Origin of the sequence: Acinetobacter sp. SFA, assembly GCF_001647535.1 — a bacterium.
GTDB lineage: Bacteria > Pseudomonadota > Gammaproteobacteria > Pseudomonadales > Moraxellaceae > Acinetobacter > Acinetobacter pecorum.
The window spans coordinates 228743-272825 of the sequence record NZ_LSZI01000017.1 but is presented as its reverse complement, the minus strand read 5'-3'; the positions used below and the strand labels follow the sequence as shown (position 1 = coordinate 272825).

Below are 44083 nucleotides of genomic sequence, written 5' to 3'. Positions count from 1 at the left end.
AACTCAATCAATCTTAACTAAGTCACTGTTTTATCAGAAGTTTTAATCTTCATCACCGCCGATGGATGTGCATTCTACAGCATTTCAGAGGGGTTGCAACCCCATTTTTTAAATAATTCAATAAAAACCTAATGACTGTTTGTTTTTTCTGCAAAAACCATGCTTTTTTCATTTTTTTAGCATTATGGGGACAGAATTGGACAAATTACCTAGCAGTTTTTCAGTTTTATTCTGTTCTTGAAAACGTAAAGACCGGCAATCTATATATTCACAGTAGCCCCCTTCCCCATGCTCAGTTTCTCCATTAATGCTGACTTGGTAATTAAAGCTTCCTACATAACCAGCAGCGAGACCAAACTTGAAGTCTCCCCGACTTTGTCCTTGTAGCCAAATTTTCATGCCCTTGTCATCTTCATAACACCATTCAAATTCACGTGGCAGATACATTTTTTGCCCATTTGGTGTCATGACACTTGGATAAACCCGATGCACCTTAAAGTAGACTTTCTGGTCGAGCATCTGGTTGGTCATTTTTTTCAGGTCACGCAGATATATCCTGGATTGAATAATACTGTTTAGACCATCCCGAATTTGGACCAGCAATAATTGCCGCCCCTCTTTCAGATTAATAATTTGATAAGTTAAAAAAGCTAAAGGTAGATAGGGAAAATTGAAACTGCGCGCAAACTCAAAGCTCCCCAAACTTTCGATGAGATATTTCTGATCTTTATAATGTAAAGTGCCCTGACAATAACAAAGCAAAGACCAATGATCGGCCAAAGCAAAGCGCATTTGGGTAAAGTGCGAAATCAGATTGGTCGTATGAATACTGAGATCAAAGCTCAATTCCGAGTCAAAACGCTGTAAGCGAAAATGCGGAAAATCACCAGTCAGTTTTTCACGGTCTAAAAACTGAAAAAGACTATATTGAAATTTGCAATCTTTTTTGACTGAATAACGGTTCAAGTGCCCCGCCATATGCGGACTGGTACTACAGATTACCGTCACTGTGTCTAGTGCATTGGTTTGAATAGCACTCGGATTCGCCAGCATTGGTGCATTAGGTTGTCCGATAATACTCAGAAAATTCAGATAATGGAGCGGTGCCGGCAGATCCGGAAGGATCAGACCCTGATGAATAATTTTATATTTCTGGTTTGGCCCATGATAGGCAAGATTGTGCTGTGAAACAGCAGGAGTCTGATTTAGCTGTTTCGAACGATCTAAAAAATCTTGAAGAAACCGCATCTCAAACTCCTTATTTTATATTTTTATAAGGCGCTCTGTCTTTTTGCCATAAAGGTAGTAATAAACCCAGACAGGGCATAGATGATGGAGATTACTAAAATCCCCACAGGAATATTATAAGTGATCGCTGCAAAGATAAACACCGCAATCGGTAACACAAAAAATGGTACCCGTTTACGCTCTACAGTTTTAAATGAATAGTATTTGATATTGGAAATCATCAACAGCCCCACCGCAATAATGACCACGGCATTGATAACCTGAAGAGAGGGTTCACGAATATCAAAAATTTCTGGAAAATCCAGACCAACCCAGACCAGTGACACAATCATAAGGGCAGCCAGAGGACTTGCGACACCAATAAAATAACGTTTATCAACCACACCAATCTGCACATTAAAACGTGCCAGACGGAACGCAGCACACGCAGTATAAACAAAACAGGCTGCCAGACCGATCCGCCCCAAATCGCTTAAGCCCCAGCTGTACATCAAGATGGCAGGTGCCACACCAAAAGCCAACATATCTGAAAGCGAGTCAAACTGCTCACCGAATGGACTTTGTGCACCAATAGCACGTGCCACGCGTCCATCTAGACCATCCAGTAATGCTGCAATAAAGATTGCATAAATAGCTTGCTGAAAATTGCCATTCATACTGGCAATAATCGAGTAAAAACCTGCCAACAACGCGGCGGTTGTAATCAGGTTCGGCCATAGATAGATGCCTCGACGCTTAATTTTTTGCCCTTCCTGAGTATGTTCCTCTTCTTCCACCTCAAAGGTAATGCCATCAAAAGGCGCTTCAGTTGAAGAATCACGTTCCGGTTTGCTTATATTTGTCATTCTTGTCGATCCTAGCTATGACCTGATCTTTAAAAAATTATTCGCCTACTAACCAGCGAACTGCAGCATGACCACCATTTTCACTCATGCGCAGATGCGGGAATAACCATTGTAGCGCTTCATCAGCATCTTCAGAAAATTTCCAAGGTGGGTTAATCACCAGTAAACCACAACCATTCAAACCGACAGGCGTATCATCCGGCCATACACAGACTTCACAAATCAATTGACGACGGATACCGGTCTTGAACATCTTTTTCTCGAAACGTTCAATCATGGCACGGTCTTTAATTGGATACCAAACCGCGAACACACCTGTCGGCCATTTCTTATAAGCAGCAACCAGCAATTCCACCAACTGCGGAAAATCTTTACGCTCCAGCTCATACGGCGGATCGATCATTACCAGGCCACGTTTTTCTTTCGGTGGAATGACCGCTAACAGACCTTCGTACGCATCACGTTCATGTAAACCTGCACGCTTGTCAAAAATATTATGGCGAAGCTGCTGAAACACATCACGCTGCATTTCGAAAATCGTTGCCCTATCTATCTCACGCATGCCTTCCAGGGCAAACCACGGCGAACCAGGATAAGCACCCTTACCAAAGTTTTCACGCATGTTTTCAACAATCTTTAAGTATTGTTGTACACCTTCAGGCGCATTACGCTTGATCGAATCGTCGAGTTTAACCAGACGATGAATACCGTTCAAAAACTCACCTGATTTTTGCGCTTCGGCAGTCGACAAATCATATTTACCTGCACCACCATGTGTATCTACATAGCGATAAGGTTTGTCTTTTGCATTCAGTCGAGTCAACAACTGAAGCAATAAAACGTGCTTCATGACATCGGCAAAGTTGCCTGCGTGGTAAGAGTGGCGGTAATTCATGTTTCATTAATTCCTAATATCAATATCTATTTTAACATGAAAAATAGTTTCGTTCAGGCACGATTCTTACCCTAAAATAACGAACCTTTTTTACCCTATTGTCGAGAATTGAAAAGATGGAAGCTGTTATCATCCCAGGGGATTGGAATGTTGATCAAATCTTAGACGATTTAGATCAACATGGCTTTAGTATTGTTGACGATGCTTACTCTAGCGCATATCAACATGCAGTGAGTCAAGAATGCTTAAGCCACTTAAACGAATTTCGTAATGCAGCCATTCAAAATGGCGTCGTTAACAATATCCGTAGTGATCATATTCTTTGGTTACAACCTGAATTTCAAATTTCCCACCTGCACATCCAGACTCTTCAACAATTTTCTCAAGTTTTAAACCGCGCGTTTTATTTAGGCATCAAAGATGTCGAAGCACATTTCGCTTGCTATAACGCGGGTGAGTTCTATGCCCTGCACCGTGACAATCCGCAAGGAAAAAATGGCCGGATGATTTCCAGTGTGTATTATCTGCATGAACATTGGCAGGCAGACTGGGGAGGTGAACTGCGCCTACAAGATAAAAACAGCCAGTGGCATATTATCCAGCCCCAGCCGAACCGGATGGCGTTGTTCCAGAGCGACCTATTACATGAAGTCTTGATCTCTAAGCAACAACGTCTATCCATTACCGCCTGGCTCAGAAGTGATATGGCATTGCTCTAATACGGCCTGACGCTTTAAATTTTAATTTTGAGCCTCATATAGCCATTATTGAGAAATGAGGATTGCGTTGATGGGATTAACGACCAAACAGATTATTCAACGTCTGGGTGAAACTGACCAATTGTATTTGCAAGGCAATACGCCAGAATTAACGCTTGAACGTGCTGATCTTCGTTTACAACTGGTGACTTTGAGTGAATTGCGTCAGGAACAGCGACATTTTCTGCAAGAAGCCGTAGTGTTGCTGGAACAAGGCCGGATCGAATTTGAGGAAATGCCGCTGAGCATGTATATCAATCTATCTTTGCATCTGGCCAAGGCCTATATGATGTTCTTTGAATTGACCAAAGAGCCGCATTTTGCCCTGATTACCCAGCAAATTCTAAAACCGATGGCCCGTTATGAGCATGGCGATATTTATTTCTTTCTGGCCTATGCCAGTGCCAGTAAAAATGAGCCGGCACTGACCCGCCACTGGTTAGGTAAGTACACCACCACTGCCGAGTTTGAACTGGAATTATTACAGCAGCATCCTGCTTTTAACGATTATCGTCAGCATGAATGGTTTAGCAAAATATTAAAAAGCAAAATGCATTAAGCAGCATTGCAAAAAACGCCTCACATGAGGCGTTTTTTTATGGAAACAATATGATCTTATTGGAAAAAACAAAAAAGCAAGAGAATAGTCATCATGCAGGCTGACGTCTATAAGCGTCCATGTGCAATTGCTGATTCAGCTCATCTACCCAGATTGCCCAGTCATCATCGTGTACCAGATGGCTAATCAATAAGGAGCGTTGGGCTTTGTTCCAAAACGGCGCATCGTGTAAAGAGAGACTCGCCGGCAGTTGATGGGTGCGTATATACAGTTCAATAGCAGCAGGACTATTGGCAAGACCAAGCTGAGAAAACAGAAGTTCTAAGGATGGTGGGTTCTTTGTGAGCATCGCGCCCTCCTTATATCAGATAAATTGTAATTATTTATAGATCTAATTTATAAGATAGGGCAAAAAAAACCTAGTCATTTGACTAGGTTTGTTGTGTCTTTTTGTATAACCATGCTCAAGCACTCTGCTTGTCACTTTCCACGTGTAATAACTGATTTAGTTTATCAATAACAACAATCCACTCATCATCTTGATGCCAATGTTCACGCAGGAAGGCACTTTGCCCTTCACTCCAAAACTCTGCATCTGGTAATGCGACCTCAGAAGGCAATTGGTGAGTTTGGGTAAACTCGGTAATTGAGGCATCGTCAGAAGGCAGGCCCAACTGTTCAAATAGCAATTCCAAAGTTAATTGTTGTTCCATAAGCATGAGTAGACTCCATTGTGGTGTTAAATTATGATCGCGTTCAAATTAGAATCAGGTTGATTTATGAGCAGGAATATCACAGGATCCTGAACCTTCTGCTTCGATGTGTAATTGTTCATTCAATACATCCACAAAAATGGCCCAGTCATCATCTTTCTTCCAGTGACCGATCAAGAAGTCATGCTGTGATTTACTCCAGAAAGGAGCTTTATGCAGTGGTACATCCATGCCAATTTGATGCGTACGAATGAACTCATCCATAGCTTCCGGGCTTGAATCCAGACCTAGCTGCTCAAAAAAAAGTTCGAAGGTGGGGCGTTGCTCTAACATCGGACTAACCTCCGTTTTCTCTTTAATTTTGAATCTTGTTTCTACATTAGATTGCCCATGGCGAAAACTCAGTTGTCTCTCCTTCACAGCTTGTTATTTTTTGTTCATTAACGTAAGAGCAAAAAAAAGCACCCCGGATGGAGTGCTTTTTTCTAACTTAGTTAAAAACTAAATTATTTAACCATGTCAGCAATTGCTGCACGTTCTTCTTCAAGCTCATTTAGCGTGAAGTTGATACGCTCACGGCTGAATTCGTCGATTTCAAGACCTTGAACGATCTTGTACTCGCCATTTTCACAAGTTACAGGGAAACCGAACATTACGCCTTCAGGGATACCATAAGAACCGTCAGAAGGAATACCCATAGTTACCCATTCGCCGTTTGTACCAAGAGCCCAATCGCGCATATGATCGATTGCAGCGTTTGCAGCAGAAGCAGCAGAAGACAGACCACGTGCTTCGATGATCGCAGCACCACGTTTACCAACGGTTGGAAGGAATACGTCTTTGTTCCATTCCGCATCGTTGATTTTGTCTTTCAAGCTTTCGCCGTTTACGTTAGCAAAACGGTAGTCAGCATACATAGTTGGAGAATGGTTACCCCAAACAGTCATGTTTTGGATGTCAGAAACTGCAACGCCAGCTTTCTGAGCAAGTTGAGTCAACGCACGGTTGTGGTCAAGACGTAACATTGCTGTAAAGTTTTTCGCTGGAAGATCTGGAGCAGATTTCATTGCGATGTAAGCATTCGTGTTTGCAGGGTTACCTACAACAAGAACTTTAACGTCACGGCTAGCAACTTCATTTAGTGCCTGGCCTTGACCGATGAAGATTTCACCGTTTACTTTAAGAAGATCAGCACGTTCCATGCCTGGACCACGTGGACGTGAACCCACTAGAAGCGCGTAATCAGCATCTTTGAATGCAACTTTAGGATCATCAGTACCGATCATGCCTGCCAATAGCGGGAAAGCACAGTCGTCAAGTTCCATCATTACGCCTTTAAGCGCTTGTTGAGCTTTCTCAACAGGAATTTCTAATAATTGAAGAATAACTGGTTGGTCTTTACCAAGCATTTCACCGCTAGCGATACGGAATAATAGGCTGTAACCAATTTGACCAGCAGCGCCAGTAACGGCAACGCGAACAGGTTGCTTCATGTAATTATCTCCAATTGAGAGGATCGTCATAATAGATTAAATAGCTGTTCTATCTAATCTTAATAATCATAAACGGCAAAGATTGTACTCCAATCCGTGAGCAGATGCATATAAAAGAGGGAGGATTTCATCTAAAGTCTGATAGGAAATATAAATCAAATCGGCAAAAAAGCTCAGTATGTTCCTTTTATTGTGACAATTTTTGGGCATGTATTAATAATGTTCGCAGGACAGGACTTGTAATTGCCGTTGGCACGATAACAGACCTTGAGCGAAGTGAGTACGCTGGCTGACTGTACCTGCTGGCAGTTAAATCTCAAAGCATTGCTTGGTAATTGCGGGTTAATTTTCAGGAATTTAGCACGCAACGTATCCACAGAAATCGTAATATTTTCCTGTTCAGTCAGTTCCTCTGGCACTTTTAGCCGGTCTGCATAATTGATGATTGTCCGGAAATACTGACTGGCATTCATCGGCAAACAGCCGCCGACATTGCGCCATAAAATGGCACGGGTATTGTCATCCGGCATAATTCTGGCTACCACTTTGGCCTGAAGTGGTGAAAGTTTCGCAGAACTGTGGGTTGTGCAGTTTTGCGAGGTGGTCTGAGGATACAAGCCGGAGATACTCAGCGAATAACCTTCCAGACATTTTCGTTTCTTAGCATATTCCGGATACAGACCACAGAAAGCCGGAACCATTTGTACATCCATGACATATTCTGTCGGTGCAGCAAATGCTGCCGAGCTGCCAGCCAAAACCACAAGCGCAGCCGATCCCGTCCAGACTTGACGATCCTTCATTATTTTCATGAATAAATCACTATCCCCCAATAATTTTAATCTTATTGTGTGTTGCGCAATGGAATCAGCTGCATGCGCTTGCTCACCGACTGCGCTCCTTGTCCTAACAAAATACCGTAATGCGTGGCATTGGTCATAACATGTTTCACATAATCTCGGGTTTCGAGTAAAGGAATACTTTCCGTATATTGATCTGCGGGCATTCCCTGAAACTCGGGCTGCCAACGGCGAGCACGGTTTGGACCGGCATTATAGCCTGCGGTTGCCAGAACCGGATTATCACTGAGCTGACGCTGGATCGTAGATAAATAGAAAGTACCGTAACGAACATTGGTATTCATATCGGTGAGTGCTGCCGGATTATAGGCTTCACCCATTTGACGCGCTACGAGCTTGGCTGTATCTGGCATAATCTGCATCAGACCACCCGCGCCCACATGCGAACGTGCCGTCGTATTAAAACGGCTTTCCTGACGCATCAAGCCATAGGCCCAAGCCGGATCTATACCGGCATTGCGGCTATGACTGACCACGTAGTTCTGATGCGGCATTGGATAACGATAATTGTAGTTATGTTTGCTCAGGGTGCGGTCGGCAGCATAAATGGCCCGATCATACCAGCCCATATCCATGGCACGTTTTGCGGCGGCCAGCAATAGATCATCGTCTTTTTTCAGATAAGCCTGGCGCACTGCCCAGTTCCATTCACGGTTAATGTAGTTATCCGGTGCACTGATATTACGTAAGGTGAAAGCACGGCGGAAATGAATATCCTGATTCAAGCGCTGCATAGCCTGATTGGAAGGCTGTACCGGATTTGGTGTACTTGCAGTCACCTGCCCCAGCCTGTCGCGTGCCAGAAGGTTATGATAGTCATCCCCCGTTGCCAATTTGCGATAAATACTTTCTGCTGCCTGTTTTGATGCACGATCCGAGCGCTGTTCGCTGGCACGTGCCAGCCAGTATTGCCAGCGGTCCTCCTCCTTCTGGTTGACGCTCATATTGTCTATGGCACGAATCAGGCTTTCCCAGGCACCAAAACGAATTGCCTGACGTGCATAAATTTCGGCCTCTTCCGGACTAAATGGCAGACCATAGCTGGCATCAAAGGCATTCAACACTTCACGATTGAAGTTGTTTTTCATGACTGTGGTGCCACCGATGTAACCTACAGTTCGGTATAAGGCACGTTGTACCTGTATGGGGGTACCTTCCGCAGTCCGCTTTACAATCGACAAGGCCGAGTCCAAATCACTGTCTGCCAGACGTCCCAGCGCATAAATCAGATAGGCATGCTCTGCTGCAGTACTTTTAGGCGCAGACCATAAATAATTGGTGGGATTGGCCTGAATCGAATTCAGTTGAGCCAGTGACAGATTCAAACCAATGCCTTGTGCAGTTGCAATCGCCTGCCCTGACTGTCCGGCACGCAGTTGAACCCATAGTCGCTGCTGGCGGTCCTCTGTGGTCATCAGTGGGCTGAAAAGCATCATCCGGCCCAAACCGGTACAAGACTCTGGCTGACTGTTGGTGGTTAGCCAGACATCTTTAAACTCGGCATAAACCAGCTGATCGCCACTTTTGGCACGTACTTGTGCCACTGCACAGGCTTCGGCAGGGTCCGCATTGGTCACATAAGGCAATACCGGCTGAGCATTGCCAAAGTCTGCCATTTTTACTTTTTCTTCGACATAATCCGCTGCCAGCTTTTCGGCCATGGCAGATTGAGGATAACGTTGTACAAAACTGATGATCTGGCTAACAGGCTGCATGGCAAGATTCTGGTTTAAAATCCAGTATTCCGGATAATAGCCCAAGACGTCATTCTGCATGGATAGACGGTATTGCTGTAACAGTTCAGTATTGCCTGCATTGGCTGCACGCAAAGCATCATTAAATTGTTCTTCTGCTGCCTGTGTACTTGCTGAACAGATACACGCCACACTTAAAGTAATTAATTTATAGTATTTATTCATAGTTTTAGTGTGTTTCAACATCCCTTTGCCTTCTATCTATCATCGATTTTGTGCCTAGCCTGTGTTGCATATCATAAGAGGTAGTTGGAATATTATAACCAACTCTATTGTTCAGTTATGTAACCTTATGATTCAGCAATATTAATGTACAGACAATTTTTGTCCATAAATCAATATTTTTCCCCAGTTAATTTAGTCTATAAGTTTAAGCGACTTTCCTGCTAAAATATGCGCCTTTCCAAGATTTTAGTCCGTGAATTGAATTTTTATTCACCTGTTTGATGCTTCACTCAGGCTGTTCGTTCACTCTTTCAACGTATTACCTTGTAGGAGCCTACATGACGGTTCAAACCTTCATTCCGAATGGTGCCCCAGCTGCCTCAGAAAACACTGTTACCCAGCCAGCGCACACCCCAGCCAACGATGCTTCAGTCAAGAAACTGTACATTGAAACGCAAGGGTGTCAGATGAATGAGTACGACAGTCACCGTATGGCAGACCTGTTAGGCGATTCTCATGGCTATGTGCTGACCACTGATCCTAAAGAAGCAGATATTCTGCTGATGAATACCTGCTCGATCCGTGAAAAGGCACAGGAAAAAGTCTTCTCCGAGCTGGGCCGCTGGCGCAAACTAAAGGATAAAAATCCTGACCTGATTATTGGTGTCGGTGGCTGTGTGGCATCTCAGGAAGGCGACAACATCCAGAAACGTGCCAATTATGTAGATATGATTTTTGGTCCACAAACGCTGCACCGTTTACCACAAATGCTGGACCAGCATTTTGAGCAGATTGAAAAGCCTAAAAAAGAAAAAATCAAACTGGTGGATATTTCCTTCCCCGATATCGAGAAATTCGACTTTCTGCCAGAACCGCGTGTTGAAGGCTATAAAGCTTTTGTCTCGATCATGGAAGGCTGTTCCAAATACTGTTCTTTCTGCGTTGTACCGTATACGCGTGGTGAAGAAGTGTCCCGTCCACTGGATGATGTCCTGGCTGAAATTGCAGGTCTGGCAGAAAAAGGCGTGCGTGAAATTTCGCTTTTGGGTCAGAACGTAAATGGCTACCGGGGTGAAACCTTCGAAGGCAATATCTGTACTTTTGCCGATTTACTGCGTTTGGTTGCAGACATTCCGGGTATTGGCCGTATTCGCTATACCACCTCACATCCCCTCGAATTTAATGACGACCTGATCCAGTGCTATCGTGACCTGCCACAAATGGTTTCACATCTGCATCTGCCGGTACAAAGCGGTTCCAATGATGTCCTTCTGGCGATGAAGCGCAACCATACGATTGATGTCTATATCGAGAAGATTAAAAAGTTACGTGCAGTTCGCCCAGATATGCATTTATCTTCAGACTTTATCATTGGTTTTCCGGGTGAAACTGATGAAAACTTTGAAGAGACTTATCAGTTTATTCAGGATCTGGATTTCGACCATTCTTATAGTTTTATCTATTCAAAACGTCCAGGCACACCGGCAGCAGAACTCGAAGATACAATATCTGAAAATATCAAAAAAGAACGTCTGGCCAAGGTTCAGCAATGGATTAAGCGTTCAAGCATTGACAAGACGGATGCCATGCTCGGGACCATTCAGCGGGTCCTCATCGAAAAAGTTTCTGATAAAGATCCGAATATTCTGGTCGGTACGGCAGACAATACCCGTTATGTTAACTTTATTGGTGATGCTACGTGGGTCGGCCGCTTTGCCGAGATCGAAATTACCGAAATTAAAACTTTGAATTTAGTTTATGGTGAGCTCTTGAATCTTGAGCCTGACGTGGCGTAATGTAGAGCATATAACGCACACTTCATAAGGAACACTCTTGACTGCAGCGATCCGACGTACAGTAGCTTTTCCGGGTATTTCAATGGACCGTATACAAGCCATGTTAGGCGCCTATAACGGTCACTTGAAGCAAATTGAACAACGTTTAGACGTTAAAATCTCTCATCGTGGAGAGAGTTTTATTGTTGATGGTGAAATCGATGCCGTTGAGAGAGCTGAAATGCTCTTGCAGCGTCTTCATGAGGAATCTGAACATATTCAGCCAATTAGTGCAGATACTTTACATTTGATGATTCAGGGCAGTCAGACTGATCGCGAGCTTCAGCAAGATCTGGATGACCAGGAACATACGGGACTGGACAATGTCTGGCTGCAAACCCGTAAAGGCCGGATCAATCCGCGTGGTGCCAACCAGAAACGTTATGTACAGCGCATTCTGCAAAGTGATATTTCTTTTGGTATTGGCCCTGCCGGTACAGGTAAAACCTATCTCGCCGTTGCGGCTGCCGTGGACATGCTGGAGCGTAATGAAATCCAGCGTATCTTGCTGGTTCGTCCTGCGGTTGAAGCTGGTGAAAAACTTGGTTTCTTGCCGGGGGACTTAACCCAGAAAATCGATCCTTATTTACGTCCATTGTATGATGCGCTGTATGAAATGCTTGGCTTTGAAAAAGTGGCCAAGCTGATCGAACGTCAGGTAATTGAAGTGGCCCCCCTTGCCTATATGCGTGGCCGTACTCTAAATCATTCTTTCGTGATTCTGGATGAAGCGCAGAACACCACCCCAGAACAGATGAAAATGTTCCTGACCCGTTTAGGTTTTGGTTCACGTGCCGTGATTACCGGTGACGTAACTCAGGTGGATTTACCACGTGGTCAGCAATCGGGACTTTCACATGCCTTGCGTGTGATTGATAAAATTCCTGAAATTCATATCACCCGCTTCCATTCGCGTGATGTGGTACGTCATCAGCTGGTACAGAAAATTGTCGAAGCCTACGAAGGCTGGGACAGTGAACAGCAGCGCTTAAGTGCTGAAGCACGTGCCGAACGAAAAGCACGTCAGGATGCCTTGATCGCTGAAAATGATGCTGCGGCAGACGCACAGCATTAAGCTTTAAAATTAAGGATTTGTGTTGAAACTTAGTCTTTCCTTGCAACAGGACTTTCAGTCGCCTGAACTGGTACTGAAGCGGGCCTATATTAAAAAAGTTGTAGAAACCACTTTACGTCATATCGGCACTCAGAGTAATTGCGAAATCGGAATTGCCTGTGTTGATAATGACGAAAGTCATAAACTAAATCTGGAATATCGAGGCAAGGACAAACCGACCAATGTCCTGTCTTTCCCGAGTGAACTTCCAGATGAAATGGCGCAGTTTCTGGATGCATTTCCAATCGGCGATCTGGTGATCTGTATTCCTGTAGTACTGGCGGAAGCGCTGGAACAGCAAAAAGTACCCTTGACGCATTTCACCCATATGCTGGTTCATGGCACCTTGCATTTAATGGGATATGACCATGAAACCTCGGATGAAGATGCCGAAGAAATGGAAGGCATTGAAATCGAGATTTTGGCCAAGCTGGGTTTTGAAAATCCTTATCTGGAACAAAACTAAAATTTCTTCATAAAAAAAGCGGGCCAAGGCTCGCTTTTTTTTATTTAAAGTTGCCCTCCCTCTAACTCCCTCCCACATGGAGGGAGAATATTCATCAGAATCCTATGATTGTTGAACATTATAGATATAGCTCCCTCTCCTTATTAGGAGTGGGTTAGGGAGAGGTCTTGGTAAATATCAACTTTAACGCACTTCAAACTCCGCTTCTGCCGGGTCAAAACGCCAGGTACGAATCACCCGTAGTTCGGAAATTTCTTTCATTTTACTGTCGAAAGCACCAAATGGGGCTGCCTTACGCACGGAAGCTTTGGCTGCTTCGTCCAGCATGGCATGTCCCGAACTGTCAATCAGCCGAATGGCACGAATTCCGCCATTCTGGTTCAGGATTACCATCAGCCGCACTTCCCCTGCCAGATTCTGTTGTTTGGCGGCTTCCGGATAATAACGGTTCCCATAGAATTCCACTTTCTCGCGGAACTTTTCCAGATAGGCGGCCGAAACATCCTGCTTGGCCTGAATCCCATCTACAGTTTTAATTTTTTGCTGACGACTGAAATTTTGTTGACGCTGTAAATATTGCGCTTCCAGACTGGCGACCATGGCCGCTTTGGCCTGAAACTGGCTTTGTAATTGCTCCTGCATTTTTTTACGCTGATTTTCCTCCGCCTGCTTTTGCCAGCTCAAAGTGGTCATCAGGACTTTTTCTTCAAAACTGAGCTGTTGTTGCTGTTGCAGCATATCCAGACTTTTTTGCAGCTCTTCGCCTGCCTGCTGTTCCATGAATGGCGATGGCATATCACTCGACATGCGATGCGCCTCTCTAAACTGACCGGAACCCTGCTGGTCTGTCTGGGCCAGAAAATCGGCATGTTCAATTTTTTGATCAGTCTGACGCAAGCTGACCGCGATTTCCTTGGTGCTGGTATCCAGATCTTGCGGCATACCAAATTCCAGTGTCAGCACGATCAAATGCAGCATGGCTGCGGCAAGCACCGCACTGCTGAACACTCGATCTTTCCACCAAGTTCTGACCAGAGGCATGAGTATCATCGTTTTTTCACATTTAGCCAAACTCAGTGCTGAGTTCAGTTCCCCAAAAAAGTATTTTAAAGACCAAAAAGAAACAGATTGGACATTTATCTTTTTAAAATGCCAAATCCATCAAATCTTCAACGTTACATAACTAAAACTATAAAAATGGTGCTATTTATTTTGCTAAACTTCAAGCATGAATACTTGTATTTTTCATACAATTCGACAAGATACATTCCGTGTTAAAAATAAAGTTGCCAGGACGCTTCAATATGCAAACGCTAATTGCGAATATTTCCAACCGAATCCGCCAAGTGTACCAGAGGGCGGAAGGATTTATTGAAGATGAGCGTGAATTCCCCTTATCGCAAGTCTTCCTGAATGCAACTTTTCAGCGTTTTGTGACAGATAATGTCGATGCCTTGAAAGACTTACATGCGGATTTGCATGATGACTGGTTACGTTTGTATGCAACACTGGATTATAAAGGCCTGATTGTTACTTTATCGGTTGATTTGAAACTGGTACAGATGGAGCTGAATAAAACCACACAGTTAATCGTGTTCGAGCAGATTAGTGATACCCAGCTGATTGAAGCTAAATATCCAAATGTACTGTATAAACTGGGCGTGCGTTTTGGCCTGTTCTTTTATCAACGTGTCCTAAATAAAGACCCCTTAGGCATGATCCTGGAAAAACTGGGCGTGATTAAAGTTATCGATGACCTGCTTTATCTGGATTTGAATCGCTGGTTAGGCAAAAGCCGCTCTGTCATTGATACCTTGGGCAAAGTCCATGTCAATCACGCTGTGCTTCGTGAAGCTGAACTGGTGGTGATTGGCAATGTCAATCTTGCAGCCCTGTTTAGAAAACTCTCTCAAGACCAGCAAGAGCACTGGGATGAAAATGAAATGGACGACAACCGGATCACACCAATCAAACAGAAAGATTCCTCTTAAATCGTGCCATCTCTAGTTTTTGAACAAAAGTTCCATAAAACTACATGAAATATACATTTTTGGCAGATACATCCATCCAATTTCCATCTTTTACCGAAATAATAAAGATGCAAGAAGTAATATGTTTTGCCCGTTGAACCAATATAGGAAAATAACTGATGGCGAAGACTGTATTCAAAACTTTAGTGATGACCACGGGTCTGGGCAGTGCAATACTGTTCACTGGTATTTCTAGCCAGGCTTTTGCCATGACTCCTTTCCAGGCCAGTTATCAATTCAGCTATAACGGCAAGAATATGGGTTCTGCAACACGGACTTTAAGTAAATCTGGCAATAACTGGACTTATGTTTTTGCAGCAAAAGCAGGTGGTGTAGCCTCGGCAACCGAAACCAGCCGTTTTACCTTCAATAATGGCAAGATCGGTTCTAGCAGTTTCAGTCGCAGCAGTAAGATTCTGGTGCACAACAACACCATGAGTATTAATTTTAATCCTTCCAGCAAAACTATCAGTACCAGAAAAGATGACGAAAAGCGCTCTTTTGCCTGGAGACCAGATGTTCTGGATGAACTGAATGCAGAACTGCAGATTCGTGAAGATCTGAAAAACTCAGGTCTGAAAGCCAATTACTATATTGCCGATGCCAAAGAAGTTGAAGGCCGTAAGTTCGTAAAACAGGGTTCAGAGACGGTCAATACCAAATATGGTTCTTTCAATACCATTAAAGTGGTGATGAAACATAGCAAACCAGGTCGTGAAACCATTTTCTGGCTGGCACCAAAACTTGATTATCTTCCAGTGAAAGTTTCGCATGTAGACAAGAAAACCTCTTATGGTTTGCTGTTAACTGATTATAAAGGTGCAAGCAACTAAGATTTTTTGGTGAATTTCGCTTGATTTTTTCCGGGTGCTTTTTACAATACGCTTTTGCTTTAAAAAGCACCTGCTCTTGAGGATTCTCCCGTGCATGCACTAGAACAGAAAATCTTGGCCGAAGGCATCGTTCTTTCTGAAGAAGTTTTGAAAGTAGATTCTTTCTTAAACCATCAGATCGACCCAGTCATGATGCAGCAGATTGGTCAGGAATTTGCCCGTCTGTTTAAGGATGCTGGTATCACCAAAATTATTACGATTGAAGCATCAGGTATTGCACCTGCAGTAATGGCAGGTTTAGAACTTGGTGTACCTGTAATCTTTGCACGTAAATACCAGTCTCTTACCCTGAAAGATGATTTATACCGCTCGAAAGTCTTTTCATTTACCAAACAGACTGAAAGCACCATTGCGATTTCAAATAAACACATCAGCTCTACTGATAAAGTTTTAGTAATCGATGACTTCTTGGCTAATGGCCAGGCAGCACTTGGATTGGCTGATCTGATTCATCAGGCAAATGCAGAAGTGGTCGGTATTGGTATCGTGATTGAAAAATCATTCCAGCCAGGTCGTGAGCTGCTGCTTGAAAAAGGCTACCGTGTCGAATCACTCGCACGCGTGAAATCTTTAGCCAATGGTACAGTTGAATTTGTTCGTGACTAAGTTTTGCCAGTAAATTTCTGAAAGGGCGCTTAGGCGCTCTTTTTTTATATGTGCTCTTTGCACTTGTTTGCTACTTTATAAATTTGGGTCATCATTTCACTATATCCAGCTTGAACAAGCTAGCTCCAGTTTTCTGATCCAAGAACCGGATCATGCTTAACTTAGCCTAGGGATTAAGCTGTCCTAGAACAGATTAATTTTCCCATCCGACGAATAAACAACAATTTATTTTAGTGTTATTATAGAATAAGAATAAAGAGGCCTAACTATCTGCCAATAGTTAGACCCCCGTGTTCTAGGTGAAATTGGAATTATTTCACAGTCACAGTGATACTGCCGGTGTTCACAGCACCCATAGCAGTCGTTTTGATGCTATTGTTGATAGAGGATTCTGTTCCGCCTGTAAGCACATCTACAGATGCGTTAACAGCGCCTGCATTATAGGCAATGTTCGCCACACTATAATTGCTTAAAGTCTGGTTAATTTCTTCACTATAGTTGGTGCTTAGTGAAGAACTTACAGTTTCTGAGACGTCTGAAGTATCAGCAACTTCTGTTAGCTCCTCTAGAGTTTCAGAATTATTCATTGCACTGGTTGCTTCGCTGAAGTCATAGTTAGACGTTTCATCTGATACGTTTGATACAACCTTGTTGAAGTTACCTTGTTCGATACTGATACTACCAGTATTGGCAGCACCCATCGCAGTAGTTTCAATACTACCCTCAATTGAACCAACCGCGTCTGCAACCTCTCTTGTAGCAGTCGCTGTTGCATCTAAAGTGACACTGGCATCAACATCCGCAGTATTCACTGCCAGGTTCAGCGCAGAGCCATTTTCTACTTGTTGGGAAATAGAGTCCAAAGTAGCCTGTAAACCACTATTTACCTCTACATTTGTATCACCGTCAGCTGCATAGGCCATACTTGCGCCAGATAGTAACGTGACGGATAAAGCTAGTGTTTTGATCGTGTTATTCATCGTTATTCTTCCTACTTTTGTTTTAAAGTACCTCTCGCCCGGTACTTTTTTAATTAAGGGAGCGAGCCCGTCGTTACTGGCCAGTTAATCCCGTTGAGAGCTGGACCAGTAATTTTCTACAACTTCTGGATTGACATCCCATAAGCTGGATGACTTCTCCTCGTCTTTTTCTTTGTCAGCTTTTTCTTGACTATCTTTTTTGTCATTCACTTTACCTGTTGAAGATGACCGCTTGATCTTGCCGATATACTTGATCAGTTCCTCTTTGCTCATTTCCGGCTCTGCTTCAGGATTTTGAATCACTTCAGACTCTTTGTTTTTGGGTGCCTTGGTATCTTTACTCGGTGTATTGGTGGATTTATTTTTTTGATTCGAGGATTCCGTTTGAGACGGAACTGATGTTTGAGCCGTACTATTCAAATCCGGATTTTTTTGTTGCTGGTTTTTCTTGTATTTATGCAAAGCGACAGAACTGCGGGTTAAGTTCAATTGACCGAACTCAGGCGGTATCTGCGCACGACAACTTTCAAATACTGCTGGCGGTACCACCTGGCTAAGCAGCTCAAAAGTTGCCAGATTCAGCATTTGGCGCAAGGCAAAATTGGTAGCCTCCCGCTCTCCCTTTCCGATCTGAATATTTAATAGCGTACGTCCGGCAAATCTACCTGCACCGATTCCATAATCCTGTGCAGCAATCTGTTTCTGTAGCGAGACATTGCCCACGACCCTACTGCTGCGTGTATCGGTAAGAGATAAATCCAGACCAACCATAATCCGGGTTTGACTATAGTTCGGGCCAACGCCTGCGATCTGCATGTCAAAACCACCTCCTGGAATAAAATCCAGACTGTTAATACTGCCGGTAACATAATAATCAGATGCCTGAATCTGCTTGGGGTCACGAATCCCCCATTTGGCCTCACTTTCAATAATCCGGGGATCCCGCCGGTTCATCAAACTGACGCCCGCCTGAAATAGAGCGGACTGCACCATGTCTCCCGCACCTTGGGTCACCATTTTTCCGCTACCGCCATTGGTAACTACATCTTTACCGGTCTGGTCGAGAATTGCGCCCACAGAAAAACTGACATCACTACGTAATTGCCCTTTCAGGCAGGACAAGGCCATATCAAAAGGGGTGAAAATATCGGTAATCGGTGGACCTTGTACCAGTTTGACAGGCTTTTTATTGGAAGGCGCCAAGCCCGTACAGCCTGTAAGCAAAGAGCTGAAAAGAACTGTAACACTCACCCCGCATATCATTTTCCTGCTTAAGGGAGAACTCAGCATGATGACTCCCCCTTCTGATTACTTAAATTAGGACATTTCGGCTGATTTTGACTGGTATTTGAACTGACCGGGGCTTCATTCAACAGTTCACTTTTGATGTCTACCGTGTTGCCGGAACCATCGACATTAATGTTGTTGGTTGGGGTATTGACCGTACCGATAGAACTTGTAGAGGTACTGTAGATCGTGGTTTTGCCTAATCCGGAATAATAATCTGACTCCTTAAGCTCAATCAGGTTTGCTTGGACCAGGTTTTCAGCGGAACGGCTACTTGAGGGTTTCCAACGCTGACTCCACTCATCAGAGGTTGCATATGCATTGTTTATAAAACATAAACAAATTAAACCCATATTGATCAATAGTATTCGCACCATATTAATATCCTCTGACCCAAGATGCTTATTCATTTTTTAATTTAGTAATATCTAATTTATCTGACAAAATATTAAATCACATAAAAATTTAAAATATACCCTTTATCTATTTCTATCTTTTTTTTACTTATTATTACGATTTATCCATTTGTTTTTATTTAAAAATTATAATTTTGTATCCAGTTTGTGATTTGTAAGAAAACATTATAAAAACAATTTTTACATATCGAATTTATTTAAAAAACTTTACTTAAATAATATTTTTTTTATCTTAAAAATAATAAAGAAATCCTCTTATAAATTCCGAAATTAATATTTTAAAATTACTTTAAATACCATAAATTTTGATTTTATTAGAGATTCTAAATAATTGTGACATATTTCATCTATTATTTAATATACGATTAATAGATCACACTTTGGATTATTTATAAGGAAAGCTCTCAATAACTGCACCTTTTAGAGGCAATCCCTTAAACCGAAGATATCTTCTTTCTTCTCTCGAATTTCCTTCCCCTCAACAGGCTTCAAAGCCACCCGTCTTTGGCAATACTCAGGTAATTCTGTATATAGAAGTAATAAAGAGCAGCAGATCAGACTATCTAGTAGTTTTTATGGCTTCAAATCACATAGCGTGTGTGCCCAAAAGGATTAGAGCGAAATTATTTACAGCTGAAATACAATGTTTTAGCTTTAATTCAACTAGAATCAGTCAGGTAGAAGCCTTTCCCATAATAGATGTCAAAAAGCCATACTAAACACTGTATGTCCCGAATAACTGTTTGGGCGAAGATAATTTCAAATCATCTATGAGCTTAAGCAAAGCAAATATCAATTGTTGATGGAACAAACCTATGCAATGTCCTAAATGTGGCTCAACAAACATTGAACAACGCAATCATGAACAGAATTTAAAGAAAATTGGCGGCATCCTCATGAGTTCAGCCGGCGCAACTGCAGGAACAGTAGGTGGCGCTGCTTCGGGTGCTTCCATTGGCGCTGCAATTGGTACTGTAGCCGGACCTTTAGGCGTAATTGTGGGTGGAACGGTGGGTACTTTCGTAGGTGCGATCAGTGTGGGCATTACCGGAGGAGTAATTGGTAATTTTCTGGGGAAAAAAGCTGGAATTTCTGTTGACCGCAATGTGTTTCAGGATTACCAATGTCTGAAATGCAAATACAGATTTAGCCAAAAAGATCAAAAAGATCAAAAAGATCAAAAAGATCAAAAAGATCAAAAAGATCAAAAAGATCAAAAAGATCAAAAAGATCAAAAAGAAGCTTAATATAATTGAGGAAATGAAGTGAGTACTTCATTTCCTGCGATAGCTTGATCAGCCTTGATTGAGTTTCAGTACAACCTCACCCAGACGCTTACCCTGTACTTCACACAGAATTTTTTCATCCTGACTTAAGCCCTGATCATGCCTTGGGCCGCTGACATGACTGGCACCATAAGGTGTACCGCCAGTTTTGGTATTCGATAGTGCCGATGTTGCATTGCTAAGTCCCATGATCATCATGCCGTGATGAAACAACGGCGGCAGCATGCTTAGTAAAGTACTTTCCTGTCCGCCATGCATGGAACCTGACGCCGTAAACACGCAAGCAGGCTTACCATGCAAAGCGCCATTCAGCCATAGACTTGTGGTCTGATCCCAAAAATACTTCATTTCAGAAGCCATATTGCCAAAACGGGTCGGTGAACCCAGTGCCAGACCGGCACATTGCGCAAGATCATCCAGAGTGCAGTAAATGTCTCCTTCTTCCGGAATGCTTGGTTCCGCGACTTTTACCATGCTGGATATATTGGGAACCGTCCTGATTTTTACTGCCACGCCTGCCGCTTCAATTCCATTGGCAATCAAATGCGCCATTTCTTTGGTTGAGCCATATTTGCTGTAATATAAAACAAGGACATAAGGTTGCATCATGGTTCTTATTCATTACTAAAAAAAATAAAACTATACGATACTTTGCAAGTTTTTTGGTTAAGCTGATGATGAAAATTCATGATGATTAAAAAAATTGAGATTGGATGCAGATGATTGATAAGTATTTAAAGAAATTACCTTTCTATGAAAAACACTGGTTTCAATTTGTTTTATTTGTATTACGACGTTTTGAAGCAGACCGATGTCGCGAACAGGCAGGTTCATTGACTTATACCACCCTGTTTGCGGTGGTGCCGATGCTGACAGTTTTTCTGGTAATTATTTCTTCAATTAAAGCACTGGAACCTGCGCGGCAGCAATTGCAACAACTGATTTACAGTAACTTTTTACCTAAAACTACCATTGCATTTGATAAAGCCCTGAATGCCTTTACCGACAAATCCAGCAATTTAACCATCATCGGTATTTTGTTCCTGTTTGTGACCACAGTCTTGATGCTGAGCAGTATCGAAACGGCATTTAACCGCATTTGGCGTGTAACTGAAACGCGAGGCGGGATTATAGGATTTATGCGTTACTGGACCATCATTTCGCTGGGACCAATTTTACTGGGCAGTGCATTTGTGATTTCCTCGACTGTAGCGTCCCTGAGCATTCTCAGCAACAATTTTTCTGGTTATGAACTAGATGGCGCTTTTGTTCTCTGGGCGATTTCCTTTTCTTTGACTGTACTCGGTTTTTTCATTCTGAACTGGACCATTCCGAATCGTAGTGTGCCGATTAAATCTGCCTTTATTGCAGGCCTGTTTAGTGCAGTAGTATTTGAACTGCTGAAAAACCTATTTGGCTGGATCATGACAAACTTTACCAGTTATGAAATCGTCTATGGTGCCTTTGCCGCTGTGCCAATTTTCCTGCTCTGGATTTATCTGTCATGGATTATTGTATTATTGGGAGTTGAGATCAGTTATGCCCTGACCGCTTTTGAATCCGGTCAGGACAACAAACGCCATCCGATCGTCATGCTACTGGATTTATTAGAGCTCTTTTATAAAAAGCAAAAAACGGGTGAAAGCATCAGTGAAGCGCAAGCGCTCGAAGTGCTGGGCAGAGATGAAATTGGTCGCTGGCCAAGCTATGTCGAAATGTTCGAAAAACAGAATCTGATCAAACGTACCGATGAGAATGAATATGTGCTGGTCCGCGACCTGGATCAGGTGAGCTTCTGGAATTTTTATTCGCAACTGCCCTATCCACTGCCACGCAAAAACCATCTTATCAATACCCAGCCTGATGATATCTGGATGCAAAATTTCTCACCCAAGTTACAGGAAGCAGATCAGTATCTGGAAGAAAAACTCAGTTTCCCGCTATCCGAATTGTTCCGACGTAAATAGAAAAAATCCTCTCGCTCGAGAGGATTTTTTCTATTTACGTCGATGGATTTATAAGCAGGCTTCCCCACCAACCACCACAATTCTCAGCCACCGCCTGAATGACGAGGCGATAAAAAGGACTGCATTTGCAGCCCTACAGCTTGAACAATATAAAATACCGGGATTATTTAACAAAAGTCGTCCAGATATAATCCTGAGACTTACCTTTAAGAGTCATTTTGAGCTGGTCACCGGAATGTAATGCCGCAACGCCTGCCGGTGTACCGGTCATTACCACATCGCCCTCTTCTAAAGTAAAGACCTGACTAATCTCAGCCAGCAGAGTCGCAATATCAAAAATCAGTAAAGCGGTATCGCCTTTTTGACGCAGCTCATTATTAATTTCAAGTGTGTAGTGCACATCTTTCCAGTCAGTAACCACATCCGCTACAGGTACCCAGTCCGACAACAGGCAGGAACCATCAAAGGCTTTGGCACGTTCCCAAGGCTGACCTTTTTTCTTATGATCATCTTGTAAATCACGCAACGTTAAGTCCAGACCTAAAGTCACAGCACCTACTGCCTGCAGGGCTTTTTCAGGATCATTTTCCTTGCTCAAGGTCCGGTCAATACGCAAACTCAACTCGCATTCATAATGGCAGTTACCCCATTCAGGATTCCATTCAATGCCTGCTTCAAGCGAAGTTAAGGCACTCGGTGGTTTGATGAATAATACCGGCCGATCAGGGATCGCATTACCGAGTTCCTTGGCATGATCGGCATAACTGCGACCCACACAAACAATTTTGGACGGACGTGTGCTCATGATCAAAACTTCCCTTTGGTAGATATCTGAATTATTTTTTAAATGTATGCTCAAACATGCTCTGTTCAGTGCTATCCTTAAATGCACGCTTCGGCACAATAACCACGGTACGGTTTTTTAATTCCAGCATATAAGTGAGTTTACCGACAGCAAAATTCTGCACTTCGCTATATGGCACCAGCTTGCTACGATCATTGGTAAAAATTTCCGCATAGTCCTGATACAGATCAACACCCTGTTCGCTTTTACCAAACTGATATTTAATAAACTGGCGCTTAAACATCATCGGCAGGAACCAGTAACGCATGATGCCTTGCAGGATCAGGAAGAATGCTCCCAAAGCCACGTAATAACGTCCGACGCCATCAAAGCCCATCGAAAAACCCCAGATGATAATCCCGATACTGACCAGAGGTGTCAGAAAACGTGAAATCTGTTTTTTACCAAACGTTGCCAGGGCAAAACCATCCTGAGATTCTTCTAAAGTCAGAAAATAACGGGTCGATAAAGTCGGTGCTGACTCAGTCATAGCATCACATCAAAAAATAAAATCTTGCCCAATACTATACCAAAATATACACAGCGCTTATGGCCTGTCACATCAATTACATAACTTTGCTTTGGAATTTCGTGCTTTTGGTTTTAAATAAATAGCAATTAAAACAAAAAATATGTAACAGGTTGCTGAATGAACGGATTAAAGCAATGCATAGTCATCAGTGTTCTTTTAGGAACCTCTACCACAGCACTGGCCAAGATTATTCCCTGGAATGCCGAACTGCCGAGCAGTCTGAGTGCCTATCAGGGAAATGCTCACCAGCTGGCAGAGTTAACCGGCGAGCGGATTCTGATTTATGCGCATCCCTCATCTAAAACCCAGCTTCCGCCCTTAAACAGCAATGCACCCAGCAAGGCACAGTTTTATAGTGCGGCTGTGGTATTGCCGGTAGCTGAAGCTCAGGTCGAAAAATTGCTGCAACATTATCCGAATTATGTGGGTCTGTTTCCGACATTAAAGTCAGCCAAAGTGCTGGAGCAGCAGGGTTCGATTCAGCAGGTTAAATATCAGGTTCATATCCCAACCCCGATTCCGGTGTTAAACTTTAAAGAAACTGTAGTAATGCAGCATCATCTGGGTGATAACAGCATCAGCACCTTAATTATCGATGCGCCAATTCCCTATGGTGCAGGAAAACTGGAATGGTTTGCACTGGGTTCGCATAGAACGCTGGTGACTGTCACCCAATGGGGCGACCTGAACCAGCCCAAAGGCTTTTTATTCAGTAAAATCCTGAATGCGCTGCCTGAAGCCAAACTCGGCATTCCGCCGAGTACCAATGCATTTCTGCTGGAAGCACTACAACAACGCTTTAAAACCGAGCATACAGCAGCACTAGCAACTCCGATTCCGCAACTGAGATTCAACCCTCAACAGCTACAAAAAATTGCCCAGATCAGCCAGAAGTCTGGGCAACCGGTCAGTTTCATTTTGCCGAACTATCTGGTCAAAGAAGGAAAAGTCTCAGAAAATTTAAGATTTAGTAGCACCTATCAATATTTTGCGCATCCGGTCGAAAAATTGCGGCCGTGGTTAGCAGCTGAAGCAACCCAGCAGCTTTTTCCCCGGCAGATCAAGAAGGTCGAACTTAAGCCGGTCAATCCTCAGAATATAGATGCCAACTATAAGGTGTCGGTCGGTTTAGGAGTGATTCAGATTCCATTTAACTTCAAGATGCGTTTTTACCAGCCTGATTCCCTGCAAAACCAGTTCAATGCCAATGGCGGCGACTTGAAGTTTGTGAAAGGTGGCATGCGCTTATTACCGCAGTCACAAGGTACCTTATTTCAAATTACCAGCAGTATGAAGATTCACGATCAGGCACCGTTCTTATTAAGAGCCATGCGCAGTATGCCCTATCATGATGTTTTACCTGCAGTGGGTGGCAATACCGTTTATGCACTGAAAGTGCAGCAGAAATTAAGATAAGAAGGAGGCAGAGAGTTATTGGTTTTTTATATGAAAAATTCACGCATTCCAAGCACAAAAAAACCGCATCACTGTGCGGTTTTTTCAGAATTTTTATCAAGATTGGTGCGCTCAGAGAGATTCGAACTCCCGACCCCTTAGTTCGTAGCCAAGTGCTCTATCCAGCTGAGCTATGAGCGCGACGTCTTGATGGGGTGCATTATACGAGTTTTTTCAGTCTTGTTAAGTGTTTTTTAATAAAATCTCAACCGAACGTACAGTAATTAAACGATGCAGCAATATTCACAACTTTCTGCCGAAAACTTCTGCAAATTTAGAGCTAAAAGCACTTAATTAATTCGACCAGAAAGCTGGATTTCCAAAAAATTTCAGCAGCACACAATAGGTCAGCTCTCAGTATTCTCAACCAGGTATCCAACCAGAATAGAATTCAAATATCAGATAACCATCATCCTTGTACGCTTTATCACTCGCCTATTGTTCCGGTCTTTACTGCGCCTGCCCTTTGATAATACGCAAACACAACACCATTTGAGCTAGCCAAGTGGTCTATCAACTGAAAAGCGGCGGGTATTGATTCATGATTAAACAGGCGTTTGCCAACACCCAGTATAATTGGAAAAGTCAGCAGACGAAGTTCGTCCACAAGCTCATATTTGAAAAGCGCCTGTACCACTGCAGCACTACCATATACACGAATGTCTCCCTCTCCTGATGCTTTAAGATTGATTATCTCATCAATGCTTTTTAGAAAAAGGGTATTTTTCCAGTCCGAGTGCTCCAGACTGGTAGAAAGAACATATTTATTGACATCATTAATTCCCGGCCAGTCTTCAGCATGTGTGGGCCAGTAAGATTCAAAAATCTGAAAAGTATTTTTTCCTAAAAGAATATCGGAGGGCTGCATCCAGTTTTGCATGATGGCATCAAATGCCGGATCAGGTTCCACATTAAAATACGGCGCCACCCAGCCACCATATTGAAAACCACCAGATAGATCTTCTTTCGGGCCTCCGGGCCCCTGCATCACGCCATCTAGGGTCAAAAATTCCTGGACAATGATTTTTCTCATCACGACTGCCTTTATTTTTATTAAATCGCCTGAGACTTATTTTTAGCACGTGATGTCTGGTGTTTCTGTAAATTTTAGGCACAAAAAAACCGCAACATGTGCGGTTGATTGTTCAAGTTGGTGCGCTCAGAGAGATTCGAACTCCCGACCCCTTAGTTCGTAGCCAAGTGCTCTATCCAGCTGAGCTATGAGCGCGTAACTTGTGTGCCTAGGTTGGCGATACATTTTTCTGCTTAACTTACTTGGTGCGCTCAGAGAGATTCGAACTCCCGACCCCTTAGTTCGTAGCCAAGTGCTCTATCCAGCTGAGCTATGAGCGCGCGATGTAAGTAAGCGTGGCGGTGAGAGAGGGATTCGAACCCTCGATACAGTTACCCGTATGCGTCCTTAGCAGGGACGTGGTTTCAGCCACTCACCCATCTCACCGTAACGTGCGGCCATAATACAAATTTCGGCATGGCACTGCAAGCGCAGCATCAAAAAAAAGTGCATATTTTTGCTCGTTTAAATACTTTTTAAGCAATTCCTCGATTTTTCGTGCATTTTGATAGCGAAAAAACTGCATAAATTTCCAGTTATCGAAAATTAACAGAAAATTGAAAACTTAAATGGATTATTGCAATCATTTACGTGCAGTCTGCGCATACATGTTTTATGCTAAACCAATCTCCTAAGATAAATTTAAAGACATGATGAAAAACTGGGTCGATCCTGAAGCAAAAGCTGAAGCCGAACGTTATGACAACCCTATCCCTAGCCGCACGCTGATTTTAGAAACTATCGAAAAGAACAATGCCCAGTCCCATGCAGACCTGGTCGAACATTTTGAAATTGCTGATCAAAAAAGTATTGATGCCCTGAGCCATCGTCTGATTGCGATGGTACGTGACGGCCAACTGATGAAAGACGGTTATAAGTTCCAGATTGCGGCAGAACAGCCTGAGCATGAAGCAACGGTCTATATCAACTCAAAGGGAAGCGGTACCGCCAATATTTCAGGTGAAGATGATTTGCTGCTCCCTGAGCGTGAACTGCGTCAGGTCTTTAATGGTGACCGGGTTAAAGTACGTCAGACTTCAGTGGATCGTAAAGGTAAGTCTTGGGGCTTTATTACCGAAGTTTTGCAGCATCGTGTCAAAGAGATCATTGGTAAAGTATCAGAGTATGAAGGTGAATACTTTGTTCAGCCGGCTGCTCCAAATGCACATCAGCCGATTACCCTGGAAAAAGAGCTGATTGAACATGCCAAGGTCAAAGTCGGTGATTCTATTCGCGTTGCGATTGATCGCTACCCGACCAAAGAAGAATTTGCAACCGGCCATATTGTGCAGTCCATGGCAGACAAGGCCGATACCGAGATCATCATTCCACAAACCATTCTGGAATATGGCCTGCCTTATGAATTTCCGGAAGAAGTCGTTAAAGAAGCTGAAAGCTTCAAGGAACCGACAGAGAAAGATCGCGAAGGCCGTGTGGATCTTCGAGATTTGGCACTAGTGACCATTGATGGTGAAGATGCGCGTGACTTTGATGATGCCGTTTATGCCGAAAAACGTCCAGGTGGTGGTTATCGTGTAGTCGTGGCGATTGCCGATGTCAGCCATTATGTACGTCCTGGCAAGCCGCTGGATGATGAAGCCCAGGAACGCGGTACATCTGTCTACTTCCCGCACTTCGTTTTACCGATGTTACCTGAAGCTCTATCCAATGGCTTGTGTTCTTTAAATCCGAACGTTGACCGTTTATGTATGGTCTGTGATTTAAAACTGTCACGTGCTGGCCGTGTGACCGGTTTTGAGTTCTATCCGTCAGTAATGCACTCCAAGGCACGTTTGACCTATGATCAGGTCGCACAGTATCTGGAAGGCGACAGCCAGGCCATTACCGAAGACCGTGAAGTTCGCAAGTCGATCAATACCCTGTTCCAGCTTTATCAGGTTCTCAAAGGCTTACGTTCTGAACGGCATGCCATGGAATTTGAAACTGTAGAAACTTACATGACCTTCGACGAAATGGGTGGAATTAAAGAAATTCTTCCACGCACCCGTAATGATGCACATAAGCTGATTGAAGAATGTATGTTGCTGGCCAACGTGGCAGCCGCAGAATATGCATTAAAAAATGAAATGCCAATGTTGTACCGCGTGCATGAGCCACCTGAGTTTTCGCGTATCCAGAAAGTCCGTGATTTCGTCAAGCTGTTGGGTCTGCAATTCCCGGAACAGCCAACGCAAGCCGATTATCAGGCCGTGATTGAGGCGACTAAAGACCGGATCGATGCACCAAGTATTCATTCCGTGTTACTGCGTTCCATGATGCAGGCTTATTATGGTGCCAACAATGCAGGCCATTACGGTCTGGCATATGAAGCTTATACACATTTCACCTCGCCAATTCGCCGTTATCCGGATCTGCTATTGCATCGTGCCATCAAGGCACATTTAAATCACAAGCCATCTCCACTTTCAGGTGGGGCTTTAGAGGCTGCCGGTGAACATTTCTCTGCAACAGAACGCCGTGCTGATGAAGCTTCCCGCTCTGTAACCACCTGGCTCAAATGTCACTATATGCAGCAGCATCTGGGTGAAGAGTTTGTGGGCATTGTCAGTGCGACGGCAGAATTCGGCCTGTTTGTCACGCTAAAAGACCTTTATGTCGATGGTATGGTACATGTCAGCCAGTTGGGTGATGACTTCTTTGTCTATGACCAAAGCAGTCAGAATCTGGTCGGCCAGAACCGCGGTCAGATCTTTGGATTAGGGGATGCAGTCAAGATCAAGGTTGCCGGTGTAAATCTAGAAGAGCGCAAGATTGATTTCGAACTGATCCAACAGCTCAGTCATGCCGGCCGTGCAGTCCGTGCCCGTGCACCGCGAGTAAGCGAGAAAAAACCTCTACCACGTCCTACTGCGACAGAAGAAGTGTTTGGCAGCAATGAGCGTGAGTCTAAATCCAACCTGAACGCTGATGGAGAACAACCCAGACGACGCAAAAAAGGCAAAGGAAAACCCAGCTCTTACAGCAACAAGCCTGCTAAATCATCTGCAGGAAAGTCTGAAGCAAAGGATAAAGGTAAAGTAAAGAAAAAGGCCAAGGTTAAAAAGAAAAAGTCCAATGCAAAAGCCAAGACTGAATAATCTGTGACAGTTTAAAAAGAGCGCTACGGCGCTCTTTTTTATTTATAATCAAAATATTACGAAATGAAAATTATAAAAATGGATACCATCACTACTTTTACTCTGAACATTTCTTTAATGGCTTTGCTTATGACTGAGGCCTTAAAGAGGCTTTAAATAATAATCCTATCACCATGAGAGTCACCTACTGGTATCAACACCCTTTAAACCTATGGAAAACTAAAATCACCAATATTTCCATCATCGATATAAATGAACTAGAAGGCTTACCCTCATCTGATAGTGAATTTATTGAATAACTTCAAAATATTAAATACAAAGCTAGAGAAAAAACTTTAACTGCCTTGATTTCTCTCACTAGAAGCCCTACATCTAAATTTAATACTGAAAATTAATTTGGCAGAAACGACATGATTTTAGAAAAGGCAACTTTGCCTGTTCCGCAATTTGATCAGATTACCCTAGAAGAACTTAAACAAAAGATTGAAAGCTGTATTGCTGAAGGTCAAAAATTCCTGAATGAACTTACCGAAACACCTGAATCAGCTCAGGAACAGCTTGCCATTTTGGAACATGTCGACACACTCGAAAATAATATGAGTGAGGCTTGGGGCATTCTTTCACATCTCAACGCCGTGAAAAACAATGCGGAAACACGTGATGTCTATCAGGCCTTATTACCCGGTCTAAGCGAATACTATACGCAACTCGGTCAACATACAGCGCTGTATCAGACTTATCAGCATATTCATGATGCACCCATCTTTAATGAACTCCCGGCCGCACAGCAAAGTGCCATCAAACTGGCCTTACGTGATTTCAAACTGTCTGGTGTGGCATTGGAAGGAGAAGCGAAAAAGCGCTTTGCGGAAATTTCTGCGCGCCTGTCCCAATTGTCTTCAGATTTTTCGAATCATGTATTGGATGCCACTCAAGCCTACTTCAGACCATTAAATGAAGATGAACTAGCGGGCTTATCGGCAAACAATATTGAACTGCTCAAACAGTATGGCAAGCAGCATGAACTGGATCAACCGGTGGCTACCCTGGATTTTCCATCCTATCTGGCAATCATGACCCATGCAGAAAATCGTCCTCTGCGTGAAGAGCTCTATAAGGCGTATGTGACGCGAGCATCAGATCAGTCTGGGCAGACCGAGTTTGACAATACTGCCTTGATCGAAGAAATTCTCAGTTTACGTCTGGAAATGGCGAAGCTGCTTGGTTTTAATAATTATGCGAAATTGTCCTTAGCCAGCAAAATGGCACCGAGTGTAGAGGCGGTAGATGAATTCCTGCGTGATCTGGCAGAACATGCCCGTGTACCGGCAGAGAAAGAAGTTAGTGAACTGAAAGCAATTGCTGCTGAAGATGGCATTAGTGACCTGCAACCCTGGGACAGCAGCTATTATTCTGAAAAGCTGAAAATGCAGCAATTTAACCTGTCACAGGAAGCACTTAAACCTTATTTCCCTGCGCCAAAAATCCTGCAAGGCCTGTTCAGTATTGTCAATCGCCTGTATGGGATACAGGTAATTGAACGTGATGCACCGGTTTGGCATCCGGATGCACATTATTTTGAACTGGAAGATCAAGGTCAGGTGATTGGCGGCTTCTATCTCGATCTGTATGCACGCCAGGGCAAACGTGGCGGTGCCTGGATGAGTGGCTTCCGTTCCCGTATGCAGACCAGTGACGGCCTGCAAAAGCCGATTTGCTATATGGTCGGTAACTTCACTCCTCCTGTCGGTAGTCGTCCTGCACTACTGAGCCATGATGAAGTGATTACCCTGTTCCATGAATTTGGTCATGGCCTGCATCATATGCTGACAGAGGTAGACAATATTGCGGTAGCTGGTACCCATGGCGTAGCCTGGGATGCGGTTGAGCTGCCAAGCCAGTTTATGGAGTTCTGGGCCTGGGATCAGGAAAGTCTGGATGTGCTCAGTGAACACATCGACACCCAAGAATCCCTACCGGCTGAATTGCTCAAAGCCCTACTCGATGCACGTTTTTTCCAGTCTGGCATGCAAACCCTGCGTCAGCTTGAATTTGCCCTGTTTGACCTGAGTATCCACCGTGCCAATCCAGCCTTAAATGCAGCGCAGGTTCAGGATACTTTGAATGAAATCCGCGAAAAGTATGCAGTTTTGCCGACCACTGACTATAACCGTTTCCAAAACAGCTTCAGTCATATTTTCGCCGGCGGTTATGCAGCGGGATATTATTCCTATAAATGGGCTGAAGTTTTGGCCAGTGATGCCTTCGACCGCTTTGAAGAAGAAGGGATTTTTAATACTGAAACTGGAAAGCAGTTTAGACAAAAAATTCTAGCAGTTGGCGGAAAAGATACAGCACTTGACGCATTTATCAATTTCCGTGGACGCGAGCCAAAAATAGATGCATTACTGCGTCATCAAGGTTGGACGAACGGCTCTAAAAACGCTTAAACTACGTTTTTAAGTTAATCACAGGGTAAGCATGATGACTCTCAAACGCCGTTTCATTGCAGGCGCAAAATGTCCTAAATGTCAGGCATTGGATCGGATCGTCATGCTGACCAATGGTGAAGCTGAATGGATTGAATGTATCGAATGTGGGTATGAAGAAAATCGTCCTACTCATATCGATGAACCTGAGTCACCTGAAGTTCCAGATGAAATTGGTGTGATTCAGTTTAAACCCCGTCAGCCAAAAAAATAATTTCGGGAACCTAAATGACTCCAGATCATCGACAAAATCCTAAACTTTTATGGGGAATAGTGAGCGGATTAATTGTTGTGATTATTGCTGTTTGGATAATTATACAATTCTTTCTCACACAAAATGAAACGTTGCCAACACATCAGGGTGACCTGATCAATGCACCGGCACCGCAGACCATTTCTGAAAATTCTGAAAAGGCTACCAAGCCAGAAGTAACAGATGCGCTTAGTTCTGACAATGTGCTAGTAGATGCTTCTATTATGACAGAAGAAGTTACCAGCAATGCCACCTTGGCCAAAGAGGAAATTGCCCGACTGGAAGATATTCAGCTGCAGCTTGATGAACAGGAAAAAAGCCTGAAGCAACAGCACAGTACTGCTGATGATCTGATTAAACTTAAAGAAGAACAAATCAAGTTACTCGAAGCACAACTGGCACAATAATCAGAATAGGTTGGGGTTTTTCAGCTAGAATATCGTCAGATCTTCTAGCTCAGTTGTTTGCATGTCCGCCCCAGCCACTCCGCATCTGCTCAAAGCCGTTCTGTTACTGACCTGCTCTGCCTTCCTGTTTTCAGTCATGGGCGTGTGCATCCGTTATGCCTCGGCAACGGTTGATAATGCCACCGTGGTTTTCTTTCGAAACTTTGTCGGGCTGTTTATTTTCTTGCCTTTCATTTTTAACAAGGGAATTGATTTTTTTAAGACTGAAAAACTGTGGATGCACACCTGGCGTGCAGTGGTCGGTCTGACTGCCATGTACGGCTTTTTTTATGCCATCGCGCACTTAAAACTCTCCAATGCCATGGTCTTCACCTACTCTTCCCCGATTTTTATTCCACTGATTGCCTGGCTATTTCTCAAGGAAAAAATCACAACAAGCATGTTAGCCGCAGCTCTGATTGGTTTTATCGGGGTACTCTGTGTCGCCAAACCGGATTCTGGTTTATTCAACCTGATGTCAGCCATTGGTTTGGGTGCCAGCTTTCTGGCCGCGATGGCGTTTGTCACGGTTCGGGCACTGACCAAAACCGAGTCACCAGAAAAAATCGTGTTTTATTTCTGTTTTATTGGCACATTGATTTCCGTGATTCCGATGTTCTGGCTGTGGCGACCTTATACCCTGAAAGAACTCAGCTTTCTTGTCGCTGCCGGCCTTTTGGCCAATTTCAGTCAGCTCTTCATGTCCAATGCTTATAAACTGGCTCCGGCAGGACAGATTGGACCAGTCAACTATGTGGCAATTTTCTTTGCTGGCATGTGGGGCTTTCTGTTCTGGCATGAAGTTCCGGACCTATATAGTCTGATCGGGCTAGGTCTGATTTTCTGTGCCATTTTGCTGTGTAGTTCGATCCTGCAAAAGCGCCTGAATTCATCCAAAATTTGATTAAAGAATTTAAATCAAATAAATAAAAAAGCACCCGTAGGTGCTTTTTTATTGCTTTTCTTTTATTGATACCAGCCGAACAACTTAAAGATATAAGGTACATAAGCAATGATCAGCATCGCAGGCAGCAACACAATCACCGGCAAAATCCAGCGTTCATAACGGTAATAGAAAGACAAGTGTCGTACTTCTGCATCGGCTTCAGCCACTTCGGCATCGCCAATCGACTGCCTGGCCAGTAAATGATTCAGTGCCACTGGCGGCGTCACATAACCCAGCTCGAAACCAATCAGGGTAATCATCCAGAAATGAACCGGATGAATGCCGTATTGATAAGCCACTGGAGCAACCGTTGCAGAGATCAGAATGACCGCTCCGAATGGATCCATGATCATCCCGACAAAAATCATCAAGCCGACAATCAGTGATATCACCAGAATGGTACTGCTGATATCAGTCGGAAAGGCTTCCATAATTTCCATACGTTCCAGCAAGCCACCAACACTCACTGAAAGTGCCATCAGGATCACCAGCGCACCAATATGTCCTACAGTTTCACTGGTAGAAATATGCATAGATTTCCAGAAACCGACATGACGCAAAATTTCAGTCGCTTTTGAAAGCCGCACACCATGATCAACCACCAGTTCTTTGCCTGCTTGTTGGCTATGTTCAGCTTCACGATATTCTGCATTGGTCACGGCACCGGCTGTTGCCAGCTCAGGAGCCGATCTGGAGTTTAAAGTCGCGGTCAAGGTGTCATCCCAATGCCCCACTGCCGGTAGTGGCGCAGGTTCGTGGCGCAGCTTGTCGAACAGGACAATCATCAGCAGAATTACAGGCATCATCACAGGTGCAGTAAATTCATTCAGATCAGTCGACAAGGCATATTTATAGAATAGCCAGATCAGAATGAAAATCACGATATAAGGAATAACTGCAACGAAGGCACGCCCGGATTGAGGCGCAGCTACAGTAGGTGCAGCAATCCGGAATTTATTTTCTGCAACAAACAGGGAAATGACCAGAAACAAAGTAGAGCTGAGCAGGAAGACATAAATCCCGTAGTGATACAGCAAATCGGTGGTGACTTCTTTATTCAGTGAAGCCACGACGACGATCAGCAAACACGGGCGTAAGACTACGCCCAGTGAACCGGACATGGCTGTGGCCGCCAGTGCAAACTGACGGCGTCCACCCGCATTCCAGACTTCCTTATAAATAATCGCACCTGCGGCAATGACGAAAATCCCCGATGCTCCGGTATAGGCGGTCGGTAATGCAGCGGCCAGCAGAATTAACCAGGTCAGGGTTTCAGGTGCCAGATTCCATGGACGAAGAATATTCAGGAACATGTCTACAACACGGGTCTGTTTCAGCAACATACCAGCCCAGATAAACAAGGCCAGATTCAGGAAGATACTAGAAAATTCTACCAATTGACCGAGGTAAATCCCCTGTCCCATTGGATAGTCCATAAAGAACGTAAAGTTTATCCCGGTAGTAATGGCCATATAGGCATACAGCGGCACACTCAGAAAGGCCAGACCAAAATTACCATCCTCACGTGTCGGTTTCGGTGGTTTGATGACCTGATAAAGGCTAATTAGAGTGAGTGTGCTAAACAGAATCATCCACAGCCAGTAGATGTATTTCATTTCGCCCATCGGCACACCCGAATTCAACACAGACTGGTATTGGCTATAAGATGAGAATGCCAGAAAAGCATTAGCAACCAGCATGGCCACCGAATAGACTTTAAAGTCCATTCGGGTACTTGGACTGCGTAGGCCAATATGATGGGTTTTTAGGGTGGCACTGATTGCAGCGAAAACCACCATGATGACCAGAAGCAAAGCCCGGTTTTCAGTACCAAACTTGAATATGCCAAAGAAAGAGGTTTCAAATGTCCGATAAGCCCGAATACTTGGATGGGCTTCTACATGCTGAATGGCTTTGTCATAAAACAGGTAGGATTCTTCACAGACCTGCTGTGCCTGCAACACCGCAGCACGGACATCCGCTTCCGAGCGCACGCCAAAGAAATCGGCATATTCATCGGCCGCATCGGCTTTCATCTGTTGCTGAACACGCTGATCGACATTGATATTACGTTCACATTGTGGGCGTGTCGGTTCAGCACGTAAAAATGAATATTGCATTCCGGTTGCCGGATCGCCGTAAATACGCTCGCCCATACGCAGCAACTGGCCGTGAATCATTTCCCCGGTGCCGATAATCAAAGTGAGCAAAAGTAAAACCAGCACGACAAAGGTCGAGATCCACTCTGTCCATATATAACGCAACAGACCTAGTCCTGATCTGTTTTGATCATCATTTTGCATATGTTTTCCTATTATTGTTTTAGCGGCCTGTCGCTTGATCCAGATCGCTGATCTTGCCTTCTGCTCCCGAAAATTCCTTTTCAAAAGTCAGGATATTTATTCTATGTTTTGAATCTGCATGAAAACCGGCATAATAAAAATGACAATTTATATTTTCTTTTAGTTTTTTCTGCCAAGTAGCTGTCTATTCCTACACTTTAGCTATCCCTAAAATAATTGGTCACAATATAAATGACTGCCAGAATCACCCCCCAGATCACCCCCAGTAAATGTGCTTCTACCAGCACTGGACTACCAATGAGTTGGGCTGTTCCGGAATTACCAATGGTATTTTCCCAGACCAGTTTGGCCAAGATGAGAAACAGCACCAGCGCCGCAAATCCACGTTCCCGCTTATACTGCAAATGCACACAGGCTACTGCTACATAAGCCCCGTGTAATACTCCTGACAACCCTGCATATGCTTCAATATTCGGCAAGAAAAAATAAAAACTCAGACTGATCAAAGGTGACAAGATCAGTAAAATGGCGGAAAAATGCCAGATATTAACGCGTGGAAAAATAAAAGGAAGACAGATAAACGCAAGAATATTAAGGAAATAATGGGTCCAACCTACATGAACCCAGTGTGCCGTCCAGAGTCGCCAGAATTCACCAAGCAGACTCTCTCGCCAATAAATGAAATCGTCCTTGAAAATTTGCAGACAAGCACAAAGAGAGACAAAAGCCGCTAGAAAAATAATTTTTTGTCGAAAATGTTGCTCTAGCATCGGCCTATTGCCCTCCTTGCTTCTCTAGTTTTGACTTCACTCCTGAAGCTTATATGGTGCTGCTTACAAATCCGCGCTGAACAGCTCATCGAGTTCGGAAGAGCTGTCTGACTCATCCCAGAAACGTTGCATGCCATCATCGCCACTGCGTACACCGGTATTTTCTGTCCAATAGCGATCAGATATACCGCTGACCATAATTGCAGCCATACTGTCAATCAGCTTGAATTGTGGATTGACTGGCTTGTCTTCAGTACGGGCCTGAGCAAAAGTTTTAAGGGCATCGCGGACTTTGGCATCATCACCACTAGCCTGTGCGGCTACGGCATACAAGGCATGAGATAAACGTACACCTTTTTGCTCACCAATTTGTGTAGATTGTTTTAAGGTTTGGTAAGGGTCAGGTTTACCGTCCCCGGCGCCTGGCAACAAGGTCCAGATCACCGCACGAGTGGCATTCGGTGCACCCCAGAATTTCGCGTTATCCAGACAAACCATGCCTCGCTCGACCACGGCAGCAATATCTTTCGGTACATGCACTGCACCACCCGAGTTAATATCATTGGTCATGGCCTGCAAGCCACTGAGCATGCCCAGCAGATAAACGGTTTGCTCGATGTCACTGTTCATGCGCGGGCATTCTTCACCCAAGGCTTTTTGATATTTCTTTTCATAACGGCTTTGAAACAGCTGATAACCGGTATACTGACGCTGTGCTGCCAGTGCCGCCCAGCGCTTCTGCTCGATCCGGGCATCCTGGGCTTCTGCTACCTGATTAGTTTTTGAAGCACGTAAATAGCGCAACTCGGCTTCAAGTGCTTTTTGTTCAGCACAAATACCGGCAGCTGAATACATCAGTACAGCCACCCGGGTTGGATCTGCTCCCATTTCTTTGGTTGCCATAATGGCCGGCGTTAAAGAATTTCCTGAATTGCACACCATTTCAGCATCATCCATCGCTAAAATCGGTGGGACGATATGATTTTCGGTGAAACCCAGTGCCACATTGGCACCAGTTTTAATAACCTGAGAACATCCCGTCAAAACTGTAGTTGTTATTGCAATAGTCGCCATACCTTGGCATATTTTACGGACGCCTGACATTTTCCTGTCCTCTATAATTGTGATTATGTCCATCTTTCTGCTAAAGATATCAGAAGCATTTTGTGAATAAAAGAGTATTTACTCTAATTTAGACCAGACACTTTGCCATTAAATGACCACGCTGCAATTGACTGTATTTAGGAGAATACCAAATTTTGGGCAAAAAAAAGTAGCATTGCGACGGTTCAGCACATGCTACTTATTAACTGTACAAACAGAGAAGTGGTTTAAACCCTGCTTGATTAAGATGAAAATTTATCCTTCAGCACCGTCCCGATTCGTCCAATTACCAGGGCCAAAACAATCGCTGCAATCAGAAAAATCCACACTGGAAATTCCATCAGGGTCTCCCGTATTTGCTGTTGGTAGGCTCAATGTACAGGCTAAAAATAAAACACAGGGGATAAATTGTCAGACAATTCATCTAAGTCATGAATTAACCTTGATTTTTGTCTGACAACAAAAAGCCCGCAATAATCTAAGTATTTGTTTATTTTAAATTTTAATAAAATAATTAAAAAACATTTGTCTTACAATTAAATTAATTTAGTCAATACTTTTAAAGCTTTCCATTGCTTGAGTGGCAATTGATCACACCAGATCAGTAAAGGCCGAGCCTTGGCATGCTGGAAATACACCACAATATATGCCTGGTGATCAATGACATGACTAATAGACACCCGATGGGTTGGCATTGCTTTGGCAGTCAATGACCATTCACGGCCATCCAGATATTCAAACTGTTCAATTTGTGGCGTCTTGCGGTAAAACAGATGGTACACCAGCAGTCCTGTGAGTGCGCACAGCAACCAGAGTGCAAACGGTAGTAACTGATAGAGCAAATACATTAACAGTGCAAAAATAAAAAGCTGAAACGCCAATGCACACAGACTGCGTTTCAGCTTGAAGCAGCGATTATCCATGAACGTAAAATTTAAGCTTCTTGATAAAATCTTTCAGTTCAGGACGCGGCGGCTCGGATACTTCCATAAACCAGTCCAGCAAATCCGGGTCTTCCTGCTCCACCAGCTCTGCAAACATCTGCTTTTCAAAAGGTTCAGCATTCAGATAGTAATTTTTGACGTAGGGATCAAAATAGACATCCAGTTCTTTTAAACCACGACGCGCACGGTAAATCACTTTGCGCTCTTCCAAGCTAATGTCATCAGTCATCGAATTTCCCCAATTCGTTATAAACCCGAATAGTTTACCTGAAGCATCAACTGAATTTCGAGGGATTTCATAGAAATGACCAAAAGCATCAGCAGATTTAGCTGATTTGAACATTCCGCTCATTGCCGCTGTTCCCGGCTTGACCTAAGTTAAAGTAAACCGATCAAAATAAGGAATAACAAGATGCAATCTGCAGCCATTCGCCCGCTTACTCCCATGCTGCCCCGCCAACTTTTTACTGCCGAGCATGAAGTTTTTCGCGAAACGGTACGCAAGTTTTATGAAAAGGAAGTTATTCCATATACCGAGCGTTTTGAAGATCAGCAACATGTAGATCGAGAGCTATGGAATAAAGCTGGTGAGCTTGGTTTACTCTGTGCGACCATGCCTGAAGAATATGGCGGCTCTGGTGTAGATCGGCTGTATAGCATGATCTTGATTGAAGAACAGGCCTATGCCGGAGACTCAGCCACCGGGTTTTCCCTGCATTCGGATATCGTCGCCAATTATCTGCTGAACTTTGGCAATGAAGCTCAAAAACAGCAATGGCTACCCCAAATGGCTTCCGGGGAAGTCGTCACCGCTATTGCGATGACCGAACCAGGCACGGGCTCTGACCTGCAAGCAGTGCGCACCTCGGCAGTACTGGATGGCGAAGACTATGTCATTAATGGTTCCAAGATCTTTATTACCAATGGCTATCTTTGCGATATGGCCATTGTGGTCTGTAAAACAGGTAATAGTGACAAAGGCTCGGCCAATCTCTCCTTGATGATGGTCGAAGCCGACCGGCCGGGATTTAGTAAAGGCAAGCCCTTAAATAAAATCGGTATGAAAGGCCAGGATACCTGCGAACTGTTTTTTGACAATGTTCGGGTTCCTAAAGAAAACCTGCTTGGTCTGGAAGGCATGGGCTTTATGATGCTGATGAAGGAACTGGCTTGGGAACGCCTGATTGTGGCGATTATCTGTCAGGCAGGTGCTGAAGCGGCTTTTGCCCACACAGTAAAATATACCAAGGAACGTCAGGCATTCGGCAAGAGCATCAGCCATTTCCAAAATACCCGTTTTAAACTGGCAGAACTGCGTACCGAGATCGATGTCTGCCGCGCTTATCTGGATCGCTGTATGCAGCTGCAACTCAAGCAGGAACTGGGTGTGGATGCCGCTGCTGCGGCCAAATACAAGATTTCAGAAATGTACAGCAAAGTCGTAGATGAATGTCTGCAACTGCATGGCGGCTATGGTTATATGCTGGAATATCCAATTGCCCGGGCTTATATCGATAACCGTGCCAACCGGATTTATGCGGGTACCAATGAAATCATGAAAGAACTCATCGCGCGCTCACTGTAAAACCGACGAATTAAAAAGGAGTCACTCAGGACTCCTTTTTCTGTACGCTAAAAATTCAAATTCAAGAAACTAGACGCGGCTTATGATTAAGTGCATTGCTCTTTTTCCTGAATTTCAGCACGCCATCTTCAAACGAAGCCTGTTTCAGTTCCTTACGGTCGGCGAGATAATTATTGCTGACTTTCCACGGAGCATGTTTACCCTGCTTTGGCATCACATTTGCTGCACGGGCAATATATCCCGATGTCAGACTGCCCATCACAGTATCATCCATCAGTTCTGTGGCATCGCCTGTTGCAATGACTTCATCAAAATGTTGTTGGTCCATATGGTTAAGCAAACGGCAAATATATTCTGCTGCAATGTCCACTTTAAGCGTCCAGGAAGCATTAATATAGCCAATAATCAGCGCCATATTCGGAAGGTCACTCACCATAACGCCTCTATACAGCATATGCTGCGAGGTATCGACAGGCTGACCATCCATCGTCGCCTGAATCCCGCCAAGAATTTGTATGTTCAGGCCAGTGGCAGAGACAATAATATCAGCATCCAGATGTTGACCCGATTTCAGCTGAATCCCGGTTTCGGTAAAAGTTTCTATCTGATCGGTTGTAACTGATGCCTGCCCTTCACGTAAGATTTTAAACAGGTCACCATCTGGCACTACACACAGACGCTGATCCCAAGGCTCATAATTCGGGGTAAAGTGTTTCATGTCCACTTTACCTTTCAGTTGAAATTTTACTGATTTAAGCAACAGCGTTTTTAACAATTTGGGTTGCTTTTGTGCCAGGGCATAAATTCCACGCTGCATACCAATGTTACGCGCCCGCGTCAGCTTATAAGCCAGATCTTCAGGCAGATATTTACGCATTTTTGAATATATAAAATCGACAGAAGGCACAGAGGCAATATAAGTCGGTGAACGCTGCAACATGGTCACATGACCTGCTCCACCTTTAGCCATGGCAGGCACCAAAGTAATCGCAGTGGCACCACTGCCAATGATGACCACTTTTTTGCCCTTATAGTTTAAATTTTCCGGCCAGTGCTGCGGATGAATGAATTCCCCCTTGAATGCCTGCTGATTTGGAAACTCCGGCTGGAAACCTTGGTCATAATTATAATAACCGGTACAACCTAGTACGAAGTTAGCGATCCAGATCTGCTTCTTGCCCTGCGCATCCAAAATCTCTACTGACCATTTGCAGGTGGCAGAATCATAATTGGCACTCAGCACCCGATGCTGGAAATGGATTTTTGGCTGAAGTTTAAACTCTTCTACCACTTCAGAGAGATAGCCTTTGATGGACGCTCCATCGGCAAGCACACTTTCCTTCTGCCAAGGCTTGAAATTAAAACCAAAAGTTGACATGTCAGAATCGGAACGGATACCCGGATATTTAAACAGATCCCAAGTTCCGCCAATACTCTCACGACGTTCAATAATATCAAAAGAGCGTTGTGGACAATGTTTAGAAAGATGCACTGCCAGACCAATCCCCGAGATCCCCGCACCCACAATTAAAATATCTACCTGCTTTTCCATATTGTTCTTTTACCTAAGCGATGCTATCGGTTTTAATTAAATCACAAAACTGACAATACACAATGTCAAGTTGATTAAAAAGCCACTATTTTTTTATCTTTTGAGGCCAAATCAATTATGCAGGATGTATAGGTAAACCAAATTCAGATTTATTCAAATAAAGTTTTCAGGCATTAAAAAAGGCCGGTTTATTCAACCGACCTTTTTGAACAACTTACGTTATTCTTCACGAAATTAGTTAACTTCGCGATCTACTAGCTCAACGTAAGCCATCGGTGCAGCATCACCTGCACGGAAGCCCGCTTTAAGAACACGTAGATAACCGCCGTTACGCTCTTTGTAACGAGGGCCAAGAACGGTAAATAATTTACCAACAGTTGCTGCTGAACGAGTACGAGCAAACGCCAAACGACGGTTTGCTACTGTATCGTTTTTAGCTAAAGTGATTAAAGGCTCAGCTACACGACGTAACTCTTTTGCTTTAGGCACAGTTGTTTTGATCAACTCGTGCTCGAACAAAGAGTTAGCCATATTTTGGAACATCGCTTTACGATGACTGCTTGTACGGCCTAATTTCACACCACTATTACGATGACGCATGGTGATAGTCCTACTTAATTAACGGCTACGATAGGCGAAACGATCGTCCATACGGAGACTAGCCGGTGGCCAGTTCTCTAAACGCATGCCGAGTTGTAAGCCTTTAGAAGCCAGAACATCTTTGATCTCAGTAAGCGATTTTTTACCCAAGTTAGGAGTTTTAAGCAACTCAACTTCGGTACGCTGTACAAGATCACCAATGTAGTAAATGTTTTCTGCTTTCAAACAGTTAGCAGAACGAACAGTTAGCTCTAGATCATCTACTGGGCGAAGCAAGATTGGGTCAACTTCTTCACGAGGTTCTTGAGCCACAGGTGCTTGATCTTTCTGAAGGTCAACAAAGATTGCAATTTGTTGTTGCAAGATTGTTGCCGCTTTGCGGATTGCTTCTTCAGGATCAACAGTACCATTGGTTTCAAGATCAATGATCAGTTTATCAAGGTCAGTACGTTGTTCCACACGCGCGTTTTCCACGGTATATGAAACACGTTTGATTGGGCTGTAAGAAGCATCTAACTGCAAGCGACCCACTGGGCGAGTTTCGCCTTCTGGGAAGCGTGAATCAGAAGTTTCGTAGCCACGGCCTTGAGCCACTTTCAGGCGCATTTTTAATGAGCCTGAGGCACTTAAAGTACCGATCAAATGTTCAGGGTTAACCACTTCAACATTATGAGGTAAACGAAGGTCAGCCGCAGTTACGTCGCCTGCACCTTGTTTCTCTAATGTTAAATAAGCTTCATTTTGATCGAACAGCTTAATCGACAATCCTTTTAGGTTCAGCAAGAGCTCGACGATGTCCTGCTGCAAGCCTTCCAAAGTACTGTACTCGTGCTCGACCCCTTCAATCTCAACTTCTACCACAGCTGCGCCAGGTAGAGAAGAAAGAAGAATGCGACGTAAAGCATTACCAAGAGTATGACCAAAGCCACGCTCTAATGGTTCTAGAATAACTTTTGCCGAGGTCCCGCTTGCCGCTTCGACCTTGATCGCTTGCGGAGTTAGAAACTCATTTGCAGTACGCGTCATATTGCTTCCTCAAGGATTATTTAGAATACAATTCTACAATCAAGCTTTCGTTGATTTCAGCAGGTAAATCAGAACGATCCGGTGCAGATTTGAACGTACCTTCTAATTTAGAATGGTCAATTTCCATCCAAGAAGGCAAGCCACGTTGAGTCGCCAATTCAATTGCGTTTTTAATACGTAATTGTTGTTTAGCGCCTTCGTGAACTGCGATCACATCACCCGCTTTAACTTGGATAGACGCAATGTTAACACGACGGCCATTCAAAGTGATGCTACGGTGAGATACTAACTGACGAGCTTCTGCACGAGTAGAACCGAAACCCATACGATAAACGACGTTATCAAGACGGCTTTCAAGTAGCTTCAACAGGTTTTCACCAGTTGCGCCTTTAACACGAGCAGCTTCTTTATAGTAGTTACTAAATTGACGCTCTAAAACACCGTACATGCGACGTACTTTTTGTTTTTCGCGTAATTGTAGTGAGTACTCAGATTGTTTACCACCACGAGCCCCGCCGTGCTGGCCAGGAGCTTTCGCATGTTTTTTAGTCTTAACATCAAACGGTTTAACGCCTGATTTAAGTTGCAGGTCTGTCCCTTCGCGACGAGAGAGTTTGCATTTTGGACCAATATAACGAGCCATGAATGTTTCTCCTTACACGCGACGTTTTTTAGGTGGACGGCAACCGTTGTGAGGAATTGGAGTCACATCGGTAATGCTATTAATTTTATAACCCACTGCACCTAAAGCACGAACCGCAGATTCACGACCAGGACCAGGACCTTTTACAAGGACGTCCAAGTTTTTCAAACCGTAATCTAAAGCAGCTTTACCAGCAACTTCAGCAGCTACCTGAGCAGCAAACGGAGTTGATTTACGTGATCCACGGAAGC

At 43.8% G+C, this 44083-nt stretch carries 44 protein-coding genes and 4 tRNA genes (1 of these 48 only partly in view); 17 read left to right on the top strand and 31 right to left on the bottom strand.

Going from position 1 to position 44083, the window contains the following annotated elements; translation table 11 throughout:
* Positions 1-168 precede the first annotated feature (168 nt).
* The 3 genes from AY607_RS09810 to AY607_RS09800 are packed head-to-tail and all read right to left on the bottom strand — an operon-like array spanning position 169 to position 2988.
* Complete coding sequence (locus AY607_RS09810; protein ID WP_064094481.1) at positions 169-1248, bottom strand: DUF6670 family protein; 1080 nt, start codon at positions 1246-1248, stop codon at positions 169-171.
* A 23-nt stretch (positions 1249-1271) separates the two neighbouring features.
* Positions 1272-2093 carry a CDP-diacylglycerol--serine O-phosphatidyltransferase gene (pssA, locus tag AY607_RS09805; protein WP_064094482.1) on the bottom strand — a complete coding sequence of 274 codons (822 nt, stop codon included), beginning with the start codon at positions 2091-2093 and terminating at the stop codon, positions 1272-1274.
* Positions 2094-2130: 37 nt separating this feature from the next.
* Positions 2131-2988, bottom strand: coding sequence for a 23S rRNA (adenine(2030)-N(6))-methyltransferase RlmJ (locus tag AY607_RS09800; RefSeq protein ID WP_064094483.1), 858 nt, complete (start codon positions 2986-2988; stop codon positions 2131-2133).
* 116 nt (positions 2989-3104) lie between these two features.
* Between AY607_RS09800 and AY607_RS09795 the strand changes: the two genes are divergently transcribed.
* On the top strand, positions 3105-3707 hold the full coding sequence (locus tag AY607_RS09795; protein ID WP_064094484.1) for a 2OG-Fe(II) oxygenase: 603 nt from the start codon (positions 3105-3107) through the stop codon (positions 3705-3707).
* Between the two features lie 70 nt (positions 3708-3777).
* Complete coding sequence (locus AY607_RS09790; RefSeq protein WP_064094485.1) at positions 3778-4305, top strand: hypothetical protein; 528 nt, start codon at positions 3778-3780, stop codon at positions 4303-4305.
* Between the two features lie 91 nt (positions 4306-4396).
* Here the strand turns inward: AY607_RS09790 and AY607_RS09785 are convergent, their stop codons facing one another.
* The 6 genes from AY607_RS09785 to AY607_RS09760 all read right to left on the bottom strand — a co-directional run bounded on the left by AY607_RS09785 (position 4397) and on the right by AY607_RS09760 (position 9290).
* Entirely contained in the window at positions 4397-4654 is a 258-nt protein-coding gene (locus tag AY607_RS09785) for a DUF2789 family protein (protein WP_064102423.1), read from the bottom strand.
* Positions 4655-4769: 115 nt separating this feature from the next.
* Positions 4770-5024 carry a DUF2789 family protein gene (locus AY607_RS09780; RefSeq protein ID WP_064094487.1) on the bottom strand — a complete coding sequence of 85 codons (255 nt, stop codon included), beginning with the start codon at positions 5022-5024 and terminating at the stop codon, positions 4770-4772.
* A gap of 48 nt (positions 5025-5072) precedes the next feature.
* Positions 5073-5351, bottom strand: a complete 279-nt coding sequence (locus tag AY607_RS09775) for a DUF2789 family protein (protein WP_064094488.1) — start codon at positions 5349-5351, stop codon at positions 5073-5075.
* A gap of 173 nt (positions 5352-5524) precedes the next feature.
* Positions 5525-6511 carry a malate dehydrogenase gene (locus AY607_RS09770; protein ID WP_064094489.1) on the bottom strand — a complete coding sequence of 329 codons (987 nt, stop codon included), beginning with the start codon at positions 6509-6511 and terminating at the stop codon, positions 5525-5527.
* A 173-nt stretch (positions 6512-6684) separates the two neighbouring features.
* A complete protein-coding gene (locus AY607_RS09765) occupies positions 6685-7323 on the bottom strand; it encodes a ribonuclease I (RefSeq protein ID WP_064102422.1) in 639 nt (212 codons plus the stop codon).
* Positions 7324-7355: 32 nt separating this feature from the next.
* The gene (locus AY607_RS09760; RefSeq protein WP_171255299.1) at positions 7356-9290 is read right to left on the bottom strand and encodes a lytic transglycosylase domain-containing protein; all 1935 of its coding nucleotides are present in this window, start codon (positions 9288-9290) and stop codon (positions 7356-7358) included.
* A gap of 338 nt (positions 9291-9628) precedes the next feature.
* Between AY607_RS09760 and miaB the strand changes: the two genes are divergently transcribed.
* From miaB to ybeY, 3 genes are read left to right on the top strand one after another with little or no spacing between them, the layout of a single operon-like run.
* Complete coding sequence (gene miaB / locus AY607_RS09755; protein ID WP_064102420.1) at positions 9629-11086, top strand: tRNA (N6-isopentenyl adenosine(37)-C2)-methylthiotransferase MiaB; 1458 nt, start codon at positions 9629-9631, stop codon at positions 11084-11086.
* A 37-nt stretch (positions 11087-11123) separates the two neighbouring features.
* A complete protein-coding gene (locus AY607_RS09750; protein ID WP_064094493.1) occupies positions 11124-12200 on the top strand; it encodes a PhoH family protein in 1077 nt (358 codons plus the stop codon).
* A 22-nt stretch (positions 12201-12222) separates the two neighbouring features.
* Positions 12223-12705, top strand: coding sequence for an rRNA maturation RNase YbeY (gene ybeY / locus AY607_RS09745; protein ID WP_005108631.1), 483 nt, complete (start codon positions 12223-12225; stop codon positions 12703-12705).
* 183 nt (positions 12706-12888) lie between these two features.
* On the opposite strand, the gene AY607_RS09740 is transcribed toward ybeY, so the two are convergent.
* Complete coding sequence (locus AY607_RS09740; protein WP_171254886.1) at positions 12889-13746, bottom strand: energy transducer TonB; 858 nt, start codon at positions 13744-13746, stop codon at positions 12889-12891.
* 263 nt (positions 13747-14009) lie between these two features.
* Between AY607_RS09740 and AY607_RS09735 the strand changes: the two genes are divergently transcribed.
* The 3 genes from AY607_RS09735 (at position 14010) to AY607_RS09725 (ending at position 16234) form a co-directional block, all read left to right on the top strand.
* Positions 14010-14696 (top strand): hypothetical protein, encoded by a 687-nt coding sequence (locus AY607_RS09735; protein WP_064094495.1) that lies wholly within the window; start codon positions 14010-14012, stop codon positions 14694-14696.
* Positions 14697-14854: 158 nt separating this feature from the next.
* Positions 14855-15568 carry a DUF3108 domain-containing protein gene (locus AY607_RS09730; protein ID WP_064094496.1) on the top strand — a complete coding sequence of 238 codons (714 nt, stop codon included), beginning with the start codon at positions 14855-14857 and terminating at the stop codon, positions 15566-15568.
* A gap of 90 nt (positions 15569-15658) precedes the next feature.
* Positions 15659-16234 carry a xanthine phosphoribosyltransferase gene (locus tag AY607_RS09725; RefSeq protein ID WP_064094497.1) on the top strand — a complete coding sequence of 192 codons (576 nt, stop codon included), beginning with the start codon at positions 15659-15661 and terminating at the stop codon, positions 16232-16234.
* 311 nt (positions 16235-16545) lie between these two features.
* Here the strand turns inward: AY607_RS09725 and AY607_RS09720 are convergent, their stop codons facing one another.
* From AY607_RS09720 to AY607_RS09710, 3 genes are all read right to left on the bottom strand, one after another.
* Positions 16546-17214 (bottom strand): hypothetical protein, encoded by a 669-nt coding sequence (locus AY607_RS09720; RefSeq protein ID WP_064102419.1) that lies wholly within the window; start codon positions 17212-17214, stop codon positions 16546-16548.
* An 84-nt stretch (positions 17215-17298) separates the two neighbouring features.
* Entirely contained in the window at positions 17299-18477 is a 1179-nt protein-coding gene (locus AY607_RS09715) for a CsgG/HfaB family protein (protein ID WP_413772524.1), read from the bottom strand.
* A 20-nt stretch (positions 18478-18497) separates the two neighbouring features.
* Positions 18498-18875, bottom strand: coding sequence for a hypothetical protein (locus AY607_RS09710; protein ID WP_064095158.1), 378 nt, complete (start codon positions 18873-18875; stop codon positions 18498-18500).
* 857 nt (positions 18876-19732) lie between these two features.
* Between AY607_RS09710 and AY607_RS09705 the strand changes: the two genes are divergently transcribed.
* Positions 19733-20164, top strand: coding sequence for a hypothetical protein (locus AY607_RS09705; protein WP_064102417.1), 432 nt, complete (start codon positions 19733-19735; stop codon positions 20162-20164).
* Positions 20165-20212: 48 nt separating this feature from the next.
* Here the strand turns inward: AY607_RS09705 and wrbA are convergent, their stop codons facing one another.
* Positions 20213-20812 carry an NAD(P)H:quinone oxidoreductase gene (gene wrbA, locus AY607_RS09700; RefSeq protein WP_171254887.1) on the bottom strand — a complete coding sequence of 200 codons (600 nt, stop codon included), beginning with the start codon at positions 20810-20812 and terminating at the stop codon, positions 20213-20215.
* A gap of 110 nt (positions 20813-20922) precedes the next feature.
* On the opposite strand from wrbA, the gene AY607_RS09695 reads away from it, so the two are divergent.
* A complete protein-coding gene (locus AY607_RS09695) occupies positions 20923-22170 on the top strand; it encodes a YihY family inner membrane protein (protein WP_064095160.1) in 1248 nt (415 codons plus the stop codon).
* 163 nt (positions 22171-22333) lie between these two features.
* On the opposite strand, the gene AY607_RS09690 is transcribed toward AY607_RS09695, so the two are convergent.
* Both AY607_RS09690 and AY607_RS09685 read right to left on the bottom strand, forming a co-directional pair.
* A complete protein-coding gene (locus tag AY607_RS09690) occupies positions 22334-22975 on the bottom strand; it encodes a fumarylacetoacetate hydrolase family protein (protein ID WP_064094501.1) in 642 nt (213 codons plus the stop codon).
* A gap of 31 nt (positions 22976-23006) precedes the next feature.
* Positions 23007-23504, bottom strand: coding sequence for a YcxB family protein (locus AY607_RS09685; RefSeq protein ID WP_064102416.1), 498 nt, complete (start codon positions 23502-23504; stop codon positions 23007-23009).
* A 159-nt stretch (positions 23505-23663) separates the two neighbouring features.
* Between AY607_RS09685 and AY607_RS09680 the strand changes: the two genes are divergently transcribed.
* Positions 23664-24962 (top strand): hypothetical protein, encoded by a 1299-nt coding sequence (locus AY607_RS09680; protein ID WP_064102415.1) that lies wholly within the window; start codon positions 23664-23666, stop codon positions 24960-24962.
* A 103-nt stretch (positions 24963-25065) separates the two neighbouring features.
* On the opposite strand, the gene AY607_RS09675 is transcribed toward AY607_RS09680, so the two are convergent.
* The 5 genes from AY607_RS09675 to AY607_RS09655 all read right to left on the bottom strand — a co-directional run bounded on the left by AY607_RS09675 (position 25066) and on the right by AY607_RS09655 (position 26460).
* A tRNA-Arg gene (locus tag AY607_RS09675) sits at positions 25066-25142 on the bottom strand.
* Between the two features lie 286 nt (positions 25143-25428).
* Entirely contained in the window at positions 25429-26034 is a 606-nt protein-coding gene (locus AY607_RS09670) for a dihydrofolate reductase family protein (protein ID WP_064102414.1), read from the bottom strand.
* A gap of 118 nt (positions 26035-26152) precedes the next feature.
* Positions 26153-26229: transfer RNA gene (locus AY607_RS09665), tRNA-Arg, on the bottom strand.
* A 48-nt stretch (positions 26230-26277) separates the two neighbouring features.
* Positions 26278-26354, bottom strand: a tRNA-Arg gene (locus tag AY607_RS09660).
* 16 nt (positions 26355-26370) lie between these two features.
* A tRNA-Ser gene (locus tag AY607_RS09655) sits at positions 26371-26460 on the bottom strand.
* 263 nt (positions 26461-26723) lie between these two features.
* On the opposite strand from AY607_RS09655, the gene rnr reads away from it, so the two are divergent.
* The 5 genes from rnr (at position 26724) to AY607_RS09630 (ending at position 33263) form a co-directional block, all read left to right on the top strand.
* Positions 26724-29171, top strand: coding sequence for a ribonuclease R (gene rnr, locus AY607_RS09650; protein ID WP_064102413.1), 2448 nt, complete (start codon positions 26724-26726; stop codon positions 29169-29171).
* 410 nt (positions 29172-29581) lie between these two features.
* Positions 29582-31621: a M3 family metallopeptidase gene (locus AY607_RS09645; protein ID WP_064102412.1), complete on the top strand. Its 2040-nt coding sequence runs from the start codon at positions 29582-29584 to the stop codon at positions 31619-31621.
* Between the two features lie 31 nt (positions 31622-31652).
* Entirely contained in the window at positions 31653-31874 is a 222-nt protein-coding gene (locus tag AY607_RS09640) for a YheV family putative zinc ribbon protein (RefSeq protein ID WP_064094507.1), read from the top strand.
* A gap of 14 nt (positions 31875-31888) precedes the next feature.
* Entirely contained in the window at positions 31889-32320 is a 432-nt protein-coding gene (locus AY607_RS09635; RefSeq protein WP_064102411.1) for a hypothetical protein, read from the top strand.
* A 61-nt stretch (positions 32321-32381) separates the two neighbouring features.
* A complete protein-coding gene (locus AY607_RS09630) occupies positions 32382-33263 on the top strand; it encodes a DMT family transporter (protein WP_064102410.1) in 882 nt (293 codons plus the stop codon).
* A gap of 62 nt (positions 33264-33325) precedes the next feature.
* On the opposite strand, the gene AY607_RS09625 is transcribed toward AY607_RS09630, so the two are convergent.
* From AY607_RS09625 to AY607_RS09605, 5 genes are all read right to left on the bottom strand, one after another.
* Complete coding sequence (locus tag AY607_RS09625) at positions 33326-35608, bottom strand: TRAP transporter large permease subunit (RefSeq protein ID WP_064102409.1); 2283 nt, start codon at positions 35606-35608, stop codon at positions 33326-33328.
* A gap of 197 nt (positions 35609-35805) precedes the next feature.
* On the bottom strand, positions 35806-36378 hold the full coding sequence (gene rrtA, locus AY607_RS09620; protein WP_064094511.1) for a rhombosortase: 573 nt from the start codon (positions 36376-36378) through the stop codon (positions 35806-35808).
* Between the two features lie 63 nt (positions 36379-36441).
* The gene (locus AY607_RS09615; protein ID WP_064094512.1) at positions 36442-37482 is read right to left on the bottom strand and encodes a hypothetical protein; all 1041 of its coding nucleotides are present in this window, start codon (positions 37480-37482) and stop codon (positions 36442-36444) included.
* A gap of 536 nt (positions 37483-38018) precedes the next feature.
* Positions 38019-38405, bottom strand: a complete 387-nt coding sequence (locus tag AY607_RS09610) for a hypothetical protein (protein ID WP_064102408.1) — start codon at positions 38403-38405, stop codon at positions 38019-38021.
* Positions 38398-38655, bottom strand: a complete 258-nt coding sequence (locus tag AY607_RS09605) for a succinate dehydrogenase assembly factor 2 (RefSeq protein ID WP_004645065.1) — start codon at positions 38653-38655, stop codon at positions 38398-38400. The genes AY607_RS09610 and AY607_RS09605 overlap by 8 nt, the downstream gene beginning before the upstream one ends.
* Before the next feature lie 183 nt (positions 38656-38838).
* Between AY607_RS09605 and AY607_RS09600 the strand changes: the two genes are divergently transcribed.
* Complete coding sequence (locus tag AY607_RS09600; RefSeq protein ID WP_064102407.1) at positions 38839-40011, top strand: acyl-CoA dehydrogenase family protein; 1173 nt, start codon at positions 38839-38841, stop codon at positions 40009-40011.
* Between the two features lie 61 nt (positions 40012-40072).
* Here the strand turns inward: AY607_RS09600 and AY607_RS09595 are convergent, their stop codons facing one another.
* The 5 genes from AY607_RS09595 to rpsK form a co-directional block, all read right to left on the bottom strand.
* Positions 40073-41563, bottom strand: coding sequence for a flavin-containing monooxygenase (locus AY607_RS09595; RefSeq protein WP_064094515.1), 1491 nt, complete (start codon positions 41561-41563; stop codon positions 40073-40075).
* A 234-nt stretch (positions 41564-41797) separates the two neighbouring features.
* Entirely contained in the window at positions 41798-42163 is a 366-nt protein-coding gene (gene rplQ / locus AY607_RS09590; RefSeq protein WP_004281488.1) for a 50S ribosomal protein L17, read from the bottom strand.
* A gap of 18 nt (positions 42164-42181) precedes the next feature.
* Positions 42182-43189 carry a DNA-directed RNA polymerase subunit alpha gene (locus tag AY607_RS09585; RefSeq protein WP_004281489.1) on the bottom strand — a complete coding sequence of 336 codons (1008 nt, stop codon included), beginning with the start codon at positions 43187-43189 and terminating at the stop codon, positions 42182-42184.
* 16 nt (positions 43190-43205) lie between these two features.
* Positions 43206-43832: a 30S ribosomal protein S4 gene (gene rpsD, locus AY607_RS09580; protein WP_064094516.1), complete on the bottom strand. Its 627-nt coding sequence runs from the start codon at positions 43830-43832 to the stop codon at positions 43206-43208.
* A gap of 12 nt (positions 43833-43844) precedes the next feature.
* Positions 43845-44083 carry the 3' portion of a 30S ribosomal protein S11 gene (rpsK, locus tag AY607_RS09575; RefSeq protein WP_004281491.1) on the bottom strand. It continues 148 nt past the right edge of the window, so 239 of the gene's 387 nt are visible here — the last part of the coding sequence; its start codon lies beyond the right edge, outside the window — the gene reads right to left on this strand; its stop codon occupies positions 43845-43847.

Coding starts and splice junctions, on each gene's coding strand:
- rpsD (WP_064094516.1), bottom strand. CDS start 43,832: ATGGCTCGTTATATTGGTCCAAAATGCAAACTCTCTCGTCGCGAAGGG.
- AY607_RS09680 (WP_064102415.1), top strand. CDS start 23,664: ATGAACGGATTAAAGCAATGCATAGTCATCAGTGTTCTTTTAGGAACC.
- AY607_RS09795 (WP_064094484.1), top strand. CDS start 3,105: ATGGAAGCTGTTATCATCCCAGGGGATTGGAATGTTGATCAAATCTTA.
- AY607_RS09800 (WP_064094483.1), bottom strand. CDS start 2,988: ATGAATTACCGCCACTCTTACCACGCAGGCAACTTTGCCGATGTCATG.
- AY607_RS09735 (WP_064094495.1), top strand. CDS start 14,010: ATGCAAACGCTAATTGCGAATATTTCCAACCGAATCCGCCAAGTGTAC.
- miaB (WP_064102420.1), top strand. CDS start 9,629: ATGACGGTTCAAACCTTCATTCCGAATGGTGCCCCAGCTGCCTCAGAA.
- AY607_RS09615 (WP_064094512.1), bottom strand. CDS start 37,482: ATGTCAGGCGTCCGTAAAATATGCCAAGGTATGGCGACTATTGCAATA.
- AY607_RS09765 (WP_064102422.1), bottom strand. CDS start 7,323: ATGAAAATAATGAAGGATCGTCAAGTCTGGACGGGATCGGCTGCGCTT.
- AY607_RS09785 (WP_064102423.1), bottom strand. CDS start 4,654: ATGCTCACAAAGAACCCACCATCCTTAGAACTTCTGTTTTCTCAGCTT.
- rplQ (WP_004281488.1), bottom strand. CDS start 42,163: ATGCGTCATCGTAATAGTGGTGTGAAATTAGGCCGTACAAGCAGTCAT.
- AY607_RS09690 (WP_064094501.1), bottom strand. CDS start 22,975: ATGAGCACACGTCCGTCCAAAATTGTTTGTGTGGGTCGCAGTTATGCC.
- AY607_RS09670 (WP_064102414.1), bottom strand. CDS start 26,034: ATGAGAAAAATCATTGTCCAGGAATTTTTGACCCTAGATGGCGTGATG.
- AY607_RS09770 (WP_064094489.1), bottom strand. CDS start 6,511: ATGAAGCAACCTGTTCGCGTTGCCGTTACTGGCGCTGCTGGTCAAATT.
- AY607_RS09600 (WP_064102407.1), top strand. CDS start 38,839: ATGCAATCTGCAGCCATTCGCCCGCTTACTCCCATGCTGCCCCGCCAA.
- AY607_RS09610 (WP_064102408.1), bottom strand. CDS start 38,405: ATGGATAATCGCTGCTTCAAGCTGAAACGCAGTCTGTGTGCATTGGCG.
- AY607_RS09585 (WP_004281489.1), bottom strand. CDS start 43,189: ATGACGCGTACTGCAAATGAGTTTCTAACTCCGCAAGCGATCAAGGTC.
- AY607_RS09740 (WP_171254886.1), bottom strand. CDS start 13,746: ATGCCTCTGGTCAGAACTTGGTGGAAAGATCGAGTGTTCAGCAGTGCG.
- AY607_RS09630 (WP_064102410.1), top strand. CDS start 32,382: ATGTCCGCCCCAGCCACTCCGCATCTGCTCAAAGCCGTTCTGTTACTG.
- AY607_RS09730 (WP_064094496.1), top strand. CDS start 14,855: ATGGCGAAGACTGTATTCAAAACTTTAGTGATGACCACGGGTCTGGGC.
- AY607_RS09695 (WP_064095160.1), top strand. CDS start 20,923: ATGATTGATAAGTATTTAAAGAAATTACCTTTCTATGAAAAACACTGG.
- AY607_RS09715 (WP_413772524.1), bottom strand. CDS start 18,477: ATGATATGCGGGGTGAGTGTTACAGTTCTTTTCAGCTCTTTGCTTACA.
- AY607_RS09760 (WP_171255299.1), bottom strand. CDS start 9,290: ATGAATAAATACTATAAATTAATTACTTTAAGTGTGGCGTGTATCTGT.
- AY607_RS09780 (WP_064094487.1), bottom strand. CDS start 5,024: ATGCTTATGGAACAACAATTAACTTTGGAATTGCTATTTGAACAGTTG.
- AY607_RS09625 (WP_064102409.1), bottom strand. CDS start 35,608: ATGCAAAATGATGATCAAAACAGATCAGGACTAGGTCTGTTGCGTTAT.
- AY607_RS09605 (WP_004645065.1), bottom strand. CDS start 38,655: ATGACTGATGACATTAGCTTGGAAGAGCGCAAAGTGATTTACCGTGCG.
- AY607_RS09775 (WP_064094488.1), bottom strand. CDS start 5,351: ATGTTAGAGCAACGCCCCACCTTCGAACTTTTTTTTGAGCAGCTAGGT.
- AY607_RS09640 (WP_064094507.1), top strand. CDS start 31,653: ATGATGACTCTCAAACGCCGTTTCATTGCAGGCGCAAAATGTCCTAAA.
- AY607_RS09645 (WP_064102412.1), top strand. CDS start 29,582: ATGATTTTAGAAAAGGCAACTTTGCCTGTTCCGCAATTTGATCAGATT.
- AY607_RS09790 (WP_064094485.1), top strand. CDS start 3,778: ATGGGATTAACGACCAAACAGATTATTCAACGTCTGGGTGAAACTGAC.
- rnr (WP_064102413.1), top strand. CDS start 26,724: ATGATGAAAAACTGGGTCGATCCTGAAGCAAAAGCTGAAGCCGAACGT.
- rrtA (WP_064094511.1), bottom strand. CDS start 36,378: ATGCTAGAGCAACATTTTCGACAAAAAATTATTTTTCTAGCGGCTTTT.
- AY607_RS09810 (WP_064094481.1), bottom strand. CDS start 1,248: ATGCGGTTTCTTCAAGATTTTTTAGATCGTTCGAAACAGCTAAATCAG.
- AY607_RS09635 (WP_064102411.1), top strand. CDS start 31,889: ATGACTCCAGATCATCGACAAAATCCTAAACTTTTATGGGGAATAGTG.
- wrbA (WP_171254887.1), bottom strand. CDS start 20,812: ATGATGCAACCTTATGTCCTTGTTTTATATTACAGCAAATATGGCTCA.
- AY607_RS09705 (WP_064102417.1), top strand. CDS start 19,733: ATGCAATGTCCTAAATGTGGCTCAACAAACATTGAACAACGCAATCAT.
- AY607_RS09595 (WP_064094515.1), bottom strand. CDS start 41,563: ATGGAAAAGCAGGTAGATATTTTAATTGTGGGTGCGGGGATCTCGGGG.
- AY607_RS09685 (WP_064102416.1), bottom strand. CDS start 23,504: ATGACTGAGTCAGCACCGACTTTATCGACCCGTTATTTTCTGACTTTA.
- pssA (WP_064094482.1), bottom strand. CDS start 2,093: ATGACAAATATAAGCAAACCGGAACGTGATTCTTCAACTGAAGCGCCT.
- AY607_RS09720 (WP_064102419.1), bottom strand. CDS start 17,214: ATGAATAACACGATCAAAACACTAGCTTTATCCGTCACGTTACTATCT.